Origin of the sequence: Herbaspirillum sp. C7C8, from assembly GCF_022627875.1 — a bacterium.
Classification (GTDB): domain Bacteria; phylum Pseudomonadota; class Gammaproteobacteria; order Burkholderiales; family Burkholderiaceae_D; genus Herbaspirillum.
Genome location: NZ_JABXGG010000023.1, coordinates 1 through 57671 on the forward strand (window position 1 = coordinate 1; position 57671 = coordinate 57671).

Below are 57671 nucleotides of genomic sequence, written 5' to 3' on the forward strand. Positions count from 1 at the left end.
GGTGGGGCGTCACAGATTCGAACTGTGGACCTACGGATTAAGAGTCCGCTGCTCTACCAGCTGAGCTAACGCCCCGTTGCTGCACTTCCTTGTTGCTTCAGTGCTGCAAGGGAGAGCGCATTATAGGAGGGAGGTCGGGGTGGCGCAAGTCTTTTCTCGAAAAAGATGAAAATATTTTATCTCTTGCGCATCGACACCACGCCGCGCCGCATTTTTCGCCCTAGAAGCCGGCCTTGATCCCGTTGACCCAGGATTTGGCCGGCAACCTGGTCTGGCTCTCGATGAGTGCCGCACGCGCATACAGTTCGGGGAAATCGAATGTCACCGCGCCCTTGAAGGCCAGTGCCACGACGTTGCCGTCATGGACTTCGGGCAGCGAGACCACGGTATCGAAAGCATATTCCATGGCCCGCAGGTTCTTGGCGTAGCTGGGATGATCGCCAAAGAGGTTGACCGTCATCACCCCGCCCGGTGCCAGGCTGTCATGGCAGGCCTGGTAGAACTCGGCGCTGTCGAGCACCGGTCCGCGCGCGGTGGCGTCATAGAGATCGACCTGCAGGGCGTCGATGATCCCGTGGCTGGCAGCGTGGACGATGAAGTCCATGGCATCGCTTTCGATGATCATCAGGCGCTCGTCCGGCTCCGGCAATTTGAACATGCTGTGACAGATCGCAATGACGGCCGGGTTCAGCTCCACGGCCGTCACCTGTGCCTGCGGGAATTGACGGTAGCTGAACTTGGTCAGTGCACCCGTGCCCAGGCCGAGCTGTACGATGTGGCGCGGTGCGCGGTTGAAGAGCATCCACGCCATCATCTGCTGGGCGTATTCCAGTTCGATCCAATCGGGTTTGCGGATGCGCATCGCACCCTGCACCCACTCGGTCCCGAAATGCAGGTAGCGTACGCCTTCCAGTTCGGACAGCGTCACGGGGGCATATTTGGGTTTGCGCGGTTTGCTGGCGTCAGCTTCCAGCTGTTGGCGGCGACGATTGGGGCCGGCCTTGGTGTTGGCCTGGGCTTCGATGGATTTTCTTCGGATGAGCATGATATGAATGAAACGGCGCGGCAGCCGGGGAGGCCGCCTGCGGATGCCGAATGATACCTTGCCTTGGCGACTTGTCCGAGACGGCCATCATCCAGCGCATGGCCATCCGGCGGCCGGGAAAAGTGATCCAGGCAGTTTTTGCCTCCATTTTGCGCATCGATACTGCTCAGTCTGCTCGGCCTCCATTACACTTCGACCATGTTCAAGAACCTCATCCTCTGCCTGAAGCTGGCCATCGTCTTCTGCGCCATCGTGTTTTTCGCGAAGGCGTTGCAGTATTTGATCTTCAATGGCGGGTTTTCGGGGGAGTTTTATGACTACCTGTTCCTCAGGAAGTGATTTAAAGAATGCTTGTTGTCGAAGATGCCGATGTGACCTTGATCACCCGGCGGGATGCCGGTATGCGAAGCCACTGACGATCAGCGCAATGCAGCCCGCCAGCGCGCCCGCTTGTCTTCATACCCCAACGCCGCATGCGCCGGACTGCTCGACGGCAGCACCACCACCCGATAGTCCTGCGCCTTGGCGCCCAGCGCCTTGATCCCGATCTTGCCGGCGGTCCCACCATTGAAGGCGATGGTCTCCAGTGCAGGCAGTCTGGCGATCAGCGTCAGCAAGTCATTGCCGCTGTGATCCCTGATTTCGCTGTCCAGACTGCCGATACGCCTGGCCTGGGCGATCACATCCCACAAGCCGATGCGATGCTGCAGCAAGCTGGCCAGCCTGGCGGCATAGTCCATCGCGTAAAGGTCGACCCCGATCACTTCGCCCACCAGCCGCCAGAACGCATTGCGCGGATGCCCGTAATACTGCCGGATCGCCAGCGAAGCCGCTCCCGGCAGGCTGCCCAGGATCAGGATGCGCGTATCGGGTGCCACCACCGGCGCAAAGCTGGCCAGCAAGGGATCAGTTGCAGATGTATCTGCATCGTGGTCAGCATCAGCGGCGGAGGAAGGGCGAGCAGGCATGGAAACGGCTGGGATGAAAAGAATTTCAGCAAGCGCTACCCGCATCGCAGTGCGTGCACAATGGCGCGGCTGCAGAGGCGTCAGGCTTGCGGCAAAATGCACAAGAATTCACATCTTAGCGTAAGCTGCCTTGGCGTCACGCGCCGGGCCATTCATTCAAGGGAAACTGAACATGACAGATAAAGTCATCATTGTCACCGGCGGCAGCCGTGGCATCGGCGCGGCCACCGCGCTGCTGGCAGCCCAACGTGGCTACGCGGTCTGCGTCAACTACGTCTCCAACCGTGAGGCTGCCGAATCGGTGGCCGGGCAGATCCGCGCCGGCGGCGGCCGCGCCATCACCGTCGCGGGCGACGTCTCCAAAGAGGAGGACGTGCTGCGCCTGTTCACCACCACCGACCAGGAGCTGGGCCGCGTCACCGCCCTGGTCAACAACGCCGGCATCTTGGAGCACCAGTCCCGCCTGGACGCCATGAGCGCCGAGCGCATCACCCGCGTGCTGGTGGCCAATGTCACCGGCAGCCTGCTGTGTGCGCGCGAGGCGGTCAAGCGCATGTCCACCCGTCACGGCGGGCAGGGCGGGGCCATCGTCAACCTTTCGTCGATGGCGGCCAAGTTGGGTGGTCCGGGGGAATACGTCGACTATGCCGCCTCCAAGGGCGCCATCGATGCCTTCACCATCGGCCTGGCCAAGGAAGTGGCTGCCGAGGGCATTCGCGTGAACGCCGTGCGTCCCGGCCTGATCTATACCGACATCCACGCCAGTGGTGGCGAAGCGGGCCGTGTCGACCGGCTCAAGGATGCCGTCCCCATGAAGCGCGGCGGCACCGCCGAGGAAGTGGCCAACGCCATCCTGTGGCTGCTGTCGGAAGAGTCTTCCTATGCCACCGGCACCTTCATTGACGTCTCCGGCGGCCGCTGAAGCTACGCCCGCTCATTGAACGAGGAGCTCCCATGGACAGCACCAGCACCGTCTCCCCGCGCCGCATCGATGTGCTGCTGGCCCGCTATGCCGAGAGCCATCGCCATCCGATGAATGAACTGATCCACTGCATCTGTGTGCCGGCCATCGTATTTTCGCTGCTCGGCCTGTGCTGGATCGTGTCGCCCGCCGTGGCCCTGGTGGTGGCCGCCGCTGCGCTGGCCTACTACCTGCGCCTGTCGCCGCCCTTTGCCGTGGGCATGCTGGCCATGTCGGCGGTGATGCTGGTGGTGCTGGCGCGATTGCCGCTGGGGGCCGTGCTGCCGGTGTCGGCGACGGTCTTCGTGCTGGCCTGGATCGGCCAGTTCATCGGCCACCGCATCGAGGGCAAGAAGCCATCCTTCTTCGAGGACCTGCGGTTTTTGCTGATTGGGCCCTTGTTCGTGCTGGCCTTCCTGTACCGCCGCTGGCACATCACGTATTGAGGCGCGCCACAGAGGACAGATTGTCGGCGCGGGACATCTTTGTATTAAGATGTAAAGGAATGTGTGCATCCGCGCCGGATGCGCGATCATGTTGCGTTCGCGCGGACGCCCGAATTCCCCCGCCGCCCGGAGACGGGCCAAACAGTTCTCAGTCGGAGTTTTCAGTATGAAGAAATTGATTTTGATCGCAGCCTTGGGCTCCCTGGTAGCCGGCTGCGCAGTGACACCCAACTCGGCCAGCGTCTACAACACCCGCCAGGCCCAGGGCGAGCAGACCGTGCGCATGGGCGTGGTCGAGTCGATCCGCAACGTCACCATCGACAAGGGTTCAAGCGGCATCGGCACCCTCGGTGGCGCCGCGCTGGGTGGCATCGCTGCCGGCTCCAACATCGGCGGCGGCAACGGCGCGCTGGCGGCCGGCATCGTCGGTGCGCTGGCCGGTGGCGTCCTGGGCAACCAGGCCGAAGCCCACCTGAACAACCGTCCGGGCCTGGAAATTACCGTGCGCCTGGACAACGGCGAACTGCGCGCCATCACCCAGGATGCAGATGAACCTTTCCGCGTCGGCGAGCGTGTGCGCCTGCTGTCCAACGGGCGTACTACCCGCGTGACGCACTGATCGTTGCGAAGCGTATGAAGAAGCAGGACTGCGGTCCTGCTTTTTTTTCGCCGATTTCGCCCATTCATTCAGTTCCGTGCCCAATGATCAGCAGGTTCTTGCTGCGATGAGGCGTCCGCCGTCCGGTCTCCCTGGGCCGTCTTGCCTGCCTTGGGCACCCACCTGCCGCCAACCGGGTGGCTAAACGCCGATATGAAAGAAAACGCCGCCCGGATAGTCCCCCAGGCGGCGTTCCTGCCCGCCAGGCCAGCGAGGGCGGCGGGCATGCGGCAACAGATGAACAGACTTACTTCGCGGCCATGGCCAGCAGCATGTCGTTCAGGCGCTTGACGAAGCTGGCCGGGTCGGCCAGCGCACCGCCTTCGGCCAGCAGGGCCTGGTCGTACAGGATGTGCGACCAGTCGTCGAAGCGCGCCTCTTCGTACTTCAGGCGTTGCACCAGCGGGTGGTCCGGGTTGATTTCCAGGGTCGGCTTGGACTCCGGCGCAGCCTGGCCGGCCGCCTTCAACATGCGCACCAGATTGCCCGAGAGCTCGTTCTCGTCGGCCACCAGGCAAGCCGGGGAGTCGGTCAGGCGGAAGGTCACGCGTACCTCCTTGGCCTTGTCGCCCAGGGCGGTCTTCATCTTCTCGACCAGATCCTTGTACTCGGCTTGCGTTTCTTCGTGCTGCTTCTTCTCGTCTTCGTTTTCCAGCTTGCCCAGGTCCAGGCCACCCTTGGCCACCGACGCCAGTTCCTTGCCCTCGAACTCGGTCAGGAAGGACAGCATCCACTCGTCCACGCGATCGGTCAGCAGCAGCACTTCCACGCCCTTCTTGCGGAAGATTTCCAGGTGCGGGCTGTTCTTGGCGGCCTGGAACGTCTCTGCGGTGACGTAGTAGATCTTGTCCTGTCCTTCCTTCATGCGGCCCACGTAATCGGCCAGCGATACATTCTGCACCTCGCTGTCGTTGTGGGTGGAAGCAAAGCGCAGCAGCTTGGCGATGCGTTCCTTGTTGGCCGCATCCTCGCCGATGCCTTCCTTCAATACCTGGCCGAACTCGGTCCAGAAGGTGGTGTACTTGTCCTTCTGCGCCTGCTCTTCGCTGTTGGCCAGTTCTTCCAGCAGGCTCAGTACGCGCTTGGCCGAACCGTCGCGGATGGCGCGCACGTCGCGTGACTCCTGCAGGATCTCGCGCGAGACGTTCAACGGCAGATCGGCCGAATCGATCACGCCCTTGACGAAGCGCAGATACACCGGCATCAACTGCTCGGCATCATCCATGATGAACACGCGCTTGACATACAGCTTGATGCCGCCGCGCTTGTTGCGGTCCCACAGGTCGAAGGGGGCGCGCGCCGGGATGTAGAGCAGCTGGGTGTATTCGCTGCGGCCTTCCACGCGGTTGTGGGTGTAGGCCAGCGGCGCGCCGAAGTCGTGCGAGACGTGCTTGTAGAACTCTTCATACTGCTCGGGCGTGATGTCCGACTTGCTGCGGGTCCACAGGGCGCTGGCCTGGTTGACCGTTTCCAGCTCGTCCTTCTGCACGGTTTCCTTCTTTTCCTCATCCCATTCTTCCTTGTGCATCAGGATGGGCAGGGAGATGTGGTCGGAATACTTGCGGATGATGGACTTCAGTTGCCATGCGGAAAGGAATTCATCTTCGCCCTCACGCAGGTGCAGGATGATGTCGGTGCCGCGACCCGGCTTGTCGATCTGCTCGATGCTGAAGTCGCCCGCACCTTCGGATTCCCAGCGCACGCCTTCGGAAGCGGGCGTGCCGGCACGGCGCGTCTCGACCGTGATGCGATCGGCGATGATGAAGCCCGAATAGAAGCCCACGCCGAACTGGCCGATCAGGGCGGCGTCCTTCTGCTGGTCGCCCGACAGGCGCGAGAAGAATTCCTTGGTGCCCGACTTGGCGATGGTGCCCAGGTGCGAGATGGCCTCGTCACGGTTCATGCCGATGCCGTTGTCGGAGATGGTGATGGTGCGCGCCGCCTTGTCGAAGCTGATCTTGATCTTCAGTTCCGGATCGTCCTCGAACAGGCTGCCATTGTTGATGGCCTCAAAGCGCAGCTTGTCGGCCGCATCCGAGGCGTTGGAGACCAGCTCGCGCAGGAAGATTTCCTTGTTCGAATACAGCGAGTGGATCATCAATTGCAGCAGTTGCTTGACTTCGGCCTGGAAGCCCATGGTCTGTTTTTCGGTTGCCATGTGGTTGTCCTTATTGAAGAAATGGATGAGTGAAATAGGCAGAGCTAATCGTCTGTGGGCAGGATATAGGGAGAGACTTGTGGTTTTTCAACCGCATTTTTGTTGTTTTTGTTCTCTCTGTTGCCCCTCCGGCATTTCCCGATGGCATGACGGCAACAAGCTGACCATAATTGCCGAAGTTAACTTTTATCAAGTCAATTGAAATTAAACGATTTTTCCCGGCTTTTTGTAATTGAGTTGCAATCCGCCAGTGATAGAATTGTTTTAACAAAATAGTAACAAATTCGATCAGGCTGATCGAACGGATGTGCGGGCCGGTGCTTCACAAGAAAAAGAACAGGAGTTCCCCGGCTTGATGACGGGAATCGCGGCGAGGGCTGCAGATTCTTTCCTGGGATGCGGGTTGGGTAGGGGAGGCCGGTGGGATACCGGCTGATCGTGTTGATGAGAGTTCTTAAAAGCAAGCGTTTCATACTGGGCGTTTCACTTGGCTTGGCCGCGCATCATGCGTTGCTGGCGGCGGACAAGCCGCCGCTGGCCGCCGCCACAGCCATGCAGGCCACACCGTCCACGGCCGACAACAAGCTCGATACGCCGCCCCAGATCCGTCTGGGTGCCGATCCTGCCGGGCCGTCCGCCGCCGATTACCGCCTGCCGGGTTTGCCGGCCGACACCCCGCCGGGTTCGCCGCAGGATGAAATCCTGCTGTTGCTGCGCCAGTCCGATCCGGACTTTGCCGGCAACCGGATCGCCCTGCCGCAGATCAGCATCGTCACCGAAGGCGAGACCGTAGCGGACCTGAGTCTGCGCAGCGTGCTGGACCTTGCCCTCAACAACAGCTACAGCTACGCCGCCACGGCGGCCCAGGCCGACCAGGCGCGCTATGCTTCCAAGGCCACGGCCGGCCAGTTGGGGCCGACTCTGGATGTGCGGGCGCAGAAGGGCAATGAATATTCCTCGCCGTCCTCAGTGATCGATCCCAATACCGGCCTGATCCAGCGCGCCTCCTATCACAAGCGCTGGGACGTGACCGTGATCGGTCGCCAGCCGATCTTCGCACCCGGTTCGTATTACGACTACCGCAAGAGCAGCGCGCTGGCCGATGCCGCCGACCTGCGCCGCGACGATGCCCGCGAGACCCTGTATTACAACGCCATCAAGGCGTATTACGACGTCATGCGCGCCTATGCCACGCTGTCGTTCTCGCGCAGTTATGCGCAACGTATGGCCGCCTTGCTGGACTACATGAACAAGCGCCTCCAGGGCGGCGGCGCCAGCCGCATCGATTTTGAACGGGTGCGCGGGCGCTCGCTCACGGCCCAGTCGGCCGTGGCCGAGGCCGAAGGCGCGCTGGAAAGCGCCATGGTGACGCTGAACCAGATCACCGGCCGCAAGATCGAGCAGATCGAGGTGCCGGACCACATGATGCCGGTCGTGCCCGACACCTCCAAGCTGGCCCTGCAGGATGTCTACGACACCAACCCCGGCGTGCGCGCGGCGCGGCGTGATGTCGATGCCGCCAATCAGGAACTGAAGTCGGCGCGCGCCAGGTTCTCGCCCACGCTGGCGCTGGAATGGACCCAGACCAAGACCCGGGGTGCCGGTGGCGCCATCGATACCACCGACAACAGCCTGCAGCTGACCACCGATCGTCGCCTGATGATGGTGGTGACCATGAACCTGCTCAATGGCGGGTCCGACCTGTATTACAGCAAGCAGGCCGGCGCCAAGTACGTGGAAAAGAGCAATACCGCGCTCGACCTGGAACGCAAATTGCGTGAGCAGATCGAGATCAACTACCGCACCCTGGGCGCGGTGCGAAAGCGCATGGAGATCTCGCGCCAGGCCTATCTCACCAACGCCAACGTGGCCGACGTCTTCCTGGAGCAGCTCTCCACCGGCAGCAAGCAATTGCTGGACGTGCTGGACGCCTACCAGCAGGCCTACCAGGCGCGCATGGATTTTGCCAACCTGTTGTTCCAGCAGGCCGATATCAGCTACCAGATCCTGCGCAACACCGGTCGCGCATCGGCGCTGGAAACTCTGCCCGCGCGGGCAGCCAAATAGGACGGGGGAACCATGGAGGGCGGACGTGAGCAGAACTTCTGGCCAGGCTTCGTGGACGCACTGTCCAACGTGGTGCTGGTGATGATCTTCGTGGTGGTGGTGTTCGTGGTGACGCTGTTCTACTACTCCCAGAAGCTGGCGCAGATGAAGGTCAGCAAGCTGATCTCGCAGGGCCAGGTGCAGGTTGTGGGCCAATCCAAGGCAACCAAGACCGATACCATCGCCACCGCCGACAGCAACAGCACCAACAGTGCCGAGACCCCGGGCGAGCGCGAGAAGGCGCAGGAGATCGAACAGTTGAAGCGCGAAGTGGCCAGCCTCAAAGCCAGGCTGGCGGCGCCGCCGCTGCAATCCGACAATGGCAGCCTGCGCAGCGCCGCCGCGCCGTCCAGCCCCAACGCCATCCAGGTCAAGACCGAACCCAACGACAAGGAAGTTGCACCCGGCCTGCGCATCGATGCCAACGAAAAGGCCGTGACCCTGAACTTCGATGCCGACTCCACCCAGTTGAACGAGGAGGGTAGCCGTGCCCTCGACAAGAGCATCGGCGACTGGGTGCGCCGCGCCAAGTCCAGCCAGGGCAAGATCGTGGTCACGGGCGTCATCGGCAGCGGCGCCTACAGCGAGAGCCGGCGCCGCGCCTACTACCGTACGGTGGCGGTACGCAACTACCTCATCGACGCCGGCGTGGACAAGGCGCGCGTCACCAGTCGCGTGGCTACCGATGAAAACGGCAACGGCAACGATGCTCGTGTGATCGTGCAATACCAGGCCCAGCCAAAATGACGCTCTCGCTCAAGCCCGGCACCGGCCACGGGATCAGTTCCCGCAGCAAGGGCTTCATGCGCCGCGTGGCGCCACGGCTGGACCGTCGCCTGGGCCAGTTGCAGAGCATGCCGCGACCGCGCCTGGCGGTGCTGGCCTGTGCGTTGTTGCTGGTCTTGCTGGTGATCTGGTCGATGCTGGCCCCCATCGACATGGTGGTGCGGGGCAACGGGCGCATCGTCGCCTCCGAACACAACCAGATCATCCAGCACCTGGAAGGCGGCATCGTCTCGGCCATCCTGGTGCGCGAGGGTGCGGTGGTCAGGAAGGGCCAGACCCTGGTCTCCATTGCCGACGTGCGCGCCAATGCCGACCTCGGTGAAGGCCGTGTGAAAATTCTCGGCCTGCGCGCCAAGATCGCGCGCCTCTCGGCCGAAGCCGCCGGAGCCGCCAGCCTGCAGATGCCGGCCGACCTGGAACACGACGACCCCGCCGTGCAAAGCGAACAGGCCGCCTTCGCTGCGCGCTCGGCCAAGCTCACGCAGGAAATGTCGGTATTGCGCGAACAGTCCGCGCAACGCCAGGCCGAACTGGGTGAAGCCATCAGTCGCCAGAAGAGCCAGACCAGCGAACTGGATCTGGCACAGCGCCAGTACAAGCTGATCCACAACATGCTCGAACGCAATGCCGCCTCGCAGCTGGAAGACATCCAGGCCGCTGCCCGCGTGCAGGATGCGCAGAGCAAGCTCTCCGCCAACGAAGCCATGATCCCGCGCCTGAAGGCCGCCATCGCCGAGTCCCAGGCCAAGATGGGAGAAGCGTCGTCGCGCTTCCGATCGGACGCCCGCACCGAGCTGACCGCTGCCGAAAACGAACTGGCCCGCCTGCAGGAAGAGATCAAGTCGCGCAATGACCGCGTCTCGCGCTCGGAGGTGAAGGCGCCCATGGATGGCGTGGTCAACCGCGTGCTGATCAATACCGTCGGCGGTGTGGTCCGCCCGGGCGACCCCATCATCGAGATGACCCCCAGCGACGACAAGCTGGTGATCGAAGCCCGCATCTCCCCCACCGACCGCGCCGAACTGGTCACCGGTGCCAGGGCGCGCGTGAAGGTATCGGCCTATGACTATGGCGTCTATGGCGCCATGGAAGGCGTGGTCACCGAGATCAGCGCCGACACCGTCCCCGATGACAACAATCCGCGCGGCGAGCGCAGCTACCGCATCAAGATCGCCGTGCAGCGCGGCGACAACGAACTGCAGCGCAAGCTGGCCCTGATGCCCGGCATGACCGCCAGCGCCGACATCATTGTCGGCCGCCGCACGGTGTGGCAATACCTGATGTCGCCGCTGTCGCGCTTCGGCCAGGGTGCCCTGCGGGAGCCGCGATGAACTGCGCCGCCATCCCCGCAGTGACTTATTGCTCGCCGCAAAGCCGCATCCACCAAGGCTTTGCGGCGGTTGACGTTTTCTGCACCAGCCATTTTCCCTGCGTTCTTTTCTCCGGAACCTCGCACGTATGAAAAATCTTCGCCAGTTCTACGCACTTGCCGCCATCCCGACGCTCCTGCTGCTGTTCGGGGCCTTCCTGTTCCGGGCCTTCGTGGGGCATGCGATCCAGATCAATCCCTTCCTCAACCTCTTCATCATCGCCGTGGCGGTGTTCGGGGTGAGCCTGATCTTCTACAACCTCTATCGCGTCAACTGGGAATACGACAAGCTGATGCAGTTCTACGACCGCACCAAGGCCGGCGAATCGATGGACAGCCTGGTCAAGGCGCCCGAGTTCGAGGGCACGGAGATCGGCCAGGTGCTGGTCTCGGTGGCCAGCACCAAGGGTCGCCTGACCTCGCGTATCGAACAGGAAACCATCGAGGGCTCGCTGCATGACTTGCGCGCCCATCTCGATGCCAAGACCGAGTTCCCGCAATTCCTGACTGGTTTCATGATTGCGCTGGGCCTGCTGGGCACCTTCATCGGTCTGCTGGAAACGCTGGTCAGCACGGCGGCGCTCATCGACGGCTTCGGCAAGGCCAGTGCCGGTGGCGACATGGATGCCTCCTTCATGCACCTGGTGGCCGACCTGCAAAAGCCGCTGGCGTCGATGGGGACGGCCTTCTCGGCGTCGATGTTCGGCCTGATCGGTTCGCTGGCCCTGGGCCTGACGTTGACGCCCCTGCGCGCGGCCAGCAAGAAGCTGGTCACCCGGGCCCGTGAATGTATCAGCGACATGGTGCAGCACGTGGTGCACGACATGAGCGGCCCGGCCGCCACCCAGCGCCAGGGCGTCTCCGAAACCTTCCTCGCCGAATTCCTGCAGGACCTCATGGTGTTGCAGCGTGAATCGATCATGGCTGCGCGCAACAGTTCGGAAGCCTCGCTGCAGGCCGGCATCAAGCTGGAAGGTCTGAACGATCGCTTGAACAACATCGTCCAGCTCTTCAACGACAGCATGGAAGAGTCGCGCAGCCTGCGCCAACTGGTGGCCTTCGGCCCGCGCATGCACGAAACCGCGCAGCAGACGCTGGAAGAAATCCGCAACGTCGGCCAGCTGATCAACACCAAGATCACCTCGGCGCGCGATCTTTCCGACAGCCTGTCCTCGCTGGAAGAGCGCCTCTCCGTCAATGGCGATATCGCCAATCGCACCTTCGAAGTGCTGCCGCAGATCGTCACTACCATCCAGACCGGCCAACTGGCGTTGTCCACGGCGCTCAATTCATTGCAGGCGCAGCAGGGCGAAATCTCCAGCATGAACGAGAAGAACGCGCAGAATATTGCGCAACTGCCGGCGCTGCTGAACCAGATCTCGGTACGCCTGGCCGACGAGATGGGCGCCATCCAGTACCAGGGCGAACTGCAGGCCACCGTGGCGGCTCGTCTGAACGAACTGGGCAACACCATCGGCGAGAACTCCAGCAACATGGCGCGCGATGCGCTCTCCGCACGCCAGCTGCAGATCGACCTGGCCAAGCACATGGCGACCCAGAACGACCGCGTCAAGAACCTGGGGGCCATCCCGCAATCGCTGACCTCCATCACCGAAGCGCTGATGCGCCAGAACATCAACTGGCAGACCGTCATCGAAGAAATGCGCAGCGGCCGCCAGACCATGGTCAAGGACCTGCGTCTGGAGCTGCGCGAAGCGATCCGCGAACTCACCGCGACCAATCGCGGCGGCCAGGCCTGATGCCGGCCTGACGACGATCACCGCACACCATGAACGCCAGCGAACAGGTCCACATCGATCAGCCGCAAGTCCGCACGGACCTGCGCGCCGATCCCACTTACCTGACGCTGCTGCGCGCCTATGGCAGCCGTTTCGTCGAGGTCATCGTCGCCGGCATCCTGGTCAATCTGCTGGGCTTGTTGATGCCGCTGTATTCGCGGCTGATCTACGACAAGGTGCTGGGCAATCACATCCCGGAAACGCTCTGGGCGCTGACGCTGGGCATGCTGCTCTTCATCGGGCTGGAGCTGGTGTTGCGCATCATCCGCGTGTATTACACCGAGCAACTGGCCGGTCGCCTGGATGGCGAATTCGACGAAGTCTCGGCACGCCGCCTGCTGACAGCCAAGGTACAGGCCCCGGTGGGCGTGGTGCTGGCGCGCTACCGCGATCTGTCGGCCGCACGCGACCTGCTGTCCTCCAACTACATGCTGCTGCTGGTGGACCTGCCGTTCCTGGCGCTGTATCTGGTGGTGCTGGGCCTGATCGGCGGCCACATGGTGTGGGTGCTGCTGGTGGGCGGTGCCTTGCTGGTGGGGCTGCAACTGCTGCTGAAGGTGCCGGCCAACGATTACGCCCATGCCGCCATGAAGGCCGGCACCGGCAAGGTCGACAAGCTGGCCAGCATCGTCTACGGCATGGAAACGCTCAAGACCACGCCCCTGCAGGACCGCCTCATGCGCGCCTTCCTGGCCGATGCCGGCGCCAATGCCGTGGCCCAGGCCAAGAGCCGTTTCTGGATGAACACCAGCTACGCCATCTCCACCGTCGGCTACACCTTCATCTCGGTGGCCACGCTGGTGGTCGGTGTCTATCTGGTGGAAGACAACCTGCTGACCGTCGGTGCGCTCATCGCCTGTTCGCTGCTGATCAGTCGCGCCACCACGGTGCTGTCCTCGCTGGCCGCGCTGTTGGGGCGCATCGAGATGTTCCGCCGTGCCCGCGCCGAATTCGACCAGCTGTTCGAAGAGCAGGAAGAAACCCCGACCGCCGACGTGCTACGCCAGGAAATGCGCGGCCTGATCCAGGTCGGCAATCTGCTGCTGCACCTGGACCAGAAAGAAAATGCGACCCTGAAGAATATTTCGCTGACCATCCAGCCCGGCGAGAAGGTCGGCCTGGTAGGACGTTCCGGCTCCGGCAAGTCCACGCTGCTGCGGGCGCTGGCCGGATTGCACAAGCCCGACGAAGGCCACGTCCTCATCGATGGCGTGGCCGTGACGGCCTATGCCCCCGAAGTGCGCATGCGCTGCATCGGCTTCAAGCCGCAGGAACCCTTCCTCTTCGATGGCACGGTGGCGGCCAACATTTTTGTGGGCGACCGCGTGCCGGGGCAGGTTTATGAAGCGGCGCTGGCGGTATCGTCACTGGATGACCTGATCGCGCGCGGCGAGCTGCGCCTGGATCAGGCCATCAAGGCGCCCGGCAATCTCTCCGGCGGCCAGCGTCAGATGGTGGCATTGGCCCGCGTGATCGCCTGCACCCCGCGCATCCTGCTGCTGGACGAACCGACGACCGGCGTGGACCAGCAGACCGAGGCCCGCATCATCGAGCGGCTGGCGGCCTATGCCGGCTCCCGCACGCTGGTGGTGGCCACCCATAGCCCGGCGCTGTTGCGCCACGTGGACCGCATCATCGTCATCGAGGGCGGGCGCATCGTGGCAGACGGACCGCGCGACCAGATTTTGCAGTGACTCTGCCAGGCAGGATCACACCGAACCAGATTCGAAACTCGAACGATCTTCGATAGCGAGGAAACATGGCAACCGCAAGCTCATCACAAGCGAACTCCGCGGACAAGGTGGCAGGCCCCGTCAAGGTGGTCATGCCCGACCAGGCCGGCAGCTTCCAGGTCAGCGCCACCCGCGCGGCCGTGCAGCACGTGCAGGTGGTCGACGTGGACATGGTGCTGCACATGGCCGATGGCACCAAGGTGGTGCTGGCCGGCGGCGCCATGGAGGCGATGGACGACAAGTCCAAGGTCAAGTTCACCGACACCAGCGCCGATACCGGCAAGCTGCTCGATACCGTGGGCAAGATCGCGCTCAAGCCCAACGATCAGTCGCGCGTGCTCAATTCCGATCCCGTGAGCTCGGCGCCCAACGTGGCCCCGGCCCAGACGGTGACGGTGGATCGCAACTCGGCCAGCATCGGCGGCGAGGGCGCCACCCAGTTCGCCCAGATCATCAGTGACAATGCGGCGTCCCTGACCAGCAGCAGCGCCAGCTCCAAGTCGGCCACCTCGGCAGGTCCTGTCGTCGGCGGCGATACCACCCACACCACCGTGGGGGCCACGGCAGCGGCGGCGCAGGATCTGGTGTCCAACACTCCCCCGGTGTTTTCGCCCCAGATCAATCCCAATTCCAACGACGCCCCCGTCAAGCCGAGCGATCTGCAGCTGCCGCCGGAACGCCCCGGCAGCCAGCCCTCCACCATCGTGGTCGATCCTTCGCAGCCATCGATGGCGATCAAGCTGGTCAACCTCGCCACGACCACGCAGAGCGGCGATGTTCTCCGGGGGAGCGGTGGCGTGGCCGCTTCGGCCACCGATGCCGGGCTGCCGCTGCAGTTCAGTACCCAGGTCATCAATGCCCCCGACAGCGTGCATACGATCTACGCGGCGGGCAACAATGCCGGCACCTTCATCAAGGTGTTCGACGTGACCATCACCGGCAGTGGCACGGTGGTGTCGGTGACGGTCTCGGGCGTACCGGCGGGCATGTCCATCGTCAACGGTACCGACCTCGGTGGCGGACGTTTCCAGGTGTCGGTGGCGGCCGGTCAAACCGACTTCCCATTACAGTTCCAGTACAGTACGGTGGAAGCCAATTCAGCCTCACCGGTACACCAGGCTTTCGACCTGAGCTTCACCACCGTGGTGGCTACCTCCAATGGCCAGCTCACCCTGAACGACACTCGCCACGTGGCCATCAAGGATGCCAGTGCCTATGGTGACCTGAGCTATCTCGACCCGGCCACCGGCGACCCGGTGCTGGTGCTGCCGGCCCAGGGCCTGCCGCACGAGATCCATGCCGGCAACGGTGGCGTGACCGTCTATGGCAGCAACGCCAATGACTTGCTCTATGGCGGCACCGGCAACGACGTGCTGATCGGCGGCAGTGGCAATACCTTCTTCGAAGGGGGCGCCGGCGCCGACCAGATCGTGGGCGGCCTCAACAGCACCGGCACCAACGTCAACACGGCCAGCTATGCGGGGTCCTCCGCCGGCGTGACAGTCAACCTGGTCACCGGGGCGGGCACGGGCGGGGATGCCCAGGGCGACCAGCTGAGCAATATCCAGAACCTGCGCGGCAGTGCCTTCGACGATACCTTCGTGGTCAATGCAGCGGTCAACCGACTCGACGGTGGCAGCGGCGGGTCCGATACAGTGTCGTACGCTTCATCTAACAGTGCCGTGACAGTCAACCTGGTCACCGGCACCGGGTCGGGCGGATACGCGCAGGGCGACACCTATACACATATCCAGAACGCCATCGGCAGCGACTACAACGACATCTTCATCGCCAGTGGCGACGCCAACCGCTTCGATGGCGGGCTGGGTTCCAATACGGTGTCCTATGTCAACTCCAATGCCGGGGTGAACGTCAACCTGCAAAGCGGGGTGGGCAGCGGCGGGGCGGCGGCGGGCGATAGCTACGTGCGCATCCAGAACGTCATCGGTACCGCCTACAACGATACCTTCGTGGGCAGCGCCGACGCCAACAGTTTCGATGGCGGCAGCGGCGGCAGCGATACGGTCAGCTATGCCGGGTCGACGACGGGGGTATCGATCAACTTCGTCTCCGGACGCGGTACCGGCGGCTATGCCGAGGGCGACAGCTACAACCACATCCAGAATGCCATCGGCTCGGCCTTTGACGACGTCTTCATCGCCGGGGTGGACAGCGTGCACTTCGATGGCGGCAGCGGCGGGTCCGATACGGTGAACTACGGGGCATCGACCGGCGCGGTCACGGTGAACATGATCACCCTGAGCGGCAGCGGCGGCTATGCGCAGAACAATACCTATACCAACATCCAGAACATCGTCGGCAGTTCATATTCCGATACCTTCATCGCCAGTGCTGCCGCCAACAACTTCAACGGTGGGCTGGGCGGTTCGGATACGGTCAGCTATGCCAATTCCAATGCCGCCGTCACGGTCGACCTGACGCACTCGGATGGCACCGGTACCTCTGGCGGTTATGCCCAGGGTGACGTGCTGGCGCACATCCAGAACCTGGTCGGCAGCAGCTTCAACGATACCTTCATTGCCAGCGCCGACGTCAACAACTTCGACGGCGGCGCTGGCTCCAATACGGTCAGCTACATCTACTCGACAGGTGGCGTGACGGTCGATCTCACCAATGCCATCGGCACCGGTACCGGCGGCTACTATGCGGCGGGCGACTCCTTCAGCAACATCCAGAACCTGATCGGCAGTGCCTACGACGATACCTTCGTAGCCAGCGCCGATGCCAATACCTTCGATGGCGCCGGTTCCAATCACAACCGCGTCAGCTATGCCGCCTCCACCACGGCGGTCACGGTGGACCTGAACTACACCGACGGCACCGGCACCTCAGGCGGCTACGCCCAGGGCGACAAGCTCTCCAACATCCAGGACCTCACCGGCGGTGTTGGCAATGACAGCTTCGTGGCCAGTGCCGCGGCCAACAACTTCGACGGCGGAGCCGGCTCGAACCGCGTCAGCTATGCCGCATCGAACGCCGGCGTCACCGTGGACCTGGTATTGGGCAGCGGCAGCGGCGGCTATGCCGACAACGATACCTACGTCAACATCCAGAACGTCACCGGCAGCGCCTCCGACGACACCTTCATCGCCAGCCTGGCTGCCAATGATTTCGTCGGCGGGGCCGGCACCAATACGGTGAGCTATGCCAAGGCCAGCGACGGCAACGGCGTCACCGTCGACCTGTTCCATGGGACCGGCAGCAACGGCTTCGCCGGGGGCGACACCTACAGCGGCATCCAGAACGTGATCGGTTCGGCCTACGACGATACCTTCATCGCCGACAGCAACAGCAATGTCCTTGCCGGCGGGCTGGGTTCCAATACGGTCAGCTATGCCTTCTCGACGGCGGCAGTCACCGTCAACCTGGTGACCGGCAGCGGCAGTGGCGGCTTTGCCGCGGGCGATACCTACACCGGCATCCAGAACGTGGTCGGCTCCTCGCTCGACGACGTCATCATCGCCAGCAGCGAGGCCAACAGCATCGATGGTGGCACCAGCACGGCCAGTTCGCACAATCGCGTCAGCTATGCCGGTTCCGACGCCGCCGTCACGGTGGACCTGAGCTTCACCAATGGTAGCGGCACCTCCGGCGGCTATGCGGCGGGCGACAAGCTGGTGAATGTGCAGGACCTCACCGGCAGCATCTACGATGACACCTTCGTGGCCAGTCTGGCGGCCAACAATTTCGACGGCGGTAGCGGGTCGCTGCACAACCGGGTCAGCTATGCGCACTCGACCACCAGCGAGACCATCAACCTCTTCACCAGCAGCGGCAGCGGCACCTACGCTGCGGGCGATACCTACACCAACATCCAGGACGTGACCGGTGGTTCGGGCGACGACCTCATCATCGCCAACGCCGCCGCCAACTTCATCGATGGCGGCAGCAGCACGGCCAGCTCGCACAATCGCGTGAGCTACGTCAACTCGAGCGTGGCCGAGACGGTGGACCTGTTCAATGGCGTGGGCACAGGCGGTACCGGCAGCCTGGCCAATGGCGATACCTACGTCAACATCCAGGACGCCACCGGTGGCAGCGCCGATGACACCTTCATCGCCAGTGCTGCGGCCAATCATTTCGACGGCAGCGGCGGCACGCACAACCAGGTCAGCTACGCCAACTCCAGTGTCGACGAGACGATCGACCTGCTCGCCGGCCAGGGCAGCGGCGGCACCGGCAGCCTGGCAGCAGGCGACACCTACACCAACATCCAGGATGCCACCGGTGGCAGCGGCAACGACACCTTCTATGGCAACACGGTGGCCAACCGCTTCGATGGCGGCGGCGGCAGTCACAACCGGGTCAACTACGCCAGCTCCACCGTGGCCGAGACCGTGAACCTGTTCGCCGGTACCGGGTCGGGTGGCACGGGCAGTCTGGCCAATGGCGACACTTACACGAACATCCAGGATGTGACCGGTGGTACGGCCGATGACGTCTTCATCGCCAGCGCGGCTGCCAACGCCTTCGACGGTGGCAGCGGCTCGCTGCACAACCGTGTGAGTTACACCAATTCCGCCGTGGATGAAACCGTCAACCTGGTCACCGGCCAGGGCACGGGCGGCACCGGCAGTCTGGCCAACGGCGACACCTACATCAACATCCAGGACGTCACCGGCGGGGGCGGCAATGACACCTTCTACGGCAACACGGCGGCCAACAACTTCGATGGTGGTGGGGGCAGCCATAACCGGGTCAACTACAGCAGCTCCACGGTCTCCGAAACGGTCGACCTGTTCACCGGCAATGGCAGTGGCAGCACCGGCAGTCTGGCCAATGGCGATACCTACACCAACATCCAGGACGCTACCGGCGGTGTGGCCGATGATCTCTTCGTAGCCAGCGCGGCGGCCAACAACTTCGATGGCGGCACCAGCACGGCCAGTTCGCACAACCGTGTCAGCTATGCCAACTCCACGGCCAATGAGACCATCAACCTTGTCACCGGACTGGGCAGCGGCACGCTGGCAGCCGGCGACACCTACACCAACATCCAGGATGCCACCGGCGGCAGCGGCAATGACACCTTCTACGGCAACAGCGCCGCCAACAGTTTCGATGGCGGCGGCGGTACGCACAACCGGGTCAATTATTCCAACTCCACGGTCGATGAAACCGTCAACCTGATCGCAGGCACCGGCAGCGGCGGTACGAACAGCCTGGCCAATGGCGATATCTACACCAACATCCAGGACGTGACCGGTGGCAGCGGTAATGACACCTTCTACGGCACCAGTGCCGCCAACTTCTTCGATGGCGGTGGCGGCAGTCACAACCGCGTCAACTACAGCAGTTCCACCGTGGCCGAAACGGTCAACCTGTTCAACGGCACCGGCAGCGGTGGCGCGAACAGCTTGGCCAATGGCGATACCTATACCAACATCCAGGACGTCACAGGCGGCTCGGCCGATGATGTCTTCATCGCCAACAGCGCGGCCAACTTCTTCGACGGCGGCACCAGTACGGCCAGTTCGCACAACCTGGTCAGCTACGCCAATTCCAGTGCCGACGAAACCGTCAACCTGGTCACCGGCACCGGCAGTGGCGGCACGGGCAGCCTGGCCAATGGCGATACCTACATCAACATTCAGGACGTCACCGGTGGTGGCGGCAACGACACTTTCTACGGCAACAGCGCGGCCAACAAATTCGATGGCGGTGGCGGCAGCCACAACCGCGTCAACTACAGTACCTCGAGCGTCTCGGAGACCATCGACCTGTTCAACGGCAGCGGCAGCGGCGGCACGGGCAGCCTGTCCAACGGCGATACCTACACCAACATCCAGGACGCCACCGGCGGCACCGCCGATGACGTCTTCATCGCCAGCGCAGCGGCCAACGCTCTCGATGGCGGCACCGGTTCGCTGCACAACCGCGTGAGCTACGTCAATTCCAGCGCCGATGAAACCATCAACCTGCTCACCGGCAGTGGCAGCGGCGGCACGGGCAGCCTGGCCAATGGCGATACTTACGCCAACATTCAGGATGCCACCGGCGGCAGCGGCAATGACACCATCGTGGCCAGCCTGGCGGTGAACTTCATGGATGGCGGTGCCGGGTCCAATACCGTCAGCTATGCCGGCTCGGCCAGCAGCAACAGTTCCACCGGCGTGACGGTGAATCTCTCAACCGGTGTCGGCAGCGGCAACTACGCCCAGGGCGATACCTACGCCAACATCCAGAACGTGATCGGCAGCGACTGGGCCGATACCCTGACCGGCTTCGCCACGGCGGGTGTGAGCTCGGTGCTGACCGGCGGCAAGGGCGCTGACAGCCTCACTGCCGTGCTCGCCAACCGTGCCGATACCTATGCGTCCTATGCCGGCTCGTCAGCGGGCGTGAGCATCAACCTGCAGGCCGGCACCGGCAGCGGCGGCGATGCCCAGGGCGATACGCTGTTCAACATCGACAACCTCATCGGCAGCAGCCAGAACGACACCTTCTTCGCCAGTGCCAATGCCAACAAGCTCAGTGGTGGCGCGGGGGGCTCCGATACGGTCAACTACTCGCTTTCCACCAGCGGTGACGGTACTACCGGCGTGACCGTGGACCTGTCCACGGGCACCGGCAGCGGCAACTATGCGCAGGGCGACACCTATGTCAGCATCGAAAACGCCGTCGGCAGTGCCTTCAACGACACCCTGACCGGCTTCGCCACGGCGGGTACGCAGTCGGTGCTGGAGGGCGGTGCAGGTGCGGACACCATCACCGCAGTCAACGGCAATCGTGCGTCGACCTATGCCTCGTATGCCGGTTCCGGCTCGGCCGTGACCATCGACCTCAAGAACGGATCCGGCACGGGAGGAGATGCCCAGGGCGATATCCTGGTCAACATCGACAACGTCATCGGCAGCGCCTTCAACGACCTCTTCAAGGCCAGTACCCAGGCCAACAAATTCGACGGCGGCAGCAATGGCGTGGACACCGTCAGCTACGAATACGATACCGGCGGCGTGACCGTGGACCTGACCAACACCCTGGCGGCCACCGGCACCTATGCGGCGGGGGACACCTTCACCAACATCGACAACCTCACCGGCGGCGCGGGCAACGATACTTTCTATGCCAGCGGCGTCGCCAATTTCTTCGACGGCGGGGCGGGCAACAACACCGTCAACTATGCACGCTCGGGCAGCTCGGCGGTGGTGGTGGATCTGTTCCATGGCACCGGCAGTGGCGGTTATGCAGCCGGGGACACCTACGCCAACATCCAGAACGCTACCGGCAGTGCCGGCAGCGATACCTTCTATGCCAGCAGTGCGGCCAACATCTTCAACGGCGGGGCAGGGGGGAGCGATACGGTCAGCTACCTGTATTCGACCGGCAGTACGATCTCCGCCAGCCTGGTGTCGGGCGGTAGCGGCGGCGATGCCAGCGGCGACAGCTACATTGGCATTGCCAACCTGGAAGGGAGTGCCAACGTCGATAGCACCCTGACCGGCAACAGTGCGGCCAACGTGCTCTCTGCGCGTGGCACCACCACCACCAACGTACTCGATGGCGGCGGCGCCAGTTCGGGCACCGACATCTTCAACGTGGTCGATGGCGGCAGCAATTCGGTCACGGTGGGCAGCGGCAGCAACCTGATCAACGTCAGTGCCGGCTCGCACAGTTCGGCGGGGGCGCAGAGCGACATGGTCAACCAGACCACCGGCAGCGCCAACATCCACAGCATCAGCGGTGGCGCCGGCGTGACCACGCTGCATTTCGCCGATCTGGGTTCGACGCTCAATCTGAGCAACTTCTCCAGCAAGGTCACCGGCATCACCACGCTGGACGTGAGTGCCGGCAGCGGTACCAACGTCATCATCACGGCCGATGACGTGCGTCAGATGGGCATGGACGGCAGCGGCATCTCCAAGGTGCTGACCGTCAAGATGAGTTCCTCGGAGAGCTTGCAGATCATGGCCAATGGTTCTGACCACTACGTCTACTTCCCCGGTTCGACCGACTATGCCTTCTACAACGCCAGCAATCAGGAGATTGCCCGCATCCATCTGGTGACGGCCTGATGGAACGATGAGCCGGGGCCGGCCTGCCGTGCGGGAAGAGGGCGATGGTCAGCGGTCCATCGCCTTTTCCAGGAAGCGCCAGATGCCGGGGTCCGACATCCCGGCGACGTTGATGCGCATGCGGGTGGAGGGCAGTTGCGAGGGCGAGAACAGGCTGCCCGGCGCCAGCAGGAATCCCTGTTCCATCGCCTCTTCGGTCAGCACGTTGGTATCACGCCCGGTATCGACCCACAGGAACATGCCGCAGGGCGGCGGATCCTCCACCTCCATGCCCATCCTCTCCAGCTGGCGCATCACCTTGTCGCGCGCACCGTTCAGACGCGCCCGCAGTCGTTCCGCATGCTTGCGGTAATGCCCTTCGGAAAGCACCCGGTAGGCCACCCGTTCACCGATCTCGCCGGTGGTGAGTGTGGAGAGCAGCTTGCGGTCGGCCAGGCTGCGCGCCAGTTCGGCCGAGGTGGCGATGAAGCCCACGCGCAGGTTGGCCGAGAGGGTCTTGGAAAACCCGCCGAGATAGATCACCCGCTGCAACTGGTCCAGCGCCGCAATGCGCGTGGCGGCCTGCACGGCCGAGCCGGGGTGCATGTCGCAATAGATGTCGTCCTCGACGATGATGAAGTCATGCTCCTCGGCGATACGCAGCACCTGGAACGCCTTGGCAGCTGACAGCGAGGTCGAGGTCGGGTTGTGCAGCACCGAGTTGATCACGTACAGCTTGGGTTTGTGGATGGCCGCCAGCTCGCGCAACTGGGCGATGTCCGGGCCATCGGCCAGGCGCGGGATACCGACGATCCTGGCCCCCAGCGCGGCAAAGGAACCGAACATCAGGAACCAGGCCGGATCATCCACGAAGATCACATCGCCCGGCCGCAGGAAGTGGCGCGCCACCGTATCGATGGCCTGGGTCACGCCGGTGGTCAGCACGAACTGCTCGGGCGCGGCCGCGATTTCCAGCTCGGCCAGCTTCAACTGCAATTGCTGGCGCAGCGGCAGGAAACCCAGCGGTGTGCCGTAGCCCAGCAGCAGGGAAGGATTGTCACGGCTGATGGCGCGCAGGGCGTTGGCGATCAGTTCGCCATCGAGCCAGTCCGGCGGCAGCAGGCCGCCCCCGGGCATCTTGTGCGGCGGCATCTGGCGAAACATGTTGCGGACCAGCCAGACCACATCCAGCCCGCGTTCGGCCTCGGCCACCGCCTCAGCCTGCGCGGCCAGGTTGCCGTAGCCGTTGGCGACGGCCACCCGTTCCTTGACGAAGAATCCCGAGCCCCGGCGTGACTCCAGATAGCCCTGGGCCACCAGCCGGTCAAAGGCTTCCACCACGGTAAAGCGCGAGATCTCGTGGGCATCGGCAAACTGCCGGATCGAGGGCATGCGCGCGCCGCCACGCAGCAGCTTGTCATCGATGCGGGCGCGTACGCCGCGCACGATCTGGTCCACCAGCGACTCGCCACTCTCGCGAATGAGCAGCGGCCAGCCGGGCAGGGCGCTGTCACTGGACAGTGTCTTGGAGGGAATACTGCGCAGATGCTTGACTGTATTGGTCATTTTACCGTGACAATGTTTAAAACTATTTGGAAAAGTGTACAGGTACTGTACTGGTATTGTCGGCTAGGATGTCAGCCAATGCAAGAGTAAGCGGCCTGGCGGGAATGCGCCGGACCGGGCTGCGATCAGTGCTCTTGTTTCGCATCTTTTCGAGGAGACCATCGTCATGACCAGCCTGTCCATCCAAGCCAGCCAAGCCACCCGGACTGCCAGCGAACTGCTGCCCGGCCTGGAAGAGATCGAACAGGCGGCCGGCATCGTCTACGCCGGCATGGCTCCGACCCCGCAACTGTGCTGGCCGTTGCTGAACCAGGCGCTGGCTGCCGAGGTGTGGGTCAAGCATGAGAACCACGCCCCGACCGGTGCCTTCAAGGTGCGCGGTGGCATGGTCTATCTGCATCACCTGGCCCGGCAGCAGCCGCAACTGTCCGGCGTCATTTCCGCTACACGCGGCAATCATGGCCAGTCGGTCGGTTTGTCGGCGCGGCGCTTTGGCATCGCCGCCACCATCGTGGTCCCCGAAGGCAACAGCCGCGAAAAGAATGCCGCCATGCGCGCCCTGGGCGTGGACCTGATCGAGCATGGCCGCGAATTCCAGGATAGCCGCGAACATGCCCAGCGTCTGGCCGGCGAGCAGCAACTGCACATGATCCCTTCCTTCCATCGTCACCTGGTGGCGGGCGTGTCGACCTACTGGATGGAGCTCTTCGCCGCCCAGCCCGGGCTGGATGTGGTGCTGGTGCCCATCGGGCAAGGTTCCGGTATGTGTGGTGCGGTTGCGGCCCGCAATGCGCTGGGTTTGAAGACGCGCATCATCGGCGTGGTCTCGGCCCATGCGCTGGCCTACAAGCTCTCTTTCGAGGCGGGCCGCAAGATCGAAGCGCCGGTCTCGACCGGCATCGCCGATGGCGTGGCCTGTCGTGTGCCGGACCAGGCTTCGCTGGACGTGATGCTCCGCGACGTTGACGAGGTCGTCGCCGTCACTGATGACGAAGTGATGGATGCCATGAAGCTGGCCTTCATCGCCACCCACAATGTGGCCGAAGGCGCGGGTGCCTGTGCGCTGGCCGCCGCCCTGCAACTGCGCGCGCGTCTGCGCGGCCAGAAGATCGGTGTCACGCTCTCCGGCGGCAACGTCGATCACGACGTCTTCGCCCGTGTGCTGGCACGCCCGAGCGCTGCGGCCGATGCGCTTCTGGCACCGGCGCAGGTGGTGTCGCTGGCGCAGGCTGCGCACAGGAGAAACGCATGATCGAAGCCTTGTTGCCGCTGATGTCGTTTGCCTTCGTCTCCTCCATCACGCCGGGGCCGAACAACATCATGCTGACCTCCTCGGGCATCTGGTTCGGCTTCCGGCGATCCCTGCCGCACATGCTGGGCATCACCTTCGGCTTCGGTGTGCTGCTGGCCGTATGCGCATTCGGTATAGGTCAACTGGTGGTGGCGCTGCCGCAAGTGGTGCTGTTGTTGAAGGCGCTGGGATGCGCCTATCTGCTTCATCTGGCCTGGCAATTGCGCCGCATGGGCATTGCCGGTGCGGGTGAGCGGGCGGTGCAGCCGATGTCGTTCCTGGGGGCGGCGATGTTCCAGTTCGCCAATCCCAAGGGGTGGGTGATGGCCATTACCGGTGCCTCGGCCTTCATGCCGTTACTGCATGAACGCGCCGGCTGGCTGGCCATCCTGATCTACTGTACGGTGTTCTGCGCGGTCAACCTGCCTTGCGTGTCGGTGTGGGCCGGCGCCGGTGCGGTCTTGCGGCGCTATCTCGAACAGCCCCGGTGGCGCGCGATCTTTGCGGGCATCATGGTCTCGCTGACACTCTATTCGGCGCTGGCAATCTGGTTGTAGCAGTAGCAAATGAAAAATGATTTGGTGCAATAACGCGTTTTGACGACAGGGGACCCTCATGCAAGCCAGCAGCAAGACCCGCCACCCCGCAGCAAGAACTTCCGGCGTCATCCGTCACGAAAGTCGCGGCATGTGGCTGGGCCTGATCGGCGTGGCCATCTTCAGCCTCACGCTGCCCTTTACCCGGGTCGCCGTGGCCGAGCTCAATCCGGCCTTCATCGCCTTTGGCCGCGCGGTGGTGGCCGGCGTCTGTGCGCTCGCGCTGCTGGCCTGGATCAAGGCCCCGCGTCCGACGCGCCAGCAACTGCGCGGTCTCATCATCACGGCGCTGGGCGTGGTGGTGGGTTTTCCGTTGTTTTCCTCGATCGCCATGCGCTATGTCCCGGCCGCCCACGGCGCCGTGGTAGTGGGCCTGCTGCCGCTGGCGACCGCCCTGTTCGGTGCGCTGCGCTTCGGCGAGCGGCCCTCGAAGGGTTTCTGGCTGGCGGCGCTGGCGGGCTCCGGCATCGTGATCGCGTTTGCCTTGCGCGAGGGCGGCGGCAGTTTCCATCTGGCCGACTTCGCTCTGTTCGCCGCCGTGGTGACTGCCGCCATGGGATATGCCGAAGGCGGACGCCTGGCTCAGAGCATGGGCGGACAGAACGTGATCGCCTGGGCGCTGGTGGTGGCCCTGCCGGTGATGTTGCCGGTCTCGGTGTGGCTGGGCTGGCAGTACGGAGTGAGGGCGTCGGCACCGGCCTGGCTGGCCTTTGCCTATGTATCGCTGTTCTCGATGTTCATCGGTTTCTTCTTCTGGTACAAGGGCCTGGCCCTGGGCGGTATTGCCCGTGTCGGGCAGGTGCAATTGTTGCAACCTTTCATGAGCCTGCTGGGCGCGGCGGTGATCGCCCATGAGGCGCTGGATGCGAGCAACATGCTCTTCGCCCTGGCCGTGATCGTGGTGGTAGCCATCGGCCGTCGCATGGCGGTGCGCCGCTGACACGGTGCTGACCGGGTTTGCGAGCCGAAATAGTTCAGCCGGTACGGGCTAAAGCTGCCGTTTTTTGAGATAATCGAGCACTTGTTTTTTCACATTTTGTCAACGCGCAACGCGCGAGCCAACTGTCTTTTGGCCGCAAGCGGGCGCTGTCCAACTGGGAGTACCGCATGTCCGTCTATGAAAAGCTGAAAGCACTGAACATCGAACTGCCCGCCGTGGCCACCCCGGCAGCAGCCTATGTGATGTATGCACAAACCGGCAATACCGTCTTCCTCTCCGGCCACCTGGCCAAGAAGGATGGCAAGGTCTGGGTCGGTCAGCTGGGACGCGACATCGGCACCGACGACGCCAAACTGGCTGCGCGCGCCGTGGCCGTGGACCTGATCGCCACCCTGCAGGCCGCCTGTGGTGGCGACCTGACCCGCGTCAAGCGCATCGTCAAGCTGATGAGCCTGGTCAATTCGACCGGCGAATTCACCGAACATCATCTGGTGACCAATGGCGCCTCCGAGCTGATCGGTGAAGTCTTTGGCGAAGTCGGCAAGCATGCCCGTTCAGCCTTTGGCGTGGCGCAACTGCCCATGGGCGCCTGCGTGGAAATCGAAATGATCGCCGAGATCGCCTGATCGCCGATCCCATGCACTGCCCGGCTGTTGCGGCCGCAGAAGCCGCACGGCCCGAAGCACTCTCACACCGACACAGACTCTACGAACCGTATGAAACTCGAAAATCCCGCACCGCTGCAGTGGCAGTTCTCCCAGCGCGCCGAAGCCATGAAGAGCTCGGCCATCCGCGAAATCCTGAAGGTGACGATGCGTCCTGACATCACCTCCTTCGCCGGTGGCCTGCCCTCGCCGCTGACCTTCCCGGTCGAGCACATGAAGACCGCCTTCGACCGCGTGTTGAGCCAGCAGGGCAAGATGGCCCTGCAATACGGCCCGACCGATGGCTACCTGCCGCTGCGTGAATGGATCGCGGCGTCGCTGTCCACCAACGGCGCTCAGATCACCGCCGAGCAGGTGCTGATGGTTTCCGGTTCCCAGCAGGGCCTGGACCTGCTGGGCAAGGTGATGATCGACGAAGGCAGCAAGGTGCTGGTCGAGACCCCCAGCTACCTGGGCGCGCTGCAAGCCTTCTCGCTGTACGGTGCCAAGTTCGAATCGGTGCCGAGTGACGAGTTCGGCCTGCAACCCGAGACCATCGACGCCATCGCCGCTGGTGCGCGCATGCTGTATTCGCTGCCCAATTTCCAGAACCCGACCGGCCGCACCCTGCCCACCGAGCGCCGTTTCAAGCTGGTGGAAACCTGTGCCCGCCTGGGTCTGCCGCTGATCGAAGATGATCCCTACGGTGCCCTGAGCTACCAGAATGCACCGCTGCCCAAGATGCTGTCGATGAACCCGTCGGGCGTGATCTACATGGGTTCCTTCTCCAAGGTGCTGACCCCCGGCATCCGCCTGGGTTACGTGGTCGCACCGCGCCCGCTGATCCTGAAGATGGAGCAGGCCAAGCAGGCCACCGACCTGCACACTGCGCAGCTGACCCAGATGGTGGTGTACGAAGCCATCAAGGACGGCTTCCTGGACCAGCACGTGCCGACCATCCGCAAGCTCTACGGCGACCAGTGCCAGGCCATGCTGGACGCGCTGCAACAGTACTTCCCGGCCAGCTGCAGCTGGAGCAAGCCGGAGGGCGGCATGTTCATCTGGGTGACTCTGCCCGAGCACCTGGACGCCAGCGCGCTGTTGAATGAAGCCGTGGAACAGGAGAAGGTCGCCTTCGTTCCGGGCGCACCGTTCTACGCCAACGTGGCGCAGAAGAACACGCTGCGCCTGTCCTTCGTGACCGTGCCGCCGGAGCAGATCCGCGCCGGTGTGGAGCGCCTGGGCAAGCTGATTGCGTCCAAGCTGTAATCAGGGCCGAGCGCTTCACGGATGAAGATCGCCCATTTGCCCTTCGGCACTACGGACTGGAGCCAGATCCCCGCCACCGAGCATGCCGGCGTCACCGGCACCGCCTGGTGGCGTACCTGCCAGTTCGGCGACCTGCGCGTGCGCATGGTCGAATACACGCCCGGTTACCTGGCCGACCACTGGTGCGTGAAAGGACATGTGCTGCTCTGCCTGGAAGGGGAGCTGCATACCGAGCTGGAGGACGGTCGCACTTTTGTCCTCAAGCCGGGCATGAGCTACCAGGTCGCCGACGGGGCTGAACCGCACCGGTCGTCGACGGCGGTGGGGGCGAAGTTGTTCATCGTGGATTGATTGGCAGACGTAGCGCAGCTTGCGCTATCGCATGCTCGCCAAGGCCCGCATCGGAAACGATGCGGGCCTTGTTGTTGATGTACTCCTGATTCACTGATCCAGCTTGAGCGTCTCCCCATGCTTGAGCGTGAGGAACTGTTCCTGTGGCAAGCCCGCCTCGCGCAGGGCCTTGGCCAGCTCCCTGGGCGGCTCGTCGAGCGCGTCGTCGGCCAGTTCGAAGGTCCCCCAATGAATGGCCACCGAACGCTTGGCCCGCACGTCCTCGTGGATCAGGACGGCCTGGGCCGGGTCCACATGCTGGTTCTGCATGAACCAGCGTGGCGCATAGGCACCGATGGGGATGAGCGCCAGGTCGAAGTGGCCGAAGCGTTCGCCGATGTCGCGGAAGTCCTTCGAATATCCGGTATCGCCCGCAAAATAGACGGAGAAGGGCTCGGCGCCTGCTTGCTGCGCCGCCGCCTGGATCACCCAGCCACCCCACAAGGTCTCTGAACGGTCGAACACGCCACGCGCCGACCAATGCGTGGCAGGGACGAAGTAGATGTCCAGGTTGTCCAGAACGGTCTTGTCCCACCAGTCCATTTCTTTCACGTTGGTGATGCCCAGCGCCAGGAACCACTCACGCACCCCCAGCGGCACCAGGAACAGCGGCGGCCCGCCAGCCTGCAGATTCAGTTGCTGCACGCTCGCCTGGTCCAGGTGGTCGTAATGGTTGTGCGAGATCACCACCACGTCGACATGCGGCAGCTCGCTGATCTGCATCGGCAGCGGTACCTTGCGCGACGGCCCGATGAAGGAGAAGGGCGAGGCCCGCTGCGAGAACATCGGATCGGTCAGCACGTTCTTGCCGCCCAGTTGCACCAGCGCCGTGGCATGACCGATCCAGGTCACGCTGGGTCTGCCGTGGTTGGACTTGAGCCAGGCCAGGTCGGGCTTGACGACGGGAAACTGGTAATTGTTCTCGGGCGGCTTGGGCAGGCCCTGGGTCAGGCGCTCCCACTGCCATTTCCAGAAGGAGCCCCGCTCGGGTTGCGGGTAGTTGTTGCGAAATCCCGTCTCGGTGCGATTGCTCTTGTTGGGGTCGTAGTACTTGTTGGAGGAAGAGCAGGCAGTCAGTCCGGCGGCCAGCAGCAGGACCGCCAGGCCACGGGTGAGGTGTCGCAGGGGCTGCCGCAGGCAGGATGTCGCAGGGGGCATGGAGGAGGCGCGGCAGCCGCGCAGTGATGACGGTGAGCGACATCCTAGCAGGCCGCAGCGCAGCCTGCAGACGATGTGCCTACATCACGTATTGCGCCAGCCCGCGCCCGAATGACCAGTTGCCCTTGTCGCCCTCGACCAGGCTGATCATCACGTCATCCGGTCCGATGCCGGGGGCTTGCTGCAGGCGCGCCACGATGGAGGCGTACAGCGCGTTCTTCTGCGCCTGGGTACGCGTATTGCTGACTGTAAGCTGGATCAGCACGAAGTCATCCGTACGGGCCATGCCCATGTAACTGCGGCTGAAGACCAGCTCTTCCGGGTCATGCTCGGTGATGACCATGAAGCGGTCGTCCTCCGGTACATTGAAGCTCTCGCGCAGCGCCTCATAGACATTGTCGGCGATGGCGCTGCGATAGGCGCGGGACTTGCCGCGCAACAGGGAAATGCGGACCAGGGGCATGACGTTCTCCTTGCAGGTTGATGAAAAGCTGGAGCGGGTGGTCTCCATGCCTTGCATGCTATGCTGGTGCGATGATTTCAAAAACCACTGATGGATGATTTCAATGATTGAAATTCATCATCATGGATATCTGACCACAAGAGGCTACACGTCATGGAAAAACCGCTGGATCTGGACACCGTTCAAGCCTTCGTCCTGGCCGCCGACCTGCAAAGCTTCACGCGCGCGGCCGAAGCGCTGGACAGTACGCAATCGGCCATCAGTTTCAAACTCAAGAAGCTGGAGCATCGTCTGGGCCGTCGCCTGCTGGAGCGCACGCCGCGTCAGGTGCGGCTGTCGACCGAAGGCCAGCAGTTCCTGCCGGCTGCGCGCAACCTGCTGGCCGCACATGAACGTGCGCTGGAGCAACTGGACCAGGGGCCGGTACGCTTTTCGGTAGGCATCAGCGACCACGTGGCCGGTGCCGCCCTGCCGCGTGCGCTGGCGCAGCTGCATGCAGTTGATCCCGGCGTGGTGGTGGAGGTGCGCGTGGGCTCCTCGCATGAGCTGATGCCGGCCTATGAACGCGGCGAGCTCGATGCCGTCATCGTGCGCCGTGAACCGCAGGATCGGGGCGGCAAATTGGTGATGGAAGAACGCATCGGCTGGTTTGCCCATCCCGATGCGCAATGCTGGTCGGGCGCAGCCCTGCGCGTGGCGACCTTTTCCTCGGCCTGCCGGATTCGCGAATTGTCCTTGCGCAGGCTCGACGCTGCCGGTATCGCGTGGGTGGAAGTGTTCGTCGGCGGCGGCATCCTGGCCGTGGGGGCGGCGGTCAGTGCAGGATTGGCGGTGTCGGCCCTGCTGCATCGCTGCGCACCGCCTGGAGCGGTGGAGGTTGGCCAGCGGCTGGGACTGCCGTCATTGCCGCTGGCGCAGGTGCGCCTGCATTCCCGGGTCAAGCAGGCGCGTACGCAAGCGGCGTTGCGTACGCTGGTAGCGGCGTTGAAGGCGGGTTGAGCGACTGGGCGCGTTTTTTGCCGTCGCTTGCGCAACCACGCCGATCGTTATGTGACCGACCGCATCACATAGCGCCCATGCTGACGGCTTGGCAGAGGGTGGGGGGACGCTCAGGACATGCCGTCCTCACAGAATCGCTGGACTTTCCTCGAAGAATTTCGTGGCGAGACCCCGCGCGCTATCGCCAATGTGATCCTCACATTTTTTCGAAAAAAATCCCTTGAAAACCAAAATCCCCATCCCTAGATCGGTACCAGCAGATGCTCGATGTTGAGGTCTGCGACGAAAACATCGCTTAACTGAAAGGATATTTTTATGCGTACTTTTGATCTCTCCCCCCTGTACCGTACCGCTATCGGCTTCGATCGCCTGGCCCAGATGTTCGACAACGCCCAGCGCACTGATCAGCCCAGCTATCCGCCCTACAACATCGAACTGGTGGCCGAGGACAAATACCGGATCACCATGGCCGTGGCCGGTTTCGCCCGCAGCGAAATCGATATCGAGACCGAAAACGAAACCCTCAAAATTACCGGCCGCAAGCAGAAGGAAGACAAGCAGGTCAACTTCCTGCACCGCGGCATCGCTGCCCGTGACTTCGAACAGCGCTTCCAGCTGGCCAATCACATCAAGGTGGTCGGCGCCAACCTGGAAAACGGCCTGCTCAATATCGAGCTGGTCCGTGAAATTCCCGAAGCGCTCAAGCCGCGCAAGATCGAGATCGGCGCCGCCGAAGACGGCAACGTCCAGCGCCTGGAACGCGCCGCCTGATCGCAGCCCCCCCGCCCAACGGCGATCCTCGCGCAGGATCGCCCTGGTCTGCACCGCCCGTCTCACCGGGCGGTTTTTTGCATGCTTCACGACGCTTGTGATTGACGCCACCTGGCGGCTTGGTTACGTTACAGCTTGCACTTCAACTTCACCGCTCACGACCCGGCACGTGCTCCAAGGCCGGACCAACTGCTCAAAAGAGATTGGCACAGGAGCAATATCTTGCGTATATTGCGTCGGCCACAGGGAGAAACGCGTGAACGACCACCGATACCAGCACATCAATCCCGAACCTCTGCTCGATGCCATGGGTGGGGATGTCGCCGCCTGCCGCCACATGTTCGGTACCTTCGCCCAGAGCGCCCCCGCCACTTTTGCCCGGCTCGAACAGGCCATCCGCGCCGATGATGCGCCCCAGGTCAAACGCGAGGCGCACAGCCTCAAGAGCATGACCGCCCTGGTCGGCGCGGGCGTTCTGACCGACCTGCTCAAGAGCGTGGAAAGCCAGTCCCGCGCCGAACCGCCGCAAAGCGCCCAGCCGCGCCTGCCCGAATTGCAGAGCCTGTTCGCTGCCGTCGCCGCCGAAGTGCGTCACTACGTCGACCAGATCGGCGTGGCCCAGTAAGGCCACGGCCGCATTGCACACGTCTCCTCCCGCACCGGTCGGGCATCCCCCCGCAAGGCGCGCAGGGCCGGGAGTGCTCCGTCAATTCCTTCATGAATTACCGACTCATCAGTCAGTAACCTGACGTACATCAATCGGCTTTTCAGCAGGTCTCTTCATAATGTGGACACGAAAGACGAAGCTTTAAACAAAGCTTCGGATGCAGCATCTTGTCGCCACATTTCCTGCCGATGTCGAGAATCACGATGTGCGAGCCCTCCCTGCGAATCCGTCCCTTGCTGGCCGTCTTGCCGCTCCTGCTGGCCGCCTGTCAGTCGATGGCACCGCACTACCAGCGTCCCGCAGCGCCCGTGGCCGCGCACTATCCCCGGCAGGAAGACGCCACGGACGCACTGACGGTGGCGCTGCGCTGGGAGGATTTCTTCCGCGACCGGCAACTGCAAGCGCTCATTGCGCAGGCCCTGGTCAACAACCGCGACCTGCGCGTGGCGGCATTGCGGGTAGAAGAGGCGAGGGCGCTCTACGGCATCCAGCGCGCCGACCTGTTTCCGGCCATCGGCGCGCAAGCGGGACTGGATCGCTCGCGCACCCCGGCTGATCTGAACTTGACCGGCCGTCCGCTGGTTGGCAGCGCCTATCAGGCCGGGCTGGGCTTGAGCACCTGGGAGCTGGACCTGTGGGGTCGCCTGCGCAGCCTCGATGACGCTGCCCTGCAAAACGCCCTGGCCAGCGAAGCCACGCGCCGCGCCGCCGCCCTGAGCCTGGTGGCGCAGGTGGCCGACGCCTGGCTGGAACTGGCCGAGATCGACGAGCGCCTGGCCATCGCCCGCGACACCATCGCCAGCCGCCAGGAGAGCTATCGCATCTTTGCGCGCCGGGTCGAGGTCGGTGCCACCTCGCGCCTGAACCTGACCCAGATCGAAACCCTGCTGACCCAGGCCCAGGCGTTGGGTGCACAGCTGGAACAGCAGCGCGCGCAGCGCCTGAATGCCTTGACGCTGCTGGTCGGTGCTCCGGTGGATCTGCCAGTCGGCCAGGCGCGCACTGCGCTGGAGACGGTTTTCCCCGAGATGGCTCCGGGCACGCCGTCGCTATTGCTCACGCGACGCCCGGATGTGGCCGCCGCCGAGCATCGCCTGCAGGCCGCCAACGCCAACATCGGCGCCGCACGTGCCGCCTTCTTCCCCAGTATCTCGCTGACCGGCACGCTCGGCACGGCCAGTGCCGAACTGAACGGGCTGTTCCGCGATGGCAGCCATGCCTGGAGCTTCTCGCCCGGCATCTCGGTGCCGATCTTCACGGCAGGCCGCTTGCGCAACAACCTGGACCTGACCGAAGTACGCCGCGATCTGGCCGTGGCCAATTACGAGAAGACCGTACAAGCCGCCTTCCGGGACGTCGCCGATGCCCTGGCCGCGCGCCAGTGGCTGGCCCGCCAGCTGGCCATCGCCGAGACGGCCGAGCAGGTCCAGGCCGAGCGCGCGCGCCTGTCCACGCTGCGCTATGACAACGGCGCTGCACCTTTCCTCGACGTGCTGGACGCCCAGCGTGAGCTGCTGAGCGCGCGCCAGCAACGGGTGCAGATCCGGCGCGCCCTGCTGTCCTCGGCCGTGGCGCTGTATGCGGCGCTGGGCGGCGACAGCAATGCGTCCACGGCTTTCCCCCTTTCTTCCGGACCTCGACCATGACGCTCCCTCACGCCAAGAAACCCCTGCTGGCCGCTGCCCTGGCCGTCATCCTTGCAGGCGGTGCCGCCTATGCCTGGCTGCGCCTGCATCAGAGCGGCCCGGGCGAGGGCTTTGCCAGCGGCAATGGCCGTATCGAAGCCACCGAGGTGGACGTGGCCACCAAGCTGGCTGGACGGGTCGATGCCATGCTCGTCAATGAGGGCGATTTCGTCAGTGCCGGCCAGCCGCTGGCGCGCATGCAGGTGCTGTCGCTGCAAGCCCAGCGCGACGAAGCCCAGGCGCGTCAGCAGCAATCGGTTGAGGCCGTGGCCAGTGCCGAAGCCCAGGTGGCCGTGCGTGAGAGCGACCACCAGGCCGCACTGGCCCAGCTCGCCCAGCGCGAGAGCGAGCTCGATGCAGCCCGGCGTCGGCTGGCGCGCTCCGAGGTGCTGGTCAAGGAGGGCGCATCGTCCTTGCAGGAAGTGGACGATGACCGCGCCCGCGTGGTGGGCATGCAAGCCGCCGTGACCGCCGCCCGCGCCCAGGTGACCGCCGCCGAGGCCGCCGTGGCCGCAGCGCGCACCCAGGTCAGCGGTGCGCGCGCCACGGTGACTGCCGCCGTGGCCACGGTCCAGCGCATCAAGGTCGACATCGACGACAGCACGCTCACCGCGCCGCGCGCCGGCCGCGTGCAATATCGCATCGTCCAGCCGGGCGAAGTGCTGGGCAGTGGCGGCAAGCTGCTCAACCTGGTGGACCTGAGCGACGTCTACATGACTTTCTTCGTGCCCGAGGCCGTGGCCGGCCGGCTGGCGCTGGGCGGCGAGGCCCGCATCGTGCTCGATGCAGCGCCGCAGTATGTGATCCCGGCCCGGATTTCCTTTGTCGCCAGCACTGCCCAGTTCACCCCCAAGACGGTGGAAACGGCCAGCGAGCGGCAGAAGCTGATGTTTCGCGTCAAGGCGCAGATCGATCCGGCGCTGCTGCGCCAGCACCTGACGCTGGTCAAGACCGGTTTGCCAGGCGTGGCCTGGGTGCGTACCGATGAGGCGCGCGACTGGCCGGCCACGCTGGCGGTGCAGGTCCCGCGATGAAGGAGTCGCGCGGCCAGGGCCCGGTGGCGCGCCTGTCGGGCGTGTCGCTGCACTATGGCAGCAAGCCGGCCTTGCAGGCGGTATCGCTGGAGATTCCGGCTGGCTGCATGGTCGGCCTGATCGGGCCCGATGGCGTGGGCAAATCCAGCCTCCTGTCACTGGTGGCCGGTGCGCGCGCCTTGCAACAGGGCGAGGTGGAGGTGCTGGGCGGCGACATGCGCCGCGCCGCGCATCGTGAGCAGGTCTGCCCGCGCATCGCCTACATGCCGCAAGGGCTGGGCAAGAATCTCTATCCCACGCTTTCCGTCGAAGAAAACCTGCAATTCTTCGGACGCCTGTTCGGCCAGTCCGCACAGGAGCGCCGCAGCCGCATCGATACGCTCACTACCGGCACCGGCCTGGCGCCTTTCCTGGCACGGCCGGCGGGCAAGCTCTCCGGCGGCATGAAGCAGAAGCTGGGACTGTGCTGCGCGCTGATCCATGATCCCGATCTGCTGATCCTGGACGAGCCCACTACCGGCGTCGATCCGCTTTCGCGCGCGCAGTTCTGGTCCCTGATCGGACATATCCGCCAGCAACGTCCCGGCATGAGCGTCATCGTCGCCACCGCCTACATGGAGGAGGCTGACCGCTTCGATTTCCTGGTCGCCATGAACGCCGGCCAGGTGCTGGCCACCGGCACCCCCGCTGAACTGCACGCCCGCACCGGCACCGCCGCGCTGGAAGAGGCCTTCATCGCCTTGCTGCCGCCCGACCAGCGGCGCGGCCATCAGCCGGTGCAGGTGACACCGCCGGACCCGGCGCGCGAGGCCGACATCGCCATCCAAGCGCGCGGCCTGACCATGCGCTTTGGCGACTTCATGGCGGTGGATCATGTGGACTTTCGCATCCGGCGCGGCGAGATCTTCGGCTTTCTCGGCTCCAACGGCTGCGGCAAGTCCACCACCATGAAGATGCTGACCGGCCTCCTGCCCGCCAGCGAAGGCCAGGCCTGGCTGTTCGGCCAGGCCGTCGATCCGCGCGACATGGCCACGCGTGCGCGCGTGGGCTACATGTCGCAGGCCTTTTCGCTGTATGGCGAACTGAGCGTGCGCCAGAACCTGATCCTGCATGCGCGCCTGTACCGCGTACCGCCCGGGCAGATCGATGCGCGTACCGAGGAGATGGCGCAGCGTTTCGGCCTGCTGGAGGTGATGGACAGCCTGCCCGAGAGCCTGCCCCTGGGTATTCGCCAGCGCCTGTCGCTGGCCGTGGCGATGGTGCACAAGCCGGAACTGCTGATCCTGGATGAGCCCACCTCGGGCGTGGACCCGATTGCGCGCGACCTGTTCTGGCAGCTGATGATCGATCTGGCACGCCGCGACCAGGTGACCATTTTCATTTCCACCCATTTCATGAACGAGGCCCAGCGCTGCGATCGCATCTCGCTCATGCACGCCGGCCGCGTGCTGGTCAGCGCCACCCCCGACGAACTGATCCGCCAGCGCGGTGCTGCCAATCTGGAACAAGCCTTCATCGCCTATCTGGAAGAGGCGGCGGGGAAGGGCGCGGCGACGTCGGCACCTGAAGCAAAGCTCACATCGGCCTCAAACCGCCCCTCCATGCAGCCCGCCTTGCGCCGCGCAAGCCTGCGTACCCGCCTGGGCCGGGCGCTGAGCTACAGCCAGCGCGAGAGCCTGGAACTGCGGCGTGACCCGGTGCGTGCCACGCTGGCCTTGCTGGGGTCGGTGATCCTGATGTTCATCATCGGCTATGGCATCAACCTCGATGTGGAAAACCTCAGCTACGCCGTGCTCGACCGCGACCAGACCGGCCTGAGCCAGAACTATGCGCTCAATCTCTCGGGGTCGCGCTACTTCATCGAACGGCCGCCCATCAGCGATTACCCGGACCTGGACCGCCGCATGCGCAGCGGCGAGATTTCGCTGGCCATCGAGATCCCCTCAGGCTTTGCCCGCGACATTGCCCGTGGCAAGCCGGTGGAAATCGGGGCCTGGGTTGACGGCGCCATGCCCACCCGTGCCGAGACCGTGCGCGGCTACGTGCAGGGCATCCATCAACTGTGGCTGGCCGACATGGCCACACACCGCCTGGGCCAGCCACTGGCGCAGGCCGCCGCCATCGAGACGCGCTATCGCTACAACCCGGATGTGAAGAGCCTGCCGGCCATGGTGCCGGCCATCATCCCGCTGCTGCTGATGATGATCCCGGCCATGCTGACGGCGCTGTCGGTGGTGCGCGAGAAGGAGCTGGGCTCTATCCTCAATCTCTACGTCACGCCGGTCACGCGCATCGAATTCCTGCTCGGCAAGCAGTTGCCCTATCTGCTCCTGGGCATGCTCAATTTCGCCATGCTGACGCTGCTGGCGGTGACCGTGTTCGGGGTGCCGGTCAAGGGCAGTCTCTTCACGCTGACGCTGGCGGCGCTGGTCTTCGTGATCTGCTCCACCGGTTTTGGGCTGTTGGCCTCGACCTTCACCCGCAGCCAGATTGCGGCCGTGTTCGTGACCATGATCGGCACCATCATTCCCTGCGTGCAGTTTGCCGGCCTGTTGAATCCGGTTTCCTCGCTCGAAGGCATGGGCGCCCTGATCGGGCAGGTCTATCCGGCCACGCATTTCCTTACCATCAGCCGAGGCGTGTTCAGCAAGGCGCTCGCGGTGGGGGACCTGGGCGGTTCGTTCTGGCCGCTGGTGGTGGCCGCGCCCGTGATCCTGGGTTTGTCGGTGCTGCTGTTGAAGAAGCAGGAGCAATGAGATGCGACGCGCGCCGGCCAGCCTGTCCAATATTTTTCGCCTAGGCATCAAGGAGCTGTGGAGCCTGCTGCGCGATCCGGCCATGCTGGTGTTGATCGCCTATACCTTCACGCTCTCCATCTATGTGGCCGCCACGGCCATGCCGGAGAGTCTGCACAACGCGGCCATCGCCATCGTCGACAATGATGGTTCGCCGCTGTCGGCGCGCATTGCGTCATTGTTTTATCCGCCGCATTTCAAGGTGGCACGGCTGGTGACGGCGCGCCAGGCCGATGCCGGGCTGGATGCGGGCGACTACACCTTCGTATTGGACATCCCGGCTGACTTCCAGCGCGATGTGCTGGCCGGGCGCGCCCCGGCGGTGCAGTTGAACGTGGATGCCACGCGCATGAGCCAGGCCTTCACCGGCAACAGCTACATCCAGCAGATGGTGACCAGCGAGGTGACGCAATTCGTGCGGCGTAGCGAGACCACCGGCGCGACGCCGGTGGGGCTGGCCTTGCGCATGCGCTTCAATCCCAACCTGGAGCAATCCTGGTTTGGTTCGCTCATGGAGATCATCAACAACGTCACCATGCTCTCCATCATCCTGACCGGTGCTGCGCTCATCCGCGAGCGCGAGCACGGCACCATCGAACACCTGCTGGTCATGCCGGTCAGTCCAGCCGAGATCATGCTGGCCAAGGTGTGGGCGATGGGCTCGGTCGTGGCCCTGGCGGCGCTGGCTTCGCTGCTGCTGATCGTACGCATGGCGTTGCAGGTACCGATTGAGGGTTCGCTGGCGCTGTTCATGCTGGTGACGGTGCTGCATCTGTTTGCCACCACCTCGATGGGCATCTTCATGGCCACGCTGGCACGCTCGATGCCGCAGTTCGGGATGTTGACTGTACTGGTGCTGCTGCCGCTGCAATTGCTGTCGGGTGGCTCCACGCCGCGCGAGAGCATGCCTGTACCGGTACAGGACATCATGCTGGCCGCCCCGACCACGCATTTTGTAGCGGCGGGGCAAGCCATACTGTACCGGGGCGCTGGCCTGGAAGTGATCTGGCCGCAGCTACTGGCTATCCTGGCAATTGGCCTGGTCCTGTTTGTAGCTGCACTGGGCCGGTTCAGGAAGACCATCAGCCAGATGGCGTGACGGAGAAGCGGGCGTGCAGCGGCAGCGCCCGTGTACGGAGATGGTTGATTAGCGACGTCATCGACAAGGAGCAAGCATCATGGATTTCAACAGCCCGTCCACCTGGATACCTGCCATCGGCATTGCGCTGCTCCTGATCGGCTATGGCATGCGCGCCCGCGCGTGGGGGCCGTACTGCATGCTGGCGGGGGCGTTTGGCTTGCTGGGGGTGTTGGTGTATCGGGTGTCGGTGGCGATTGGGTGAGGATGGCACAGGTGAAGTGAGCCTGTCCGAGCGCTTGCCTTGGCAGTCCTGCTCGGCCGTCAAGGACCTACCCGATGCGGCCAGTTCACCATGCTTTCGCTGAGGAAATCAGCCACTCGCCGGGCGCGCCGCGACAAGGGCCATTCTGTCCGGTGGATCAGCCAAAGGTTATCGACCACTTGCGCGTTGTCTTCGATGACCTGCAGTTCATTCTGGCGCGCGAACGCCTGACGCGCAAAACGTGGAATCACGGTGAACCCCAGTTCGCGCGCCACCGGTTCCAGGATCAGGCCGATCTGGTTGCTGAAGCCATGGCAGGGCAACTGGCGCACGCCCGGTGCGCCCGGGAAGCGGCGGCTGAGCAGGCGCGTAGCCATGGCTTGCCCATCGGGATGATCAATGAAGCCCAGTTGTATCAGATCTTCCCAATGATCTGCACGGCGGCCAGCCGGTACCACCAACTCCAGCGGTTCTTCGGCAAAGTGCGTCACGCTCAGGCGTGCATCATCGGGCCGTAGCGCCAGCACGCCCAGTTCGTATCGGTTTTCCAGCACCTCCCGCAATACCTCGCTGTCCGGCGCAAAGCGGTGGCGCACCGACAATCCCGGCCAACGCTGCTGCAGATCCAGCAGCAGGGGATACAGGCACAGGCCGATGCTACCGGGCGTAATCAGCGAGACCTCGCCCGGCGTATCGTCCGGTGCCGCCAGACGCTGGCGCAGACGGCGTTCAGCGTATTCGGCTTCGCGGCAGTGTTCCAGCAGCGCCAGGCCTGCCGGCGTGAACTCGATGCGGCGCGGGCTGCGGATCAGCAATGGCCCCAGCTCCAGTTCCAGCTGGCGGACATGCTGACTCACGGCAGCCTGCGTGAGACCCAGACGATCGGCACTGCGGGTGAAACTGCCTTCCTCGGCCAGAGTGGCAAAGGTCCGCAGCCATTGTGGATTGAGAAGCATAAGCAGAATTTATTGTACCGATAATTTGTACCTCATTTTAATGAGGTATGGCACGTCCTACACTGGCGGCTTTATCGCACCCCGGTGCGACAGCACCGTTGGTCTCGAAAGGAAATCCCGTGTCTCCCTATCCCCGCAGCTTTTCCCATATCGGCTTGTCCGTCACCGATCTCGATGCCGCCGTCAAGTTCTACAGCGAAGTGCTGGGATGGTACCTCATCATGCCGGCCACGACGATCAGCGAAGACGACAGTGCCATCGGAGTGATGTGTACCGACGTCTTCGGCGCAGGCTGGGGCTCATTCCGCATCGCGCATCTGTCCACGGCGGATCGTGTCGGCGTGGAAATATTCGAGTTCCGCAACGCTGAACGCCCGGCCGACAATTTCCAGTACTGGAAGAGCGGTATCTTCCATTTCTGCGTGCAGGACCCCGATGTCGAAGGACTGGCCGCCAGGATCGTTGCTGCCGGCGGCAAGCAGCGCATGCCGGTGCGACATTATTTCCCCGGCGAGAAACCCTACCGCATGGTCTACATGGAAGATCCCTTCGGCAATATCCTGGAAATCTACAGTCACAGCTACGAACTGACCTATTCGGCAGGCGCCTATGTCTGAGGCCAGCACGCCCGCACTCCCTCATGAACACCGGGCCTGGTGTTGGCACGGTGGTCATGATACACACGCATTGCAGCTGCAGAGCCTGCCGTTGCCACAGCCTGGCGTTGGCCAGGTGCTGGTGCGCAATCGTGTCGTCGGTCTCAATCCGGTTGACTGGAAGGTACTGGGCGGTATGGGCGATGCCTGGGCACCCGGTCATGTTCCCGGTGTGGATGGCGCCGGTGAGATCGTGGCATTGGGTCAGGAAGTACCCGCCACCTGGCAGGGCAGTCACGTCGCCTATCACCAGGATCTGCGCCGTGATGGCAGCTTCGCCGAATACACCGTAGTCGATGCCCGCGCGCTCATGCGCATACCGCATGCCATGAGCTTCGCTACCGCAGCCGCCGTCCCCTGCCCGGCGCTGACGGCATGGATGGCGCTGCAGAAGCTGCCGCCGGCAGCCGGGCGGACGCTGCTCATCAGCGGTGCCGGCGGTTCGGTTGGCCACACTCTGGTGCAACTGGCGCGCCAGTATGGCTGGCATGTGGTGGCCATGGCGCACAGGCGTCACTGGTCACGTCTGCACGGACTGGGTGCAGAAAAATGCCTGGACGGCCCCATGCCGGAAGAACAGGGCGTCTGGCTCGAGGAACTGCAGTTTACGGCCATCATCGATTGCGTCGGTGCAGACCAGGCTACCCGTCTGGCCAGCTCACTGCAGGCCAATGGCCACATGGTGTGCATACAGGGGCGCCTGGAGCACTGGCCCTGCACACCGTTCGGCCGCGCGCTATCGCTGCATGAAGTGGCACTGGGGGCCTTGCACAGGTATGGCAACCCGACCGACTGGCAGGCGCTTACTGGCGCTGGCGAGCAGATGTTGCAGGATATCGCCACGGCAAGGCTGCAAGCCGAGCCGCATGTTCTGCATGAGTTCGATCAGCTGTCCACGGCGCTGGGAGAGCTCAAATCCCGCAATTTCTCGGGCAAGTCACTGGTGCGCGTGCATCCATGAACCAGGTTCCTGCTCCCCAGGCGAGCGCAGCGAGGATGCGTTGGATCACCTGGCTGGTCACCGGCGCTCTGTTCATGGAGATACTCGACGGCGCCATTACGATCCCGGCCATTCCCGCCATGGCACGCGACTTCGGTGTCACGCCGCTGGCGCTCAATGTCGGCATCAGCGCCTATCTGCTGGCTGTCGGGATATTCATCCCTGCCAGCAGCTGGATCGCCGACCGTTTCGGCTCGCGTCGCGTCTTCATGTCGGCCATTGCGCTTTTTACCCTGAGCTCGGTGCTCTGCGGGCTGGTGCGGAGTCTGCCGGGCTTCGTTGTCATCCGTATCGTGCAGGGGATCAGCGGTGCGCTCATGGTCCCTGTCGGAAGACTGGTGATCTTGCGCCAGACACCTCGCGAAAAGCTCATGGCCGCCATGTCGGCGCTCGTGTGGCCGGCCCTGGTGGCACCAGTCCTGGGGCCGCCATTGGGCGGATTGATCAGCCAGCACCTGGGATGGCAATGGATCTTCCTGATCAATGCGCCACTGGGCCTGGTGGCCTGGCTGGCCGCCTGGCGCATCATCCCCGATGTGCGCGCAGAAGAGCTCACCGGCTTCGACTGGAGCGGCTTCCTGCTGTGCGGCGTGGGCATCTCGCTGTTGCTCACCGCACTGGAAAAGCTGGAGAGCAGCGCCGATGCCGTTAGCCTCGTGTCCGGCCTGACCGGGCTGGCGCTGATCGCACTGGCCTGCCGCCATTTTCTGCGTAGCAGTGCACCCATGCTTGATCTGGCGGCGCTGCGCATTCCCACTTTCCGCTTTGCCATGCTCAGTGGCACCCTGGCTCGCATGGCCATCGGTGCGGTGCCTTTCCTGCTGACACTGATGTTCCAGCTCGGCTTCGGCGATGATGCCAGTACGGCTGGTTTGCTGGTGCTGGCCCTGTTTGCAGGCAATCTGCTGATGAAGACCATGACCACCCGCGTCCTGCGCGAGTTCGGATATCGCCAGGTACTGTTGTGCAATGGCGCGCTCTGTGCGCTCACGCTGCTGGGCTGCGCGCAACTTCAGCCGGCAGATTCACCCGTACTGGTGGTGCCGCTGTTGATCGCAGCCGGAATGACGCGTTCGATGCAATTTACCGCCCTCGGTACCATCGGCTTTGCCGATGTCCCCAAAACCATGATGGGCCATGCCAATGGCCTGTTCAACACGATCAGCCAACTCGGCATGGCGGCCGGCATCACCGTCGCTTCCGTCAGCGTGCGCCTGGCGCATGGCGGTCCCAGTCATGCGCTTGCACAGCCGATCATCGAAGATTTCCATTCTGCCTTCATCGTGCTTGCGTTGATGGTCGTGGCCAGCCTGGCGGGTGTGGTGAGGCTGCCAGCGCATGCGGGGCAGGATTTCATTCAGAGACGCAGTGACGGCTGAACTGCAGCGCGGGTTTGATGTGTGAACAGGCCCCAGGCGGCAGAATCATTACGTGATTCCACAGCAGGTCGGTAGTTTGACCTGAACATTGTTGACCACCGTTACATGATATCCAAGGAGGCTATATTGATGTGATCCCTTTCATCGTTGTGAAACTAACTGCGCATTCAATGAGCTGAACCCGCATCTGCGCATCCGGAACATGGATGAATCTGTCGGTGCGTTGCAAATCCAGGTAAAGCGGTTGTAAGTCGTTGATATCAGTAATGCTTCTCATTAAACTACGCAACCTTGGCAACCTCCGGTGGACCTCATTCACGGTCCGCTCATTTCTCCTGGCTGCCAAACGATCCGCGCAATCCAGCCAGCCGCCAGACTCGCCGCCCCTAACTGCCCGAAACAGTAAACTTCGTAGCCCGCGTTCCCGTGCGGGCTGCGGTGTTTTCCTTTACGAACAACAGAGGACGCTCCGTGTCATACATAAAAAATCGCAAACGCGCGCCAAACGATTTCCCCGTTTCACACCTCTCCCGCAGCAGTGCGACCGTCATCACCGGACTGGCGATGTCACTGTCGGTCTCCGTCGCCTATGCCGCCGATGCGACCGCAGCTGCCGACAATAACGTTGCGGCGCTACCTGGCGTCACGGTAGAAGCCGCTGGAATCAAGCCCCTGGCTTCGCCCAAGTACACCGCGCCGCTGGCCGAGACCACCCAGACCATTCAGGTGATTGACAAGGAAGTACTCAAGTCCGAGGGCGTCACCACTCTCACCGATGCCATGCGCAATGTGCCCGGCGTGGGCACCTTCAATGCCGGGGAAGGCAATGGCGGCCCCAACGTCGGCGATGCGCTGTACATGCGCGGGCTGGATATTTCCAACAGTATTTACGTCGACGGTATTCGCGACCTCGGTTCAGTGACGCGCGACATGTTCAACATCGAACAGGTCGAAGTCACCAAGGGTGCCGCCGGTACCGACAACGGTCGCGGCTCGGCCGCCGGTTCCATCAACCTGGTAACCAAGCAGCCCAAGCTGGTCGACAGTTTCGACGCATCGGTGGGCGCGGGTAGCGGCAGCTACAAGCGCACCACCCTGGACTGGAACAAGAACCTGGATGAGTTCACCAGCGGTGCTGCCTTCCGGCTGAACCTGGTGGACGAGGATTCCGGCGTGGCCGGTCGCGACTACGTGAAGAACCGCGGCTGGGGTGTTGCGCCCTCGCTGGCCTTCGGTCTGCATACCGATACGCGGGTTTACCTTAACCTGCTGCACGTGGAAAAGAACGACGTCCCCGACAGTGGCTTGTCCACCATCGGCATGGCCGGGTTCTCGGGTACCGTGGCCGGCCTGTCCTCGGCCAGCCAGGTCAACCGCAGCAATTACTACGGCAGCAGCGACTCGCACGATAACTCCATCGCTACGATGGCCACGGCCCGCGTCGAGCACGACATCAACTCCTCGACCATGCTGCAGAACACGACGCGCTGGGGCAAGAACAGTGTCGATTACCTGGCGGTCACGGCTGGCGTCCCGACTACCAGCAACGGCACCATCACCCGGCTGGGTGCGGCCAAGCAGCTCGACGACGAGATCATCACCAATCAGACCAATCTCAGCACGAAATTCAAGACCTTCGGCATGGAGCATAGCCTGAGCACTGGTGTTGAAATCTCGCGGGAGAAACAGACCAATTATGGCCTGACCAAAACCGGCACGCTGTCTTCCGTGAGTCTGTACGATCCTCAGCTCACCTCCAGCGGCCTGACCATCACCCGCAACGGGCAAGACGCCGTGTGGCAGACCGATACGGCAGCGGTGTATGCGTTCGACACCCTCAAGATCAACGAACGCTGGCAGGCCAACGCCGGTCTGCGGCTGGATCACTACAAGACCACCTATAACGCCATCGCCACTACGGGCAATACCAATATCGAAGGCAGCGGTAACCTGTTTACTTATAAACTTGGTGGTCTCTACAAGTTGACCAATAACGGTAATCTGTACGTCAACTACGCGCTGTCGCAGTTGCCGCCGGGCAGCACCAGCAGCTTCGGCGCCTATTCGCTGTCGAGTTCGACCAGCAGCGCCAGCAACCCCAGCATGGAACCGCAGAAATCGAAGACCCTGGAAGCAGGTACCAAGTGGGAATTGTTCGATCAGAATCTGCTGCTGACTGCAGCGCTGTTCAGGACCGATGTCTACAATGAAGTCTATGAGAACGACGATGGCACCTATTCCCAGCTCGGGAAGAAGCGCGTACAGGGAGTGGAGCTGTCAGCCACCGGCAAGATCACCCGCAATTGGGATGTGACGGCCGCCTATACGCATCAGAAGACCGACATCGTGGTGGGCGCGGCGACCGCACAGGATGGCTCTTCTACCTTGCCATATGCCCCCGAGGATGCCTTGAGCCTGTGGAGCACCTACCGCATACCGATGGGCCTGACCGTAGGGGGCGGCGCGCGTTATGTCGGCATCGTCAAGCGCCAGACCAAGCTGGCCACGACGCCCGACCACATCCCCGCGTACTGGGTCTATGACGCCATGGCCAGCTACAAGGTCAGCAAGAACTGGGATCTGCAGTTCAACGTCTACAACCTCTTTGACAAGCACTACATCACGGCCATCAACTACCTGGGATATCGCTATACCCCCGGGTTGGAGCGCTCGGCGCGCGTGACCGTCAATTACCACTTCTGATGGAAGCGATCCCCGGGGCATCCAGCTCCGGGGATTTTTTGAGTTCAAAACGATGTTATTGCACATTCCCAATGTACTGACCCGCGACCAGGTCCGGGCGATGCGCACGGCCATTGATGCGGCCCAATGGATCGATGGTCGTGCCACGGTGGGCAGCCAGGGGGCACAGGTCAAGCGTAATCGTCAGCTGCCGGAGGATTCCCCTGTGGCACGCGAACAGGGACAGATCATCCTGGGCGCCCTGCAGCAGAACCCGCTCTTCTTCCGCGCCGCGCTGCCGGCGCGCTACATGCCGCCACTGTTCAACCGCTATGCCAGTACTGCCCAAGAGACCTATGGCCTGCATGTGGATGGCTCATTGCGGGGCGTTCCCCAGTCGCCGGTATGGCTGCGCACCGATGTGTCCAGCACGCTGTTTCTGAGCGATCTGGAGGATTACGACGGTGGCGGTCTCATCATCGTCGATAGCTACGGCGAACATGAGGTCAAGTTGCCTGCCGGCGATCTGATTCTCTATCCCGCCACCAGCCTGCATAGCGTGGAACCAGTCACGCGAGGCGAGCGCGTGTGTTCCTTCTTCTGGACGCAGAGTCTGATCCGCGATGATGCGCGGCGTACCCTGCTCTATGAAATGGATCGCGCCATCGACAGTCTGCGCAGCCGCGTGGGCGAATGCAACGAGACGCTCACGCTGACTGGCAATTATCACAACCTGCTGCGCATGTGGAGCGAGCCATGAGGCCAGGTTCAAGCCGGACTTAGCCCTGCGAACGCAACCCCACCGCCTTGATCCGCGATTCCAGCACGCGTCCCTTGCGCGCACGCTTGCCCACGTGCGCCAGCAGCTTCTCGCCGGTCAAGGCAATCTCCTTGGGCTTGCTCATGTTGCCGGTACCATGGACCACCACACCCTTCTGGCTGATGGCCTGGGCGGCGACCAGCTTCTCGTTCTTTTCCAGCTCCATCAGGTTCACGCCACGGCCACCGGAAGACAGCGTCTTCATCTCGTCCAGGCCAAACACCAGCAGGCGGCCATTGGCCGACACGCAGGCCACGGCGCTGGCGTCAGCGGCCACCACGCTGGGTGCCAGCGGCAGGGCGCCTTCGTCCAGCGTGAAGAAGCTCTTGCCACCCTTGACCCGGCCAAACATGTCAGACGCCTTGGCGATGAAACCAGCCGCCGCGTCAGACGCCAGCAACAGCGTGGTATCAGCCGGACCAGCAAAGTAATGCTGGATGCTGCTGCCGCTGGCCAGCTCGATGAGGGTCGTCACAGGCACACCATCACCACGCGCATTGGGCAGCGCATTGACTGCAATCGTGTAGACCCGGCCATTGGAGCCAAAGGCCAGCAGGTTGTCCACGGTGCGGCACTCGAAGGCGCCATACAGGCTGTCGCCGGCCTTGAAGGTGAACTGCGTCGCATCGTGGCCATGGCCGGTGCGCGCACGCACCCAGCCCTTCTGCGAAATGATCACCGTCACCGGTTCATCAATCACCTTCTGCTCGAAGGTGGCGCGCTCGGCTTCCTTGATGATGGTGCGGCGGGCATCGCCATAGGTCTTGGCGTCGCCTTCGATTTCCTTGATGACCAGACGCTTCATCGAGGAAGGATTGTCCAGCAGATCCTGCAGGGTGGTCTTCTCGCTGCGCAGCTCGGCCAGTTCCTGCTGGATCTTGATGGCTTCCAGTCGCGCCAGCTGGCGCAGGCGGATTTCCAGGATGTCTTCGGCCTGACGGTCGGAGAGCTTGAAGGCATCCATCAGGGCCGGCTTCGGTTCGTCCGATTCGCGGATGATCCGGATGACCTTGTCGATGTTCAACAGCACCGCTTCCCGGCCTTCGAGGATGTGGATACGGTCGTTGACCTTCTGCATGCGGAACTGCGTGCGGCGGGTCACCGTCTCGAAGCGGAAACTGATCCACTCGGTCAGGATGTCGCTCAGGCTCTTCTGGCGTGGACGACCATCGCCGCCAATCATCACCAGGTTCAGCGAGGCGCTGGTCTCCAGTGAGGTCTGTGCCAGGAGCGTGTTCATGAACTCGGTCTGGTCCTGGTTCTTGGACTTGGGCTCAAACACCAGGCGCACCGGCGCTTCGCGGCCGGACTCGTCACGCACGGCGTCGAGCAGGCCGAGGATGGTGGCCTTCTGGTTTTGCTGTTCGGGCGTGAGCGACTTCTTGCCGAGTTTGAGCTTGGGGTTGGTCAGTTCTTCGATTTCTTCCAGCACGCGCTGCGAGGACACGCCCGGCGGCAGTTCGGTAATGACCGCCTGCCACTGGCCGCGCGCCAGGTCTTCGATCTTCCAGCGTGCGCGCACCTTCAGGCTGCCACGGCCGCTCTGGTACATCTCCGCGATGGTCGACGTCGGGGTGATGATCTGGCCGCCACCGGGGAAGTCCGGGCCGGGGATCAGTTCCATCAGCTCGGCATGCGTGATCTTGGGATTGCGGATCATCGCCACGGCCGCCCTGGCCACTTCGGTGAGATTGTGCGAAGGAATCTCGGTGGCCATGCCCACCGCAATGCCGGAGGCGCCGTTCAAGAGCAGGAAGGGCAGGCGCGCCGGCAAGAGGCGCGGTTCTTCGGTGGAGCCATCGTAGTTGGGCTGGAACTCCACCGTGCCCATGTCGATTTCATCGAGCAGCAACTTGCTGATCGGTGTCAGGCGCGCTTCGGTGTAGCGCATCGCCGCGGCACCATCGCCATCGCGCGAACCGAAGTTGCCGTGTCCGTCGATCAAGGGATAGCGCAGCGAGAAATCCTGCGCCATGCGCACCAGCGCGTCATACACCGACTGGTCGCCGTGCGGGTGCAGCTTGCCCAGCACATCGCCGACCACGGCGGCGGACTTGCGCGGCTTGGCCGCCGAGTTGAGCGACAGTTCATTCATCGCGTAGAGGATGCGGCGCTGCACCGGCTTCTGGCCATCGGCCACGTCGGGCAGGGCGCGGCCCTTGACCACCGAGATCGCGTAATCGAGATAGGCGCGTTCGGCGAAGGTGGACAGCGTCAGCGATTCGCCATCGGGCGCCGCCGGAGCTTGGTCAAACAGGGTCGGTTGATCGGTCATGGAGCTTGTCTTGTTGTGTTCGTGATGACAGGGTTAATCGTTGAGGGTCGGCTCGCGCGGCGGCAGTGTCACCTTCAGGCGCGCATTGCCGGGGGCGTCGGCATGGCCGCGCTCACCGGCGGCAATGCGCAGCGCACCGGCCGGGCGATACAGTTCATAGAAGCGCGACACCAGCCGCACATAACCCCGGGTCTCGGGATAGGGCGGAATCTTGTTGCCGTATTTCTGCACTGTGCCTTCCCCGGCGTTGTAGGACGCAATGGCCAGTTCCACATGCTGCGGGAACATCGCCAACAGATCGCGCAGGTAGCGCGCGGCCAGGCGGATGTTGATCTTCGGGTCGGTCAGCTTCTGGTGCAGGGTCTTGCGGCGGTCGCCTTGCAGGCCGTAGCGCTCGGCGGTGTCGGGCAGAATCTGCATCAGGCCGACTGCGCCCTTGCTGGACACCGCCTTGGCATTGAAGCCGGATTCAGCCGTCAGCACCGCCTTGAGCAGCGCGGCATCCAGACCGAATTCCCTGGCCGCATCGGTGAGCAGACCATCGTACTTGCGCGCATCGCGATGGGCCAGCATGGTACGTACGAAGGGCGGATCGGCGGGGGTGACGGCTTCCTTGCTGCCAGGATGGTTCAACAGTGAGGCGCTGCTGGCCATGAGCTTGTCCGGATCGTCCAGCGCCTGGGCATAAAAGTGGACCGCACCATCGGCGTCGGTGTACCGGTACACAATGGTCCTGGGCTTCTTGCTGCCGCTGTCCTTGCTGCTGCCATCCTTGCCGGTGTCCGTTGCTTCCACCCGCATGTGCGATACACCATCGGCATCGGTGTACCGGACCACTTGCTGCGACTGTACCGGTCCAGTACACAGCAGTGTCACCCCGCCGAGAAGGGCGGTGGCGAACACACTGGTGGACAGGAACGCGGCGCGGGGCATGTCAGATGTCTGCTTCGGCTTCGTTGCCGTGCTCTTCGATCCAGGCACGGCGCGAGGCCGCTTCGCCCTTGCCCATGAGCATGTTGAAGCGCTCTTCGGAAGTCTGCACGCCGGGCTCGCCGAAGCTGATCGGCAACAGGCGCCGGGTGTCGGGGTTCATGGTGGTTTCCCACAACTGCTCGGCATTCATCTCGCCCAGGCCCTTGAAGCGGGAAATGCTCCACGCCCCTTCCTTGAGGCCATCCTTGCGCAGCTTGTCTTCGATGGCTTCGAGTTCGCCATCGTCCAGCGCATACAGCTTCTGCACCGGCTTCTTGCCACGTGCGGGCGCATCCACGCGATAGAGCGGTGGGCGCGCCACGCAGATGTTGCCGTTCTCGATCAGCTTGGGGAAGTGACGGAAGAACAGCGTCAAGAGCAGTACCTGGATGTGCGAGCCGTCCACGTCGGCGTCGGACAGGATGCAGATCTTGCCGTAGCGCAGGCCGGAGAGATCAGGCGTATCGTTGATGCCATGCGGATCGACACCGATGGCCACCGCGATATCGTGGATTTCGTTGTTGGCGAAGAGGCGGTCGCGCTCGGTTTCCCAGGCGTTCAAGACCTTGCCGCGCAAGGGCAGGATGGCCTGGAATTCCTTGTCGCGGCCCATCTTGGCGGAGCCACCGGCAGAGTCGCCTTCGACCAGGAAAATTTCATTACGCGTCACATCCGAGGATTCGCAATCGGTCAGCTTGCCCGGCAGCACGGCCACACCTGAAGATTTCTTCTTTTCGACCTTTTGCGCCGAGCGCAGGCGGCTCTGGGCTTGCTTGATGACCAGTTCGGCCAGCTTCTTGCCGTATTCCACGTGCTGGTTCAGCCACAGTTCCAGCGCCGGACGCGAGTAACCGGCGACCAGTCGCACGGCATCTCTGGAGTTCAGGCGCTCCTTGATCTGGCCCTGGAATTGCGGGTCCAGCACCTTGGCCGAGAGCACGAAGGAGACGCGCGCAAACACGTCTTCGGCCAGCAGTTTCACGCCCTTGGGCAGCAGCGAGTGCATTTCCGCAAAGCTCTTGACCGCCGAGAACAGGCCCTCGCGCAGGCCCGATTCGTGGGTGCCGCCGTTGGAGGTGGGGATCAGGTTGACGTAGGACTCGCGCACCACCGCGCCTTCCTCGGTCCAGGCCACCACCCAGGAGGCGCCTTCGCCCTCGGCGAAGCCTTCGGCATCCTTGCCGGCGAACTGTTCGCCTTCGAACAGCGGGATCAGGGTTTCACCGCTGCCGGTCTGGGCCAGTTGCTCCATCAGATAGCCGCGCAGGCCCTGGTCGTACTGCCAGTTCTGGGTGTCGCCGGTTTTGGCGTTGATGAGCGTGACCTTCACGCCCGGCAGCAGCACCGCCTTGGAGCGCAGCAGGCGTTGCAGCTCGCCCAGCGGAATAGTGGCCGAGTCGAAATATTTGGCGTCGGGCCAGACGGTCACGCGCGTGCCGGATTTCTTGTCGTCGCGGGTGGCGGGGCGCGACTGTAGTTTCTCGATGACGTCGCCGCCCGAGAAGGCCAGGGTATGCACGCCACCTTCGCGCCAGACCGTGATTTCCAGGCGCGTGGCCAGGGCATTGGTGACCGACACGCCCACGCCGTGCAGGCCGCCGGAGAAGGCATAGGCGCCGCCCGAGCCCTTGTCGAACTTGCCGCCCGCGTGCAGGCGGGTGAAGACGATCTCGACGGTCGGGACCTTTTCTTCCGGGTGCAGGCCGACCGGGATGCCGCGTCCATCGTCTTCCACGCTGACGCTGCCGTCGGCATTGATGGTGACGATGATGCTCTTGCCGTAGCCGCCCAGCGCTTCGTCGGAGGCGTTGTCGATCACTTCCTGGAGGATGTGCAGCGGGTTCTCGGTGCGGGTGTACATGCCCGGACGCTGCTTGACCGGCTCCAGTCCCTTGAGGACGCGGATCGATGATTCACTGTAATCGGACGGGGTGGTTTTTTTGGTTGCCATGCAGATGAGTGGTCGTGGCTGATGCCGGAGGGTTGTTGTCTGTTCATTCAGCGCCGGCCCGGCAGAGGGCCATCGTGCGCTGCAAAAGCGCATTCTAATGAAAATTCCGGGGATTCGGCGTCCGGCGCGGCGGAATGTTCCCTACGGGGCAATACTTGTCGGTAACAGCCCGTAAATCCTGTTAAAAACGCGCACAAAAAAGGCTTGCGCGCACGCAAGCCTTGTCAGAGGGGCAATCAGAGGGGCCCATGCGGGGCTCAGGCAGCCAGCAGTCCTTCCACCGCCAGGGCCATCGAGAGCAGGCGCTTGTCCGCGCCACCGGCGGCAGCCAGTGACAAACCAACCGGGGCGCTGCCTGCGGCATGGCAGGGCAGGGAGACCGCACAGCCATCGAGGAAGTTGATCAGCGTGGGATTGCGCAGCATCTTGCCGTTGGCGGCGTAGTAGGCATCGTCGCTGGCTTGCAGTTCGGCAATGCGTGGCGCCACGATGGGCACGGTCGGCATGACCAGCGCATCATAGCCGGCCAGTTGCGCCTGCACCTCGGCGATCCAGCGCGGGCGGGCGTGCAGCACGTCCAGCAGGTCGGCCGCACTCATGTCCTTGCCGCGCAGGATGCGCGAGACCACGCGCTGGTCGTAGCCGGCCGCGTTCTCGGCGATCAGCGCGCGGTGCCAGGCATAGGCTTCGGCTGCCGTGAAGCCGCCCTTGGCATTGATGGCGGCCAGGGCATTGAAGGCGGGGACTTCGGTTTGGACGATGACGGCACCCGCAGCGGCGAGCTTGTCCAGGGCCGCGCGGTAGGCCTTGCCGACGGTCTCATCCATGCCGTCCAGCACGATGTTGGTCGGGGCCAGCAGACGCAGGCCGCGCAGCGGGTGAGCCACCACAGACACATACGCTTCACCGGCCAGTACAGCATCCATGATGGCACAGCATTCTACCGATACAGCCAGCGGGCCAATCGAGTCCAGGTAAGCGGACAGTGGCAGTACACCCTGCATGGACACCCGCGCTGCCGTGGGTTTGAAACCGGTCAGGCCGTTCAGCGCCGAGGGGATGCGCACCGAGCCGCCAGTATCCGAACCGACGGCGGCGAAGGCCATGCCATCGGTGACCGAGATGGCCGCACCGGAAGAGGAGCCGCCGGGAATGCGGCCACCTTCCACGTTGCGCTCCCAGGCATTTTGCGGGGTGCCGTAATGCGGGTTGATGCCCAGGCCGGAGTAGGCGAACTCGGTCATGTTGGTCTTGCCGATGACGATAGCACCGGCCTTGAGCAGATTCTGCACCACGACCGCATGCGCGGCGGCAGCGGGCTTGCCGCGCAAGACGACCGAACCGGCCAGCGTGGTCTCGCCGGCGACGTCAAACAGATCCTTGACCGAGACCGGTACACCTTCCAGCGGCGAGCGGCACAGCTTGGCCGCGCGCAGGGTATCGGAGGCGCGGGCGGCAGCGCGCGCCTGTTCGGCGTAGACGCTGGTGAAGACACGGGCGCCTTCGCCCGCCGGATCGGCGATGCGGGCCAGGGCTTGTTCGGTCAGTTGCAGGGAAGTGATGCGGCCGGCATCGAGGTCGGCGGCCAGTTGGGACAGTGTGCTGGGCATGATGATGCAATTCGGTGAGGTCGGACGAAGACAGGCAGAAGGATGCGCAAGTATCGCATTGCCAAGCGCATCCCACCAAGCGGATCAGGCCACTTCGGCCAGCGACTCGGACACGTAGTGGTGCCGCAGCGCACGCTCGCGGCGCGGGTCGAACAATTCCATCGTGAAGGCCGCCGCAGGACGGATGCCGCCGATGGCACCCACGGTGCCGCAGGTCATGCCGCAACCCTCGGGCAGGGTGGCCCTGCCGTCGGTGAAGCGCGCGATCAGGTCGGCCGGCGTGCGCAGCGAGGCCAGTGTGCCTTCCTGATAGAGCCGGGTGGTGCCGTCTTCCTCGATCCAGGAGCGGATCACCAGTTCATCCCAGTAGTCGGCCACCTCCGAGAGCTTCCACGCGCTGCTGCCCACGGGCTTGACGCAGGCCTGCTTGGAGAAGGCCACGCTGTGCGCTTCCAGCTTGCGGTCGGTGTGGTCGGAGGCGATCGAGACATAGAGCTCGCCGCCGCTGTTGAAGACGAAGGTCTCCACTTCGCCTGAGGACGCTTCGCCCAGCACCTGCACCCGGGCCGCCTGCGAGAGCTGGTTGGCCGAGACGCGGTAGAACAGGGGCACCGCACTGGGACGTGAAATGCCCAGCGCTTCCAGTTCTTCGATGTGATGCTCGATGGCCGCCATGTCGCGGCCGGCCCAGCCGGCGATGACCAGGGTGTCGATGTCGGTCTGGAGGGTGGATCGGTCGGGGAGGGTAAAAGTCAGCTTCATGAGGTTTCATTCCAACAGGGTGAATCAGGAGAGGCTGGCCGGGGGAGGCGGCCAGCCAGGGGAAATCAGTGCTTCTTGACGCACACCACCACCAGGAAACTGGCGAGGAACTCCAATGCGGCCACAAAGTACAGGCCCGAGGACAGCGATCCGGTGCTGGTCTTCAATGCGCCGATCATGTAGGGGGCCACGAAGCCGGCCAGGTTGCCGATGGAGTTGATGAGGGCGATGCCGCCGGCCGCTGCGGTGCCGGCCAGGAAGGCGCCGGGGATCGACCAGAACACCGGGAAGGCCGCCAGGATGCCGATGGCTGCCAGGGTCAGCGAGCACAGGGCCAGGGTGGCGTTGCCCAGTGTCATGCCGGTGGCGATCAGGCCGAGGCAGGCGATGAGCGTGGCGATGGCGCTGTGCAGGCGGCGCTCGCCGGTCTTGTCGGAGTGGAAGCCGTTCCAGATCATCGCCAGTGTGCCGGCCACGAAGGGGATGGCGGAGATCAGACCGATGTGCAGGTTACCCTTGATGCCGATTTCCTTGATGATCGAGGGGGCCCAGAAGGCGATGGTGGCATTGCCGCTGACCACGCAGAAATACACGGCCGCGCAGATCCAGACACGGTAATTGCTACAGGCATCCTTGAAGGAGAAATGCTTGCCCGGTGCGCTGTTCTCGGCGGCCAGCACCTGGGTGACGGCGCTCTTCTCGGCTTCGGTCAGCCATTTGGCATTGGCCGGCTTTTCCGGCAGCCAGGCCAGCACGGCAAAACCGGCCAGGATGGAAGGAATGCCTTCGATGATGAAGAGCCACTGCCAGTTGGCCAGATGGCCCACGCCTTCCATGCTGCTCATGATGAAGCCGGCAATGGGGCCGCCGACCGCACCGGCGATGGCGAACGAGGTCATGAACAGTCCATTGACGCGGGCGCGGCGCTGTGCCGGGAACCAGTAAGTGAGATACAGCACCACGCCCGGGAAGAAGCCGGCCTCGAAGATGCCGAGCAAAAAGCGCAGGACGTAGAAGCTCGTCGGCGTGGTGACGTAGGCCATGGCCATCGAGGCCAGGCCCCAGAGGATGGTGATGCGCGCCAGCGTCTTGCGCGCGCCGATCTTTTCCAGCAGCAGATTGCTGGGCACCTCGAAGAGGAAATAGCCGATGAAGAAGATGCCCGCGCCCAGCCCGTACACCGCTTCCGAGAACTGCAGGTCCTGCAGCATCTGCAGCTTGGCGAAGCCGACGTTGACGCGATCGATCCAGGCCAGCACGAACAGGAAAACCAGGAAGGGAATCAGGCGCCAGGCGATCTTGCCGTAGGTGGCTTCCAGGCTGGCTGCAGCGCTGGCAGAGGGCGCTGCGGTGGCCGCAGCGGATGGGGAATACGACATGGAAAACCTCCTCAAGTGTGGCCGGCGTCCGCTGTACGGCGCCGTGTTGTGTTCTGCATGGATGGACGGGTAGGGTGTCGGTCCCGGTACGGCAGGACCGGTCAGGTGCCGGTTGCCGCCCAAAGGCAAAGGCGCCGGTCTCAATTCAGTATGGAGAGGCAGGGCGGGCGCTGTCCAACAAGAAAATCTGAACAGGATTGATTGAAAAATCTTATGAGCAAAAGCAGGGCGCGTTTTGCCTCAGCATGGTGCTGCCCGCACGCCGGTGCAGATCGGCGCGCAGCGCAGCCTGCAGGCGGGAGGACGGGCCATGTCAGCCAAGCGGGGCGGGCAGTCGCGCAATCTCCTGGCCCCAATTGAGTGCGAAGTCGGAAGCCGTTTCCTGGGCGATGCGCGCCACCGTTTCGGTCAGCGGATTCTCATGGTCCGAGCGGAAGCAGGCGATCAGCGCCAGCGCCGGGAACTCGGTATCGACCCGCAGCAGATGCAGGCTCTCTTCGTTGAGTTCGCGCTGGATGATGGCCGGCGGCACGGCGGTGATGCCGAAGCCATCGGTGGCCAGCCGGATCATGGTGGCCACCGAGGCGATGCAGTTGATGTGCAAGGTGCGCTCTGCGCGCTCACTGCCCGAGAACAGTCGTTCGATCACCGCGTGCGGACCGGAATTGCGGGCGAAGCTGATGATGGGGAAGGCCGCCAGGTCGCTCAGCGAGAGCGTCTCGCTGCCGATGTCCAGCTTGGGGCTGCCGACCCAGCGCATGGGGAATTCACACAGCGCAATGTTGCTGACCTGCGGACCGATCACCGGTTCGGCCTGCAGCACCAGGTCCAGGTTGCTCTTGCTGAACTGCTCGTGCAGGTGGATGGTGGTGTCGCTGACGATCTCGATCTGCAGACGTGGAAAGGCCCGGTGCAGGCGCCCGAGAAAATCCGGAAACCAGCTGTGCACGATGGATTCGATGACGCCAATGCGAATGACGCCGGCAAAGACTTCGCGGTCGGACATGTCGTCCTTCATCTCGCGCATGAGCTTGACCATGCGCTCGGCGTGGACCAGTGCCTTGCTGCCATCGGCAGTGAGCGCCACTTCGCGCGCGCTGCGGTCGAACAGCCGTACGCCGAAATCCTGCTCGAGCGAGGCGATGCGGCTGGATACGGCAGCCTGCGTGGTGTGCAGGCGCTCGGCGGTGAGCCTGAAATTGCGCAGCCGGGCCAGCCAGACGAAGGTTTCAAGAAAACGGATATTCATGGGCGGGCAGGACGGTATGAAGAAGCGTATTTTATCGTCTTCGCCAGCGCGCGCGCCGCGTCATTTTTGGTGCGCCGCGCCATGAATCTTCCTTCATCTGGTGCACATCTGCTGCATTTCATGCGCTCAATCGCGTGCTTCTGGTGCGTTATATCGATATTCGAATTTTGAAAGTATTTTTTCTTTACTCTCGGAGAAAATGAAAATATATTTACATTTTTTCGGCGGGACTGAAGCAAATGACATGTCCTGCACGATGATAAAGACGTCCGCATCAGCGGGCGCAACAGGACAAGAATAGTGGTGGCAGGGCTCTCTGCAAACG

The 57671-nt window shown here is 63.5% G+C and carries 43 protein-coding genes and 1 tRNA gene; 29 read left to right on the top strand and 15 right to left on the bottom strand.

Annotation, left to right across the window (positions count from 1 at the left end):
* Window positions 1-2 precede the first annotated feature (2 nt).
* A tRNA-Lys gene (locus HWE01_RS20455) sits at window positions 3-75 on the bottom strand.
* Window positions 76-220: 145 nt separating this feature from the next.
* A complete protein-coding gene (locus tag HWE01_RS20460; protein ID WP_008327694.1) occupies window positions 221-1045 on the bottom strand; it encodes a class I SAM-dependent methyltransferase in 825 nt (274 codons plus the stop codon).
* A gap of 198 nt (window positions 1046-1243) precedes the next feature.
* On the opposite strand from HWE01_RS20460, the gene HWE01_RS20465 reads away from it, so the two are divergent.
* Window positions 1244-1384, top strand: coding sequence for a hypothetical protein (locus HWE01_RS20465; protein ID WP_008327695.1), 141 nt, complete (start codon window positions 1244-1246; stop codon window positions 1382-1384).
* Window positions 1385-1464: 80 nt separating this feature from the next.
* Here HWE01_RS20465 and HWE01_RS20470 read toward each other — a convergent pair whose 3' ends face one another.
* Window positions 1465-1947: a DNA-deoxyinosine glycosylase gene (locus HWE01_RS20470; protein ID WP_008327696.1), complete on the bottom strand. Its 483-nt coding sequence runs from the start codon at window positions 1945-1947 to the stop codon at window positions 1465-1467.
* Window positions 1948-2185: 238 nt separating this feature from the next.
* Between HWE01_RS20470 and HWE01_RS20475 the strand changes: the two genes are divergently transcribed.
* The 3 genes from HWE01_RS20475 to HWE01_RS20485 all read left to right on the top strand — a co-directional run bounded on the left by HWE01_RS20475 (window position 2186) and on the right by HWE01_RS20485 (window position 4039).
* The gene (locus HWE01_RS20475) at window positions 2186-2935 is read left to right on the top strand and encodes an SDR family oxidoreductase (RefSeq protein ID WP_008327697.1); all 750 of its coding nucleotides are present in this window, start codon (window positions 2186-2188) and stop codon (window positions 2933-2935) included.
* Between the two features lie 32 nt (window positions 2936-2967).
* Window positions 2968-3420: an Mpo1 family 2-hydroxy fatty acid dioxygenase gene (locus tag HWE01_RS20480; RefSeq protein ID WP_175343251.1), complete on the top strand. Its 453-nt coding sequence runs from the start codon at window positions 2968-2970 to the stop codon at window positions 3418-3420.
* A gap of 166 nt (window positions 3421-3586) precedes the next feature.
* The gene (locus tag HWE01_RS20485) at window positions 3587-4039 is read left to right on the top strand and encodes an outer membrane lipoprotein (RefSeq protein WP_008327699.1); all 453 of its coding nucleotides are present in this window, start codon (window positions 3587-3589) and stop codon (window positions 4037-4039) included.
* A gap of 286 nt (window positions 4040-4325) precedes the next feature.
* Here HWE01_RS20485 and htpG read toward each other — a convergent pair whose 3' ends face one another.
* Window positions 4326-6236 (bottom strand): molecular chaperone HtpG, encoded by a 1911-nt coding sequence (gene htpG, locus HWE01_RS20490; RefSeq protein ID WP_008327700.1) that lies wholly within the window; start codon window positions 6234-6236, stop codon window positions 4326-4328.
* A gap of 444 nt (window positions 6237-6680) precedes the next feature.
* On the opposite strand from htpG, the gene HWE01_RS20495 reads away from it, so the two are divergent.
* The 6 genes from HWE01_RS20495 to HWE01_RS20520 all read left to right on the top strand — a co-directional run bounded on the left by HWE01_RS20495 (window position 6681) and on the right by HWE01_RS20520 (window position 22065).
* Window positions 6681-8303 carry a TolC family protein gene (locus tag HWE01_RS20495; protein ID WP_217509837.1) on the top strand — a complete coding sequence of 541 codons (1623 nt, stop codon included), beginning with the start codon at window positions 6681-6683 and terminating at the stop codon, window positions 8301-8303.
* A 12-nt stretch (window positions 8304-8315) separates the two neighbouring features.
* Window positions 8316-9089, top strand: coding sequence for an OmpA family protein (locus HWE01_RS20500; RefSeq protein WP_175343253.1), 774 nt, complete (start codon window positions 8316-8318; stop codon window positions 9087-9089).
* The gene (locus HWE01_RS20505; RefSeq protein ID WP_241822718.1) at window positions 9086-10459 is read left to right on the top strand and encodes an HlyD family type I secretion periplasmic adaptor subunit; all 1374 of its coding nucleotides are present in this window, start codon (window positions 9086-9088) and stop codon (window positions 10457-10459) included. The genes HWE01_RS20500 and HWE01_RS20505 overlap by 4 nt, the downstream gene beginning before the upstream one ends.
* Window positions 10460-10586: 127 nt before the next feature.
* Window positions 10587-12257 carry a hypothetical protein gene (locus tag HWE01_RS20510; RefSeq protein ID WP_008327704.1) on the top strand — a complete coding sequence of 557 codons (1671 nt, stop codon included), beginning with the start codon at window positions 10587-10589 and terminating at the stop codon, window positions 12255-12257.
* 29 nt (window positions 12258-12286) lie between these two features.
* On the top strand, window positions 12287-13990 hold the full coding sequence (locus tag HWE01_RS20515; protein ID WP_241822719.1) for a peptidase domain-containing ABC transporter: 1704 nt from the start codon (window positions 12287-12289) through the stop codon (window positions 13988-13990).
* 131 nt (window positions 13991-14121) lie between these two features.
* Entirely contained in the window at window positions 14122-22065 is a 7944-nt protein-coding gene (locus HWE01_RS20520; protein ID WP_502798459.1) for a calcium-binding protein, read from the top strand.
* 48 nt (window positions 22066-22113) lie between these two features.
* Here HWE01_RS20520 and HWE01_RS20525 read toward each other — a convergent pair whose 3' ends face one another.
* Window positions 22114-23610 carry an aminotransferase-like domain-containing protein gene (locus HWE01_RS20525; RefSeq protein WP_241822721.1) on the bottom strand — a complete coding sequence of 499 codons (1497 nt, stop codon included), beginning with the start codon at window positions 23608-23610 and terminating at the stop codon, window positions 22114-22116.
* Between the two features lie 166 nt (window positions 23611-23776).
* Here HWE01_RS20525 and HWE01_RS20530 point away from each other — a divergent pair, with 166 nt between their 5' ends.
* The 6 genes from HWE01_RS20530 to HWE01_RS20555 all read left to right on the top strand — a co-directional run bounded on the left by HWE01_RS20530 (window position 23777) and on the right by HWE01_RS20555 (window position 28701).
* Window positions 23777-24862 (top strand): threonine dehydratase, encoded by a 1086-nt coding sequence (locus tag HWE01_RS20530; protein ID WP_241822722.1) that lies wholly within the window; start codon window positions 23777-23779, stop codon window positions 24860-24862.
* Window positions 24859-25458: a LysE family translocator gene (locus HWE01_RS20535; protein ID WP_008327710.1), complete on the top strand. Its 600-nt coding sequence runs from the start codon at window positions 24859-24861 to the stop codon at window positions 25456-25458. Before HWE01_RS20530 ends, HWE01_RS20535 begins: the two co-directional genes overlap by 4 nt.
* A gap of 58 nt (window positions 25459-25516) precedes the next feature.
* A complete protein-coding gene (locus HWE01_RS20540) occupies window positions 25517-26437 on the top strand; it encodes a DMT family transporter (protein WP_008327711.1) in 921 nt (306 codons plus the stop codon).
* A 167-nt stretch (window positions 26438-26604) separates the two neighbouring features.
* Window positions 26605-27063, top strand: a complete 459-nt coding sequence (locus HWE01_RS20545; RefSeq protein ID WP_008327712.1) for a RidA family protein — start codon at window positions 26605-26607, stop codon at window positions 27061-27063.
* Window positions 27064-27153: 90 nt separating this feature from the next.
* The gene (locus HWE01_RS20550) at window positions 27154-28350 is read left to right on the top strand and encodes an aminotransferase-like domain-containing protein (RefSeq protein WP_008327713.1); all 1197 of its coding nucleotides are present in this window, start codon (window positions 27154-27156) and stop codon (window positions 28348-28350) included.
* Between the two features lie 21 nt (window positions 28351-28371).
* On the top strand, window positions 28372-28701 hold the full coding sequence (locus HWE01_RS20555) for a DHCW motif cupin fold protein (protein ID WP_008327714.1): 330 nt from the start codon (window positions 28372-28374) through the stop codon (window positions 28699-28701).
* Between the two features lie 90 nt (window positions 28702-28791).
* On the opposite strand, the gene HWE01_RS20560 is transcribed toward HWE01_RS20555, so the two are convergent.
* Both HWE01_RS20560 and HWE01_RS20565 read right to left on the bottom strand, forming a co-directional pair.
* Window positions 28792-29898, bottom strand: a complete 1107-nt coding sequence (locus HWE01_RS20560) for an MBL fold metallo-hydrolase (RefSeq protein ID WP_241822723.1) — start codon at window positions 29896-29898, stop codon at window positions 28792-28794.
* 79 nt (window positions 29899-29977) lie between these two features.
* Window positions 29978-30361: a tautomerase family protein gene (locus HWE01_RS20565; protein ID WP_241822724.1), complete on the bottom strand. Its 384-nt coding sequence runs from the start codon at window positions 30359-30361 to the stop codon at window positions 29978-29980.
* 153 nt (window positions 30362-30514) lie between these two features.
* On the opposite strand from HWE01_RS20565, the gene HWE01_RS20570 reads away from it, so the two are divergent.
* The 8 genes from HWE01_RS20570 (at window position 30515) to HWE01_RS20605 (ending at window position 39655) form a co-directional block, all read left to right on the top strand.
* Complete coding sequence (locus tag HWE01_RS20570) at window positions 30515-31360, top strand: LysR family transcriptional regulator (RefSeq protein WP_241822725.1); 846 nt, start codon at window positions 30515-30517, stop codon at window positions 31358-31360.
* 315 nt (window positions 31361-31675) lie between these two features.
* Complete coding sequence (locus HWE01_RS20575; RefSeq protein ID WP_008327726.1) at window positions 31676-32131, top strand: Hsp20 family protein; 456 nt, start codon at window positions 31676-31678, stop codon at window positions 32129-32131.
* A gap of 256 nt (window positions 32132-32387) precedes the next feature.
* Window positions 32388-32756, top strand: coding sequence for an Hpt domain-containing protein (locus HWE01_RS20580; RefSeq protein ID WP_008327727.1), 369 nt, complete (start codon window positions 32388-32390; stop codon window positions 32754-32756).
* A 245-nt stretch (window positions 32757-33001) separates the two neighbouring features.
* Complete coding sequence (locus tag HWE01_RS20585; RefSeq protein WP_241822726.1) at window positions 33002-34444, top strand: efflux transporter outer membrane subunit; 1443 nt, start codon at window positions 33002-33004, stop codon at window positions 34442-34444.
* A complete protein-coding gene (locus tag HWE01_RS20590) occupies window positions 34441-35517 on the top strand; it encodes an HlyD family secretion protein (protein ID WP_241822727.1) in 1077 nt (358 codons plus the stop codon). The genes HWE01_RS20585 and HWE01_RS20590 overlap by 4 nt, the downstream gene beginning before the upstream one ends.
* Complete coding sequence (rbbA, locus tag HWE01_RS20595) at window positions 35514-38273, top strand: ribosome-associated ATPase/putative transporter RbbA (protein ID WP_241822728.1); 2760 nt, start codon at window positions 35514-35516, stop codon at window positions 38271-38273. The genes HWE01_RS20590 and rbbA overlap by 4 nt, the downstream gene beginning before the upstream one ends.
* A 1-nt stretch (window position 38274) precedes the next feature.
* Window positions 38275-39411 (top strand): ABC transporter permease, encoded by a 1137-nt coding sequence (locus HWE01_RS20600; protein ID WP_241822729.1) that lies wholly within the window; start codon window positions 38275-38277, stop codon window positions 39409-39411.
* 79 nt (window positions 39412-39490) lie between these two features.
* Window positions 39491-39655, top strand: a complete 165-nt coding sequence (locus HWE01_RS20605; RefSeq protein ID WP_241822730.1) for a hypothetical protein — start codon at window positions 39491-39493, stop codon at window positions 39653-39655.
* Between the two features lie 59 nt (window positions 39656-39714).
* Here the strand turns inward: HWE01_RS20605 and HWE01_RS20610 are convergent, their stop codons facing one another.
* On the bottom strand, window positions 39715-40611 hold the full coding sequence (locus HWE01_RS20610) for a LysR family transcriptional regulator (RefSeq protein ID WP_241822731.1): 897 nt from the start codon (window positions 40609-40611) through the stop codon (window positions 39715-39717).
* Window positions 40612-40730: 119 nt separating this feature from the next.
* Here HWE01_RS20610 and HWE01_RS20615 point away from each other — a divergent pair, with 119 nt between their 5' ends.
* The 5 genes from HWE01_RS20615 to HWE01_RS20635 all read left to right on the top strand — a co-directional run bounded on the left by HWE01_RS20615 (window position 40731) and on the right by HWE01_RS20635 (window position 47088).
* Entirely contained in the window at window positions 40731-41228 is a 498-nt protein-coding gene (locus HWE01_RS20615) for a lactoylglutathione lyase family protein (RefSeq protein ID WP_241822732.1), read from the top strand.
* Window positions 41229-41298: 70 nt separating this feature from the next.
* On the top strand, window positions 41299-42228 hold the full coding sequence (locus HWE01_RS20620) for a zinc-binding dehydrogenase (RefSeq protein WP_241822733.1): 930 nt from the start codon (window positions 41299-41301) through the stop codon (window positions 42226-42228).
* A gap of 35 nt (window positions 42229-42263) precedes the next feature.
* Entirely contained in the window at window positions 42264-43646 is a 1383-nt protein-coding gene (locus HWE01_RS20625; RefSeq protein WP_241822734.1) for an MFS transporter, read from the top strand.
* A gap of 471 nt (window positions 43647-44117) precedes the next feature.
* Window positions 44118-46349: a catecholate siderophore receptor Fiu gene (locus HWE01_RS20630; RefSeq protein ID WP_299538069.1), complete on the top strand. Its 2232-nt coding sequence runs from the start codon at window positions 44118-44120 to the stop codon at window positions 46347-46349.
* Between the two features lie 52 nt (window positions 46350-46401).
* Entirely contained in the window at window positions 46402-47088 is a 687-nt protein-coding gene (locus HWE01_RS20635) for a Fe2+-dependent dioxygenase (protein WP_241822736.1), read from the top strand.
* A gap of 19 nt (window positions 47089-47107) precedes the next feature.
* On the opposite strand, the gene parC is transcribed toward HWE01_RS20635, so the two are convergent.
* From parC to HWE01_RS20670, 7 genes are all read right to left on the bottom strand, one after another.
* On the bottom strand, window positions 47108-49423 hold the full coding sequence (parC, locus tag HWE01_RS20640; protein WP_241822737.1) for a DNA topoisomerase IV subunit A: 2316 nt from the start codon (window positions 49421-49423) through the stop codon (window positions 47108-47110).
* Between the two features lie 33 nt (window positions 49424-49456).
* On the bottom strand, window positions 49457-50356 hold the full coding sequence (locus HWE01_RS20645) for a lytic transglycosylase domain-containing protein (protein WP_241822738.1): 900 nt from the start codon (window positions 50354-50356) through the stop codon (window positions 49457-49459).
* Window position 50357: 1 nt separating this feature from the next.
* On the bottom strand, window positions 50358-52346 hold the full coding sequence (locus tag HWE01_RS20650) for a DNA topoisomerase IV subunit B (RefSeq protein ID WP_008327740.1): 1989 nt from the start codon (window positions 52344-52346) through the stop codon (window positions 50358-50360).
* Window positions 52347-52603: 257 nt separating this feature from the next.
* On the bottom strand, window positions 52604-53956 hold the full coding sequence (locus tag HWE01_RS20655; RefSeq protein ID WP_241822739.1) for an amidase: 1353 nt from the start codon (window positions 53954-53956) through the stop codon (window positions 52604-52606).
* Window positions 53957-54040: 84 nt separating this feature from the next.
* Window positions 54041-54718: a DUF2848 domain-containing protein gene (locus HWE01_RS20660; protein WP_241822740.1), complete on the bottom strand. Its 678-nt coding sequence runs from the start codon at window positions 54716-54718 to the stop codon at window positions 54041-54043.
* Window positions 54719-54783: 65 nt separating this feature from the next.
* A complete protein-coding gene (locus tag HWE01_RS20665; RefSeq protein WP_008327747.1) occupies window positions 54784-56097 on the bottom strand; it encodes an MFS transporter in 1314 nt (437 codons plus the stop codon).
* Window positions 56098-56410: 313 nt separating this feature from the next.
* Complete coding sequence (locus HWE01_RS20670; protein ID WP_008327752.1) at window positions 56411-57346, bottom strand: LysR family transcriptional regulator; 936 nt, start codon at window positions 57344-57346, stop codon at window positions 56411-56413.
* Window positions 57347-57671: the final 325 nt, after the last annotated feature.

Bases quoted from the DNA above. Each gene is read 5' to 3' on its own strand.
- HWE01_RS20550 (WP_008327713.1), top strand. From the start codon at position 27,154: ATGAAACTCGAAAATCCCGCACCGCTGCAGTGGCAGTTCTCCCAGCGC.
- rbbA (WP_241822728.1), top strand. From the start codon at position 35,514: ATGAAGGAGTCGCGCGGCCAGGGCCCGGTGGCGCGCCTGTCGGGCGTG.
- parC (WP_241822737.1), bottom strand. From the start codon at position 49,423: ATGACCGATCAACCGACCCTGTTTGACCAAGCTCCGGCGGCGCCCGAT.
- HWE01_RS20570 (WP_241822725.1), top strand. From the start codon at position 30,515: ATGGAAAAACCGCTGGATCTGGACACCGTTCAAGCCTTCGTCCTGGCC.
- HWE01_RS20665 (WP_008327747.1), bottom strand. From the start codon at position 56,097: ATGTCGTATTCCCCATCCGCTGCGGCCACCGCAGCGCCCTCTGCCAGC.
- HWE01_RS20555 (WP_008327714.1), top strand. From the start codon at position 28,372: ATGAAGATCGCCCATTTGCCCTTCGGCACTACGGACTGGAGCCAGATC.
- HWE01_RS20495 (WP_217509837.1), top strand. From the start codon at position 6,681: ATGAGAGTTCTTAAAAGCAAGCGTTTCATACTGGGCGTTTCACTTGGC.
- HWE01_RS20510 (WP_008327704.1), top strand. From the start codon at position 10,587: ATGAAAAATCTTCGCCAGTTCTACGCACTTGCCGCCATCCCGACGCTC.
- HWE01_RS20535 (WP_008327710.1), top strand. From the start codon at position 24,859: ATGATCGAAGCCTTGTTGCCGCTGATGTCGTTTGCCTTCGTCTCCTCC.
- HWE01_RS20575 (WP_008327726.1), top strand. From the start codon at position 31,676: ATGCGTACTTTTGATCTCTCCCCCCTGTACCGTACCGCTATCGGCTTC.
- HWE01_RS20480 (WP_175343251.1), top strand. From the start codon at position 2,968: ATGGACAGCACCAGCACCGTCTCCCCGCGCCGCATCGATGTGCTGCTG.
- HWE01_RS20500 (WP_175343253.1), top strand. From the start codon at position 8,316: ATGGAGGGCGGACGTGAGCAGAACTTCTGGCCAGGCTTCGTGGACGCA.
- HWE01_RS20670 (WP_008327752.1), bottom strand. From the start codon at position 57,346: ATGAATATCCGTTTTCTTGAAACCTTCGTCTGGCTGGCCCGGCTGCGC.
- HWE01_RS20625 (WP_241822734.1), top strand. From the start codon at position 42,264: ATGCGTTGGATCACCTGGCTGGTCACCGGCGCTCTGTTCATGGAGATA.
- HWE01_RS20560 (WP_241822723.1), bottom strand. From the start codon at position 29,898: ATGCCCCCTGCGACATCCTGCCTGCGGCAGCCCCTGCGACACCTCACC.
- HWE01_RS20515 (WP_241822719.1), top strand. From the start codon at position 12,287: ATGAACGCCAGCGAACAGGTCCACATCGATCAGCCGCAAGTCCGCACG.
- HWE01_RS20565 (WP_241822724.1), bottom strand. From the start codon at position 30,361: ATGCCCCTGGTCCGCATTTCCCTGTTGCGCGGCAAGTCCCGCGCCTAT.
- HWE01_RS20610 (WP_241822731.1), bottom strand. From the start codon at position 40,611: ATGCTTCTCAATCCACAATGGCTGCGGACCTTTGCCACTCTGGCCGAG.
- HWE01_RS20485 (WP_008327699.1), top strand. From the start codon at position 3,587: ATGAAGAAATTGATTTTGATCGCAGCCTTGGGCTCCCTGGTAGCCGGC.
- HWE01_RS20635 (WP_241822736.1), top strand. From the start codon at position 46,402: ATGTTATTGCACATTCCCAATGTACTGACCCGCGACCAGGTCCGGGCG.
- HWE01_RS20585 (WP_241822726.1), top strand. From the start codon at position 33,002: ATGTGCGAGCCCTCCCTGCGAATCCGTCCCTTGCTGGCCGTCTTGCCG.
- HWE01_RS20605 (WP_241822730.1), top strand. From the start codon at position 39,491: ATGGATTTCAACAGCCCGTCCACCTGGATACCTGCCATCGGCATTGCG.
- HWE01_RS20460 (WP_008327694.1), bottom strand. From the start codon at position 1,045: ATGCTCATCCGAAGAAAATCCATCGAAGCCCAGGCCAACACCAAGGCC.
- HWE01_RS20530 (WP_241822722.1), top strand. From the start codon at position 23,777: ATGACCAGCCTGTCCATCCAAGCCAGCCAAGCCACCCGGACTGCCAGC.
- HWE01_RS20600 (WP_241822729.1), top strand. From the start codon at position 38,275: ATGCGACGCGCGCCGGCCAGCCTGTCCAATATTTTTCGCCTAGGCATC.
- htpG (WP_008327700.1), bottom strand. From the start codon at position 6,236: ATGGCAACCGAAAAACAGACCATGGGCTTCCAGGCCGAAGTCAAGCAA.
- HWE01_RS20645 (WP_241822738.1), bottom strand. From the start codon at position 50,356: ATGCCCCGCGCCGCGTTCCTGTCCACCAGTGTGTTCGCCACCGCCCTT.
- HWE01_RS20465 (WP_008327695.1), top strand. From the start codon at position 1,244: ATGTTCAAGAACCTCATCCTCTGCCTGAAGCTGGCCATCGTCTTCTGC.
- HWE01_RS20505 (WP_241822718.1), top strand. From the start codon at position 9,086: ATGACGCTCTCGCTCAAGCCCGGCACCGGCCACGGGATCAGTTCCCGC.
- HWE01_RS20520 (WP_502798459.1), top strand. From the start codon at position 14,122: ATGCCCGACCAGGCCGGCAGCTTCCAGGTCAGCGCCACCCGCGCGGCC.
- HWE01_RS20540 (WP_008327711.1), top strand. From the start codon at position 25,517: ATGCAAGCCAGCAGCAAGACCCGCCACCCCGCAGCAAGAACTTCCGGC.
- HWE01_RS20650 (WP_008327740.1), bottom strand. From the start codon at position 52,346: ATGGCAACCAAAAAAACCACCCCGTCCGATTACAGTGAATCATCGATC.
- HWE01_RS20545 (WP_008327712.1), top strand. From the start codon at position 26,605: ATGTCCGTCTATGAAAAGCTGAAAGCACTGAACATCGAACTGCCCGCC.
- HWE01_RS20655 (WP_241822739.1), bottom strand. From the start codon at position 53,956: ATGCCCAGCACACTGTCCCAACTGGCCGCCGACCTCGATGCCGGCCGC.
- HWE01_RS20525 (WP_241822721.1), bottom strand. From the start codon at position 23,610: ATGACCAATACAGTCAAGCATCTGCGCAGTATTCCCTCCAAGACACTG.
- HWE01_RS20475 (WP_008327697.1), top strand. From the start codon at position 2,186: ATGACAGATAAAGTCATCATTGTCACCGGCGGCAGCCGTGGCATCGGC.
- HWE01_RS20660 (WP_241822740.1), bottom strand. From the start codon at position 54,718: ATGAAGCTGACTTTTACCCTCCCCGACCGATCCACCCTCCAGACCGAC.
- HWE01_RS20590 (WP_241822727.1), top strand. From the start codon at position 34,441: ATGACGCTCCCTCACGCCAAGAAACCCCTGCTGGCCGCTGCCCTGGCC.